Source organism: Pseudomonas sp. SWRI50 (assembly GCF_014269095.1).
GTDB classification, from domain to species: domain Bacteria; phylum Pseudomonadota; class Gammaproteobacteria; order Pseudomonadales; family Pseudomonadaceae; genus Aquipseudomonas; species Aquipseudomonas kermanshahensis.
In genome coordinates this window covers 171,381-227,544 of sequence record NZ_JABWRW010000004.1, presented here as the reverse complement: position 1 = coordinate 227,544, position 56,164 = coordinate 171,381, and the positions used below count along the sequence as shown (strand labels likewise).

51 protein-coding genes, 1 other RNA gene and 1 pseudogene (1 of these 53 running past the window's edge) are annotated in these 56,164 nt (G+C 62.5%); 39 read left to right on the top strand and 14 right to left on the bottom strand.

Annotation, left to right across the window (positions count from 1 at the left end):
• The 4 genes and pseudogenes from HU750_RS06555 to HU750_RS06540 all read left to right on the top strand — a co-directional run.
• On the top strand, positions 1–1,064 hold the 3' portion of the coding sequence (locus HU750_RS06555; protein WP_027593999.1) for a cytochrome b. It extends 148 nt beyond the left edge of the window; 1,064 of the gene's 1,212 nt are visible here — the last part of the coding sequence; the start codon falls outside the window, past its left edge; its stop codon occupies positions 1,062–1,064.
• Positions 1,064–1,843, top strand: a complete 780-nt coding sequence (locus tag HU750_RS06550; RefSeq protein WP_027594000.1) for a cytochrome c1 — start codon at positions 1,064–1,066, stop codon at positions 1,841–1,843. The genes HU750_RS06555 and HU750_RS06550 overlap by 1 nt, the downstream gene beginning before the upstream one ends.
• A 117-nt stretch (positions 1,844–1,960) precedes the next feature.
• Positions 1,961–2,584 (top strand): glutathione S-transferase N-terminal domain-containing protein, encoded by a 624-nt coding sequence (locus HU750_RS06545; RefSeq protein WP_186677749.1) that lies wholly within the window; start codon positions 1,961–1,963, stop codon positions 2,582–2,584.
• A 10-nt stretch (positions 2,585–2,594) separates the two neighbouring features.
• Positions 2,595–3,025 (top strand): annotated as a pseudogene (locus HU750_RS06540) (ClpXP protease specificity-enhancing factor).
• Between the two features lie 46 nt (positions 3,026–3,071).
• Here the strand turns inward: HU750_RS06540 and HU750_RS06535 are convergent.
• From HU750_RS06535 to HU750_RS06515, 5 genes are all read right to left on the bottom strand, one after another.
• The gene (locus tag HU750_RS06535) at positions 3,072–3,290 is read right to left on the bottom strand and encodes a YgdI/YgdR family lipoprotein (protein ID WP_099430372.1); all 219 of its coding nucleotides are present in this window, start codon (positions 3,288–3,290) and stop codon (positions 3,072–3,074) included.
• Between the two features lie 142 nt (positions 3,291–3,432).
• Positions 3,433–4,011 carry a BON domain-containing protein gene (locus HU750_RS06530; RefSeq protein WP_027594004.1) on the bottom strand — a complete coding sequence of 193 codons (579 nt, stop codon included), beginning with the start codon at positions 4,009–4,011 and terminating at the stop codon, positions 3,433–3,435.
• Positions 4,008–4,601: a phosphoheptose isomerase gene (locus HU750_RS06525; RefSeq protein ID WP_012274070.1), complete on the bottom strand. Its 594-nt coding sequence runs from the start codon at positions 4,599–4,601 to the stop codon at positions 4,008–4,010. The genes HU750_RS06530 and HU750_RS06525 overlap by 4 nt, the downstream gene beginning before the upstream one ends.
• An 86-nt stretch (positions 4,602–4,687) precedes the next feature.
• Entirely contained in the window at positions 4,688–5,059 is a 372-nt protein-coding gene (locus HU750_RS06520; RefSeq protein ID WP_027594005.1) for a YraN family protein, read from the bottom strand.
• Positions 5,059–6,876 (bottom strand): penicillin-binding protein activator, encoded by a 1,818-nt coding sequence (locus HU750_RS06515; RefSeq protein WP_186677746.1) that lies wholly within the window; start codon positions 6,874–6,876, stop codon positions 5,059–5,061. Before HU750_RS06515 ends, HU750_RS06520 begins: the two co-directional genes overlap by 1 nt.
• 187 nt (positions 6,877–7,063) lie before the next feature.
• Between HU750_RS06515 and rsmI the strand changes: the two genes are divergently transcribed.
• The 18 genes from rsmI (at position 7,064) to lpxC (ending at position 26,498) form a co-directional block, all read left to right on the top strand.
• Complete coding sequence (gene rsmI, locus HU750_RS06510; protein ID WP_186677744.1) at positions 7,064–7,939, top strand: 16S rRNA (cytidine(1402)-2'-O)-methyltransferase; 876 nt, start codon at positions 7,064–7,066, stop codon at positions 7,937–7,939.
• Between the two features lie 67 nt (positions 7,940–8,006).
• An RNA gene (rnpB, locus tag HU750_RS06505) (RNase P RNA component class A) lies at positions 8,007–8,380 on the top strand.
• A gap of 308 nt (positions 8,381–8,688) precedes the next feature.
• Positions 8,689–9,144: a division/cell wall cluster transcriptional repressor MraZ gene (mraZ, locus tag HU750_RS06500; protein WP_004575120.1), complete on the top strand. Its 456-nt coding sequence runs from the start codon at positions 8,689–8,691 to the stop codon at positions 9,142–9,144.
• Positions 9,141–10,088 carry a 16S rRNA (cytosine(1402)-N(4))-methyltransferase RsmH gene (gene rsmH / locus HU750_RS06495; protein WP_027594008.1) on the top strand — a complete coding sequence of 316 codons (948 nt, stop codon included), beginning with the start codon at positions 9,141–9,143 and terminating at the stop codon, positions 10,086–10,088. Before mraZ ends, rsmH begins: the two co-directional genes overlap by 4 nt.
• Positions 10,085–10,378, top strand: a complete 294-nt coding sequence (gene ftsL / locus HU750_RS06490) for a cell division protein FtsL (protein ID WP_099430370.1) — start codon at positions 10,085–10,087, stop codon at positions 10,376–10,378. The genes rsmH and ftsL overlap by 4 nt, the downstream gene beginning before the upstream one ends.
• The gene (locus tag HU750_RS06485) at positions 10,378–12,114 is read left to right on the top strand and encodes a peptidoglycan D,D-transpeptidase FtsI family protein (protein ID WP_172960429.1); all 1,737 of its coding nucleotides are present in this window, start codon (positions 10,378–10,380) and stop codon (positions 12,112–12,114) included. The genes ftsL and HU750_RS06485 overlap by 1 nt, the downstream gene beginning before the upstream one ends.
• Positions 12,111–13,601 (top strand): UDP-N-acetylmuramoyl-L-alanyl-D-glutamate--2,6-diaminopimelate ligase, encoded by a 1,491-nt coding sequence (locus HU750_RS06480; RefSeq protein ID WP_186677739.1) that lies wholly within the window; start codon positions 12,111–12,113, stop codon positions 13,599–13,601. The genes HU750_RS06485 and HU750_RS06480 overlap by 4 nt, the downstream gene beginning before the upstream one ends.
• Positions 13,594–14,961, top strand: coding sequence for a UDP-N-acetylmuramoyl-tripeptide--D-alanyl-D-alanine ligase (locus tag HU750_RS06475; RefSeq protein WP_186677737.1), 1,368 nt, complete (start codon positions 13,594–13,596; stop codon positions 14,959–14,961). Before HU750_RS06480 ends, HU750_RS06475 begins: the two co-directional genes overlap by 8 nt.
• Positions 14,961–16,043: a phospho-N-acetylmuramoyl-pentapeptide-transferase gene (mraY, locus tag HU750_RS06470; protein WP_027594013.1), complete on the top strand. Its 1,083-nt coding sequence runs from the start codon at positions 14,961–14,963 to the stop codon at positions 16,041–16,043. Before HU750_RS06475 ends, mraY begins: the two co-directional genes overlap by 1 nt.
• Positions 16,044–16,049: 6 nt before the next feature.
• On the top strand, positions 16,050–17,396 hold the full coding sequence (gene murD, locus HU750_RS06465) for a UDP-N-acetylmuramoyl-L-alanine--D-glutamate ligase (RefSeq protein ID WP_186677733.1): 1,347 nt from the start codon (positions 16,050–16,052) through the stop codon (positions 17,394–17,396).
• Entirely contained in the window at positions 17,393–18,607 is a 1,215-nt protein-coding gene (gene ftsW / locus HU750_RS06460; protein ID WP_027594015.1) for a putative lipid II flippase FtsW, read from the top strand. Before murD ends, ftsW begins: the two co-directional genes overlap by 4 nt.
• Complete coding sequence (gene murG, locus HU750_RS06455; RefSeq protein ID WP_186677731.1) at positions 18,597–19,676, top strand: undecaprenyldiphospho-muramoylpentapeptide beta-N-acetylglucosaminyltransferase; 1,080 nt, start codon at positions 18,597–18,599, stop codon at positions 19,674–19,676. The genes ftsW and murG overlap by 11 nt, the downstream gene beginning before the upstream one ends.
• The gene (gene murC, locus HU750_RS06450) at positions 19,669–21,117 is read left to right on the top strand and encodes a UDP-N-acetylmuramate--L-alanine ligase (RefSeq protein ID WP_027594017.1); all 1,449 of its coding nucleotides are present in this window, start codon (positions 19,669–19,671) and stop codon (positions 21,115–21,117) included. Before murG ends, murC begins: the two co-directional genes overlap by 8 nt.
• Positions 21,114–22,070, top strand: a complete 957-nt coding sequence (locus HU750_RS06445) for a D-alanine--D-alanine ligase (RefSeq protein WP_099455237.1) — start codon at positions 21,114–21,116, stop codon at positions 22,068–22,070. The genes murC and HU750_RS06445 overlap by 4 nt, the downstream gene beginning before the upstream one ends.
• 5 nt (positions 22,071–22,075) lie before the next feature.
• The gene (locus HU750_RS06440; protein WP_027594019.1) at positions 22,076–22,945 is read left to right on the top strand and encodes a cell division protein FtsQ/DivIB; all 870 of its coding nucleotides are present in this window, start codon (positions 22,076–22,078) and stop codon (positions 22,943–22,945) included.
• 14 nt (positions 22,946–22,959) lie between these two features.
• On the top strand, positions 22,960–24,222 hold the full coding sequence (ftsA, locus tag HU750_RS06435; protein ID WP_027594020.1) for a cell division protein FtsA: 1,263 nt from the start codon (positions 22,960–22,962) through the stop codon (positions 24,220–24,222).
• 55 nt (positions 24,223–24,277) lie between these two features.
• Positions 24,278–25,474: a cell division protein FtsZ gene (ftsZ, locus tag HU750_RS06430; RefSeq protein ID WP_003251871.1), complete on the top strand. Its 1,197-nt coding sequence runs from the start codon at positions 24,278–24,280 to the stop codon at positions 25,472–25,474.
• A gap of 112 nt (positions 25,475–25,586) precedes the next feature.
• The gene (gene lpxC, locus HU750_RS06425) at positions 25,587–26,498 is read left to right on the top strand and encodes a UDP-3-O-acyl-N-acetylglucosamine deacetylase (protein ID WP_027594021.1); all 912 of its coding nucleotides are present in this window, start codon (positions 25,587–25,589) and stop codon (positions 26,496–26,498) included.
• A 52-nt stretch (positions 26,499–26,550) separates the two neighbouring features.
• Here the strand turns inward: lpxC and HU750_RS06420 are convergent, their stop codons facing one another.
• Positions 26,551–27,006, bottom strand: a complete 456-nt coding sequence (locus HU750_RS06420; protein ID WP_027594022.1) for a DUF721 domain-containing protein — start codon at positions 27,004–27,006, stop codon at positions 26,551–26,553.
• Between the two features lie 308 nt (positions 27,007–27,314).
• Here HU750_RS06420 and secA point away from each other — a divergent pair, with 308 nt between their 5' ends.
• From secA to HU750_RS06400, 4 genes are all read left to right on the top strand, one after another.
• On the top strand, positions 27,315–30,050 hold the full coding sequence (gene secA, locus HU750_RS06415; RefSeq protein WP_085273642.1) for a preprotein translocase subunit SecA: 2,736 nt from the start codon (positions 27,315–27,317) through the stop codon (positions 30,048–30,050).
• Positions 30,051–30,243: 193 nt separating this feature from the next.
• Positions 30,244–31,461: a bifunctional glutamate N-acetyltransferase/amino-acid acetyltransferase ArgJ gene (gene argJ, locus HU750_RS06410; protein ID WP_027594024.1), complete on the top strand. Its 1,218-nt coding sequence runs from the start codon at positions 30,244–30,246 to the stop codon at positions 31,459–31,461.
• Between the two features lie 136 nt (positions 31,462–31,597).
• Positions 31,598–32,230 (top strand): glutathione S-transferase family protein, encoded by a 633-nt coding sequence (locus HU750_RS06405; RefSeq protein WP_099455235.1) that lies wholly within the window; start codon positions 31,598–31,600, stop codon positions 32,228–32,230.
• Positions 32,227–33,171, top strand: coding sequence for a Nudix family hydrolase (locus HU750_RS06400; protein ID WP_186677730.1), 945 nt, complete (start codon positions 32,227–32,229; stop codon positions 33,169–33,171). Before HU750_RS06405 ends, HU750_RS06400 begins: the two co-directional genes overlap by 4 nt.
• Positions 33,172–33,311: 140 nt before the next feature.
• On the opposite strand, the gene HU750_RS06395 is transcribed toward HU750_RS06400, so the two are convergent.
• From HU750_RS06395 to HU750_RS06385, 3 genes are read right to left on the bottom strand one after another with little or no spacing between them, the layout of a single operon-like run.
• Positions 33,312–33,878 carry a cob(I)yrinic acid a,c-diamide adenosyltransferase gene (locus HU750_RS06395; protein WP_186677728.1) on the bottom strand — a complete coding sequence of 189 codons (567 nt, stop codon included), beginning with the start codon at positions 33,876–33,878 and terminating at the stop codon, positions 33,312–33,314.
• 1 nt (position 33,879) lies between these two features.
• On the bottom strand, positions 33,880–35,910 hold the full coding sequence (locus HU750_RS06390; RefSeq protein ID WP_085273638.1) for an ATP-binding protein: 2,031 nt from the start codon (positions 35,908–35,910) through the stop codon (positions 33,880–33,882).
• Between the two features lie 39 nt (positions 35,911–35,949).
• Complete coding sequence (locus HU750_RS06385; protein WP_186677725.1) at positions 35,950–36,867, bottom strand: putative 2-dehydropantoate 2-reductase; 918 nt, start codon at positions 36,865–36,867, stop codon at positions 35,950–35,952.
• 100 nt (positions 36,868–36,967) lie between these two features.
• Here HU750_RS06385 and HU750_RS06380 point away from each other — a divergent pair, with 100 nt between their 5' ends.
• The 3 genes from HU750_RS06380 (at position 36,968) to HU750_RS06370 (ending at position 39,873) form a co-directional block, all read left to right on the top strand.
• On the top strand, positions 36,968–37,453 hold the full coding sequence (locus HU750_RS06380) for a YajQ family cyclic di-GMP-binding protein (RefSeq protein WP_027594030.1): 486 nt from the start codon (positions 36,968–36,970) through the stop codon (positions 37,451–37,453).
• A 114-nt stretch (positions 37,454–37,567) separates the two neighbouring features.
• Entirely contained in the window at positions 37,568–38,410 is an 843-nt protein-coding gene (locus HU750_RS06375; protein ID WP_027594031.1) for a mechanosensitive ion channel family protein, read from the top strand.
• 218 nt (positions 38,411–38,628) lie between these two features.
• Positions 38,629–39,873 carry an MFS transporter gene (locus HU750_RS06370; RefSeq protein WP_186677720.1) on the top strand — a complete coding sequence of 415 codons (1,245 nt, stop codon included), beginning with the start codon at positions 38,629–38,631 and terminating at the stop codon, positions 39,871–39,873.
• A gap of 147 nt (positions 39,874–40,020) precedes the next feature.
• On the opposite strand, the gene HU750_RS06365 is transcribed toward HU750_RS06370, so the two are convergent.
• Positions 40,021–41,568: an AmpG family muropeptide MFS transporter gene (locus tag HU750_RS06365; protein WP_186677718.1), complete on the bottom strand. Its 1,548-nt coding sequence runs from the start codon at positions 41,566–41,568 to the stop codon at positions 40,021–40,023.
• 43 nt (positions 41,569–41,611) lie between these two features.
• Entirely contained in the window at positions 41,612–41,965 is a 354-nt protein-coding gene (locus HU750_RS06360) for an MGMT family protein (RefSeq protein ID WP_099430360.1), read from the bottom strand.
• A gap of 153 nt (positions 41,966–42,118) precedes the next feature.
• On the opposite strand from HU750_RS06360, the gene HU750_RS06355 reads away from it, so the two are divergent.
• The 5 genes from HU750_RS06355 (at position 42,119) to groL (ending at position 46,831) form a co-directional block, all read left to right on the top strand.
• The gene (locus HU750_RS06355; protein ID WP_027594035.1) at positions 42,119–43,129 is read left to right on the top strand and encodes a DUF481 domain-containing protein; all 1,011 of its coding nucleotides are present in this window, start codon (positions 42,119–42,121) and stop codon (positions 43,127–43,129) included.
• A gap of 210 nt (positions 43,130–43,339) precedes the next feature.
• Complete coding sequence (locus tag HU750_RS06350; protein WP_027594036.1) at positions 43,340–44,071, top strand: HugZ family pyridoxamine 5'-phosphate oxidase; 732 nt, start codon at positions 43,340–43,342, stop codon at positions 44,069–44,071.
• A 64-nt stretch (positions 44,072–44,135) separates the two neighbouring features.
• Entirely contained in the window at positions 44,136–44,600 is a 465-nt protein-coding gene (locus tag HU750_RS06345; RefSeq protein WP_027594037.1) for an FxsA family protein, read from the top strand.
• Between the two features lie 245 nt (positions 44,601–44,845).
• Positions 44,846–45,139 (top strand): co-chaperone GroES, encoded by a 294-nt coding sequence (locus HU750_RS06340; protein ID WP_012274036.1) that lies wholly within the window; start codon positions 44,846–44,848, stop codon positions 45,137–45,139.
• Between the two features lie 48 nt (positions 45,140–45,187).
• Entirely contained in the window at positions 45,188–46,831 is a 1,644-nt protein-coding gene (gene groL / locus HU750_RS06335) for a chaperonin GroEL (RefSeq protein WP_085273632.1), read from the top strand.
• A gap of 181 nt (positions 46,832–47,012) precedes the next feature.
• Here groL and HU750_RS06330 read toward each other — a convergent pair whose 3' ends face one another.
• Positions 47,013–47,741: a phosphatase PAP2 family protein gene (locus tag HU750_RS06330; protein WP_186677716.1), complete on the bottom strand. Its 729-nt coding sequence runs from the start codon at positions 47,739–47,741 to the stop codon at positions 47,013–47,015.
• 181 nt (positions 47,742–47,922) lie between these two features.
• Here HU750_RS06330 and colR point away from each other — a divergent pair, with 181 nt between their 5' ends.
• The 5 genes from colR (at position 47,923) to HU750_RS06305 (ending at position 51,626) form a co-directional block, all read left to right on the top strand.
• Positions 47,923–48,606 carry a two-component system response regulator ColR gene (colR, locus tag HU750_RS06325; RefSeq protein ID WP_003255215.1) on the top strand — a complete coding sequence of 228 codons (684 nt, stop codon included), beginning with the start codon at positions 47,923–47,925 and terminating at the stop codon, positions 48,604–48,606.
• Positions 48,596–49,906, top strand: a complete 1,311-nt coding sequence (locus HU750_RS06320) for a sensor histidine kinase (protein WP_186677699.1) — start codon at positions 48,596–48,598, stop codon at positions 49,904–49,906. The genes colR and HU750_RS06320 overlap by 11 nt, the downstream gene beginning before the upstream one ends.
• Before the next feature lie 107 nt (positions 49,907–50,013).
• Positions 50,014–50,694 carry a class I SAM-dependent methyltransferase gene (locus HU750_RS06315; protein ID WP_027594041.1) on the top strand — a complete coding sequence of 227 codons (681 nt, stop codon included), beginning with the start codon at positions 50,014–50,016 and terminating at the stop codon, positions 50,692–50,694.
• A gap of 6 nt (positions 50,695–50,700) precedes the next feature.
• Positions 50,701–51,402: a lipopolysaccharide kinase InaA family protein gene (locus HU750_RS06310; RefSeq protein ID WP_099430356.1), complete on the top strand. Its 702-nt coding sequence runs from the start codon at positions 50,701–50,703 to the stop codon at positions 51,400–51,402.
• Positions 51,399–51,626 (top strand): hypothetical protein, encoded by a 228-nt coding sequence (locus HU750_RS06305; protein ID WP_099455225.1) that lies wholly within the window; start codon positions 51,399–51,401, stop codon positions 51,624–51,626. Before HU750_RS06310 ends, HU750_RS06305 begins: the two co-directional genes overlap by 4 nt.
• A gap of 179 nt (positions 51,627–51,805) precedes the next feature.
• Here the strand turns inward: HU750_RS06305 and HU750_RS06300 are convergent, their stop codons facing one another.
• A complete protein-coding gene (locus HU750_RS06300) occupies positions 51,806–54,862 on the bottom strand; it encodes a multidrug efflux RND transporter permease subunit (protein ID WP_186677688.1) in 3,057 nt (1,018 codons plus the stop codon).
• A 12-nt stretch (positions 54,863–54,874) separates the two neighbouring features.
• Positions 54,875–56,053 (bottom strand): efflux RND transporter periplasmic adaptor subunit, encoded by a 1,179-nt coding sequence (locus HU750_RS06295; RefSeq protein WP_186677686.1) that lies wholly within the window; start codon positions 56,051–56,053, stop codon positions 54,875–54,877.
• Positions 56,054–56,164: the final 111 nt, after the last annotated feature.

Below are 56,164 nucleotides of genomic sequence, written 5' to 3'. Positions count from 1 at the left end.
TCACCGGTGTGTGGCTGACCATGAGCTTCACGCCCTCGGCGGAAGAGGCCTTCGCCTCGGTCGAGTACATCATGCGTGACGTGGAATACGGCTGGATCCTGCGCTACCTGCACTCCACCGGCGCGTCGGCGTTCTTCATCGTGGTCTACCTGCACATGTTCCGCGGGCTGCTCTACGGCTCCTACCAGAAGCCACGTGAGCTGGTCTGGCTGTTCGGCATGCTGATCTACCTGGCGCTGATGGCAGAGGCCTTCATGGGCTACCTGCTGCCTTGGGGGCAGATGTCGTACTGGGGTGCCCAGGTGATCATCTCGCTGTTCGGTGCGATTCCGGTGATCGGCGACGACCTCACCCAGTGGATTCGTGGTGACTACCTGATTTCCGGTATTACCCTGAACCGCTTCTTCGCCCTGCATGTGGTAGCCCTGCCGATCGTTATCCTGGGCCTGGTGGTGCTGCACATCCTGGCCTTGCATGAAGTGGGTTCGAACAACCCCGATGGCGTCGACATCAAGAAGAAAAAGGACGAAAACGGTATCCCGCTGGACGGCATTCCGTTCCACCCTTACTACACCGTCAAGGACATTGTCGGCGTGGTCGTGTTCCTCTTCGTGTTCTGCGCCGTGGTGTTCTTCTTCCCGGAGATGGGCGGTTACTTCCTGGAGAAACCGAACTTCGAGCAGGCGAACGCCTTCAAGACGCCTGAGCACATTGCGCCGGTGTGGTACTTCACGCCGTTCTACGCGATCTTGCGTGCGGTGCCTGACAAGCTCATGGGTGTGATCGCCATGGGTGCCGCCATCGCCGTGCTGTTCGTGTTGCCTTGGCTCGACCGCAGCCCGGTGCGCTCCATGCGTTACAAAGGCTGGATCAGCAAGCTCTTCCTGCTGGTGTTCTGCGTGGCCTTCGTCATCCTCGGCATATTGGGCGTGCTGGCACCGACACCAGGGCGCACCTTGCTGTCGCAGGTGTGCACGGTGTTGTACTTCGCCTACTTCCTGCTGATGCCGTTCTACACAAGGCTCGAGAAGACCAAACCGGTTCCGGAAAGGGTGACTGGCTGATGAAAAAGTTGATTGCAGTATTTTTGCTGGCAGTGATGCCTGCCTTTTCCTTCGCTGCGGAGCACGGCCTGGAGCTGGACAAGGTCGACATCGACCTGACCGACAAAGCGGCCATGCAGGATGGTGCGCGTACCTTTGCCAACTATTGCATGGGTTGCCACAGCGCCAAGTTCCAGCGCTACGAGCGGGTGGCCGATGACCTGGGCATCCCCCACGAGCTGATGCTTGAAAAGCTGGTGTTCACCGGTGCCAAGATTGGTGACCACATGAACATCGGCATGAAGCCAAGCGATGCCAAGACCTGGTTCGGCGCCGCGCCACCCGACCTGACCCTGGTCGCCCGGGTGCGGGGTACCGATTGGCTGTACACCTACCTGCGCAGCTTCTATGAGGACAAGTCGCGTCCTTATGGGGTGAACAACAAGGTGTTCCCTAACGTTGGCATGCCCAACGTCCTGGTTGGCCTGCAGGGCAACCAGGTGGTTGGCTGCAAGCAGGTGCAGAGCGTGGTCGATGGCAAGAAGCAGTTTGACCCGCTGACGGGCAGCCCATTGACCCATGAAGCGTGCGACCAGCTGACCATCACGCCGAATTCCGGTACCCTGACGACCGAGCAGTTCGACGAGAAGGTCAAGAACCTGGTGACCTTCCTGGCCTATTCGGCCAACCCGGTCAAACTGGAAAGCCAGCGCATTGGTACCTATGTGTTGCTGTACCTGGCTTTCTTCTTCGTATTCGCCTATTTGCTCAAGCGTGAATACTGGAAGGACGTGCACTGATCACGCAGTAATTTCTGGTAGTTGAACGCGCCCGGGGGGCCCTAGCAGATTTGCCAGGGTACCCCGGGCGCGTTTTCATTTAGAGTTTTACGAGCATCTCGTGCGAGGAGGCGCTACATGGGCGCAACCAACAGGTTAGCCTGCTATTCCGATCCCGCTGATCACTATTCTCATCGGGTACGCCTCGTTCTTGCCGAAAAAGGCATCAGCGTGCAGATCGTCGACGTCGATCCTGGCCGTTTGCCGCCCAAGCTGGTTGAGGTGAACCCCTATGGGAGCGTGCCGACCTTGGTCGACCGCGACCTGGCGTTGTATGAGTCGACCGTGGTGATGGAATACCTCGAAGAGCGTTACCCGCATCCACCCTTGATGCCGGTGTACCCCGTGGCGCGTGGCAACAGCCGCCTGCTCATACACCGCATCCAGCGCGACTGGTGTGCCCTGGCCGACACCGTGCTCGACGTGCGCAGCACTGACGCTGCCCGGGCCGAGGCGCGCAAGGCATTGCGTGAGAGCTTGACTGGTGTCTCGCCGCTGTTCGGTGAGTTCGCCTGCTTCATGAGTGATGAGCAAAGCCTGGTCGATTGTTGTCTATTGCCCATACTCTGGCGTTTGCCGGTCATGGGTATCGAATTGCCGCGGCAAGCCAAGCCGCTGCTGGATTACATGGAGCGACAGTTCGCCCGCGAGCCTTTCATGGCGAGCCTGTCCTCCGTAGAACGTGAAATGCGCAAGCTTTAAGGAGCTGTTGATGAACTCCAGTCGCCCCTATCTGGTTCGAGCACTGTACGAGTGGATCGTCGACAACGATTGCACGCCCCATATGCTGGTCAATGCCGAATTCCCGGCAGTCCAGGTGCCGCAAGGTTTTGCCAGTGATGGTCAGATTGTCCTGAATATCTCGCCGAGCGCCGTGCGCAGCCTGCACATGGATAACGATGCGGTGAGCTTCGAGGGCCGCTTCGGCGGCGTCGCCCACACGTTGTTCGTGCCGATTGGTGCGATCCTCGGTATCTACGCCCGTGAGAACGGGCAGGGCATGGTCTTCGAGCTGGAGCCGTCGTTGCTGGAAGGCGATGAGCTGGAAGACGACGACGTCGAGCCGGATGATGACGGCCCACCTGAAGGGGGGGGCAGCCGCCGCGTCCGACGGGCCGGCCGAGCCTCAAAGTGGTTAAGTAACAAAAAAGGCGATCCAACCGGATCGCCTTTTTATTTGCAGCTGCGATTACAGGTCGCTGATGGTGCGCACCTGGTCTTTGTTGATGCGGGTGCGTTTGCCGTCGAGTTGCTGGAACTCGTAGAAGCCGGTGGCCTTCTCGTAGCGCGGCGCGTCGACGGCCTGGAACTCGCGGCCGTCGTTCAGGGTGATCAGGCTAGGGGTGGAGCAGCCGGCCAGGGTGGCGAAGGTGCCAATCAGCAGGGCAGGCAGCAGGAGCTTCTTCATGCGGTGTTTCCTGAATTTCTGAAGGGTAAAGCTTTGTGGTGGCCTGTATGCGCCTCATCGCCGGCAAGCCGGCTCCCACAGGTAAACCACGAACCCTGCGAGAGCCGGCTTGCCGGCGATGAGATCGGAACAGGCCAATGAATCAGTCGATGTACTCGAACAGCTTGACGATCTTCTGCACGCCCGACACGCTCTGGACTACGCCGGTGGCGGCGTTGGCCTCTTGCTGGGTCACCAGGCCGAGCAGGTAGACAATACCGTTTTCGGTAATCACCTTGATGCGCGAGCTTGGCACGGCGTTGTCGGTCAGCATTTGGGTCTTGATTTTGGTGGTCAGCCAAGCGTCGTTGTTGCGCGCGAGGATGGAGGACGGCTGCATCACCTGCAGTTCGTTGTGTACCTTCTTCACGCGCTGAACTTGGCCTGCAGTCTGCTCGGCCAAGCTCTTGAGGTCGGCGCGCGGGGTTTGGCCGGCGAGCAGGACAATGCCGTTGTAGCTGCTGACAACGATGTGCGAGCCCTTGTCCAGGTCTGGGCTGGCCTTGGAAATATTCACCGCAGCCTTGGTTTCGATCAGCGAGTCATCGATCTTGCTGCCGATGGTACGCGTGCCGCGATCGTCCTCGATTGGCGAATTGCGGGTGGAGGTCAGCACCGAGCTGCAGCCGGTGACGCTCAGGCACAGGGTCAGGGCCATCAGGCCGAGGCGCATAGGGGTCATTCTTCACTCCCGAACAGTTGGCTGTCGATCAGGTCGCACAGGCAGTGGATCGCCAGCAGGTGGACTTCCTGGATACGCGCGGTGACTGTCGAGGGCACGCGGATTTCCACGTCCTCGGGCAGCAGCAGCGAAGCCATGCCGCCACCGTCACGTCCAGTCAATGCTACGACAATCATTTCGCGATCATGTGCGGCCTGGATCGCTTGAATCACGTTGGCCGAGTTGCCGCTGGTGGAAATCGCCAGCAACACATCGCCGGGCTGGCCCAGGGCGCGAATCTGTTTGGAAAAGACTTCGTTGTAGCTGTAGTCATTGGCAATCGAGGTCAGCGTCGAGCTGTCGGTTGTCAATGCGATGGCCGGCAGGCTCGGGCGCTCGCGCTCGAAGCGGTTGAGCAGCTCTGACGAGAAGTGCTGGGCATCGCCGGCCGAGCCGCCGTTGCCGCAGGCGAGCATCTTGCCCTCGTTGAGAAGCGCATTGACCATGACCAGGCTGGCCTGCTCGATGTGCGGTGCCAGGATGTCCATTGCCTGTTGCTTGGTATCGATGCTGGCCTGGAACAGCCGGCGAATTCGGGATTGCATGTCCATCTGGTGACCTTAAGTGGGGCGGTGGCCTTTGCTGCGCGCATCAACGACCAGCCCGCGAAACATAGAGCAAAAAATACGAAGTGGGTTCAGCATTCGAAGGCGTTTTTCAGCCATTGAAGCGGTCTGCCTGCGTGGTGGCTGCCCTGCAGGGCGACAACGTCGAAGCGGCAGGGGTGTGTGGCCCAGCGGCATTCCTTCTGCAGGAAAAGGCTGGCAGCCAACACCAGCCGTTTCTGCTTGCGCCCGTCGATACTGCCGAGGGCGCCACCGAAGCTCGCGTGCAGCCGGTAGCGGACTTCGACGAATACTACTGTATCGGCGTCGAGCATGACCAGATCAAGCTCACCGCCTTTGCATCGCCAATTGCGTGTCAGCAGCTGCAAACCTTGCCCTTGGAGGTACTCAAGGGCTTGGTTTTCGGCTGCATGGCCGGCCTGGGTAGGCGATGCGTCGGGCATCAGCGGGCGGTGTCTGGCAGGCGCTTGACCTGACCACCAGCGAACTCGGCCCACGGCAGTTGACGTTCGATGCGCTGGTTGGCGTTCATGCTCAGGCTGCCGGACAGGCCCTGGATGCGGTTATCCGGCAGGGCTTTCAGCTGGCCCAGGCGGGGTGCCAGGCTGTAGGCATCCACACCCATGGCGTACAGGCGGCCGAGGCTGCCGGCTGCTTGTGGCCATTGCTGGACCACTTGCTGGCGCAGGCTGTTGCTGGTGTCGAGCAGCCACGGTGTTTCGCAGAAACGAATGCCGTTCATGTCGTTGTACTGGTTGACGTCACCGCTGGCGCTGTACAGGTTCGAGGTGGCGTAGACCGGCACGTCGCCCGCGTACTGGAAGTTCAGGGTCGGCTTGATCTGCTGGGCCTGCTGCGGCGTCGAGGCAAGGAAGATGAAGTCGATGTCCTGGCGGCGCGATGGCTGCGCGGCGATGTTGCCGCCTACCGTGCTTTGCAGGCTCTTGGCGCGGCCTTCGCTTTGGCGCAGTTGGAACAGGTCGGCAATTTGCTGAGCCAGGGCGACCGGCTGGGCGATGCGCTCGGCGGCGAGCAGGGTGCCGCCGTTGCTTTCCCAGTCTTTGCGGAAAGCGGCGAGCACGCGGTCGCCCCATTCACCGCTTGGCACCAAGGCAACGGCACGTACCTTGCCGTCGGCGCGGGCGCGGCGCGAGACTTCGCGGGCTTCGTCTTCAGCGGCGAGGCCGAACTGGAAGAGTTGCGGCGGGGCTGTCTGCCCGGCGTCTGCATAGTTCAGTGCCAGTGTGGTGATTGGCAACTGCTGATTAGCAGCGAGCTTCTTCACCAGGGGTTTTTCCAGCGGGCCGACTACAAGTTGCACACCAGCGGCCTGGGCCTGGCGGTAGAAGTCGTCCAGCGAGGTGATGCGCGAGCTGTCGAATACCTGCACGGCTGGCGCCGGTTGGCCCGACTGCTGGGCCTGGAAGTGAGCGGCCATGAAACCATCGCGCAGCGCGCGGGCGACACCCGCCAAAGGCCCTTCCTGGGGCAGCAGCAGGGCGATCTTGGTCAATGGCTGGCTGGCCAGCTCCTTGAGCTTGACCAGCGCCACCGGCAGTTGCTGGGCGGCTGGGTGGTCCGGGTGCTGTTTGCGCCAGGCATCGATGGCGGCTTGCTGTTGCTCCAGGGTGCCGGCGGTTTTCACCGCCAGGGCCAGGCTGGTCCAGCCGGCCAGGACCGGGTCGGTGGCGGGCTGCTGCAACTGCTCTGCAGGCAATGCGGCGACCAGTGCCCAAATGGCGTCATTGTTGGCGCTGGCGGCCTGGCCGCTGAGCAGCGGGGCGAGCAGGATGCGCTGTTGTGCCGCTGCCAGCGACTGGTCATCGGCTTCAAGGGCGGCCGCGTGGACGCTGTAGGTGCGTGCTTGCTGTTCTACCGGCAGTTCGCCAACGCGCTGCAAGCTGGGGTGCGACAGCGCGCTCAGCGCCGCTTTGGGCTGGTTGCGGCTCATCGCCAGCTCGGCGCCAAGGGTGCTGGCGAACACTTGCTGGGCGGGCTTGAGCGTGTCCATCGGGACCTGCTCGAGAATGCGTGCGGCGCGCGGGTAGTCCTTCTGCTTGTACGCAAGGTCTGCGGCGCTCAGGCGCAGCAGGGCGGCGTCTTCCGCGGACTTGCTGGAGGCGGCCTTTTCGAGCAGTTGCTCGATACTGGCGTCCGGAGTGCGCGGCAGCTCGCCCAGGCTGGATGAGGGCGAGCTGGCGCAGGCTGCCAGCAGGGTAGCGAGGCAGAGGGCTGAGAGCAGCCGCAGGCAAGCGATCATGTAAAGGTCCTGTTACTCGATCAAGTTGGCCGGCAATTGTACCCAAGCACTGGCCGGGGCGCGATGTTGCTGATGCTGATCCTTCACTATAGGCGGCTGGCCGGTGAACGCCTGCGAAGTTCTTTGCGCCCTGTTGCGGGCGCTCGGGCTACAATGGCGCCTTTGATCCGAAAGACAGGTGTGCGCAGTGACTGATGTGGCAGGGGCTTCGAAATCCACCGTGGGTACGCTGTATGTGGTCGCAACGCCCATCGGCAACCTCGACGACATGAGCGCCAGGGCGCTGAAGGTGCTGGCGGATGTCGCCCTGATCGCGGCCGAGGACACGCGCCACTCGATCCGCCTGCTGCAGCATTTCGGTATCGACACACCGCTGGCGGCCTGCCATGAGCACAATGAGCGTGACGAAGGTGGGCGTTTTCTGACCAAGCTGTTGGCCGGCGACAACGTGGCGCTGGTGTCCGACGCCGGTACGCCGTTGATTTCCGACCCTGGCTACCACTTGGTGCGCCAGGCGCGGGCGGCGGGTGTGAATGTGGTGCCGGTGCCCGGCGCGTGCGCGCTGATCGCCGCGCTTTCTGCCGCGGGCCTGCCCTCCGACCGTTTCATCTTCGAAGGTTTTTTGCCGGCGAAGACGGCGGGGCGTCGAGCACGCCTGGAGCAGGTGAAGGAAGAGCCGCGTACGTTGATCTTCTATGAGGCCCCTCACCGCATCCTCGAGTGCCTCGAAGACATGGAGGCAGTGTTCGGTGCTGAGCGCCCGGCCCTGTTGGCCCGCGAGCTGACCAAAACCTTCGAAACTCTCAAAGGGCTGCCCTTGGCCGAACTGCGTGCTTTCGTCGCGGCCGATAGCAATCAGCAGCGCGGTGAGTGCGTTGTATTGGTGGGGGGTTGGAGTGCGCCTGAGGGCGAGCAGGCCATCAGTATCGAGGCGCAGCGTGTGCTGGACTTGCTGTTAGCGGAGTTGCCGCTCAAACGGGCGGCGGCACTTGCGGCGGAAATTACCGGTGTGCGCAAGAACCTGTTGTATCAACTTGCCTTGGAAAAGCAGAAAGCACAGTAGTGGCAATTTGATATAGTTTACGGTATCGCTTGTTCTTGAGCGCGGCTGCCGTTAACCTTGTCAGCGGAGAGTCGATTGGACAGTCGCTGCCTGCTTTTGTTCCGCAGCTTTTGTTGCGAAACGGCAGGGGGAGGAAAGTCCGGGCTCCATAGGGCAGAGTGCCAGGTAATGCCTGGGAGGCGTGAGCCTACGGAAAGTGCCACAGAAAATAACCGCCTAAGCACTTCGGTGCCGGTAAGGGTGAAAAGGTGCGGTAAGAGCGCACCGCGCGACTGGCAACAGTTCGTGGCTAGGTAAACCCCACTCGGAGCAAGACCAAATAGGGTTCCATTAGGCGTGGCCCGCGTCGGAACCGGGTAGGTTGCTAGAGGCGTCCAGTGATGGCCGTCGTAGAGGAATGACTGTCCTCGACAAAACCCGGCTTACAGATCGACTCTCCACCTCTCCCTCCCTGCTTGAATCGATAGCAGGCGCGCTCTGGTAATACCGAAAAAATCTTACTCTTAATAAATCACTTTAACTTCGAACTCCATACGCTTGCGTGGGTTTGATTTTTCTCGTGTTTTTTTTCCGCCTGAACTCTTTCCACATTCCTTTATCGCGCTAAATCTCGGTCCTGTAAGGCTTTTCCTTATGAACGTGCCTTGACGGTGCAGCGGGCGGATTCCTATAGTGTGCGCAAGTGGCAGAAAGTGGGATGAAGTGGGTTTTCTGGCACAAAAAAGCTACCATTGTGGGGAATCGCAGCCGTGTTCCGCGGAGCCAACGCCGTCAGCCTCGATGCCAAAGGCCGTCTCGCCATGCCGAGCCGGTACCGCGACGAGCTCGATTCGCGTTGCAATGGTCAGCTGATCGTGACCATCGATGCTGTAGACCCCTGCTTGTGTGTCTACCCCCTTGATGAGTGGGAACAGATAGAAGCCAAGTTGCGTGCCTTGCCGTCGTTGCGTGAGGAAAACCGCCGCCTGCAGCGTTTGCTGATCGGTAATGCGGTTGACCTGGAGCTCGATGGCAGTGGGCGTTTCCTGGTACCGCCCCGCCTGCGTGAGTACGCCAAGCTAGACAAGAAGGCGATGCTGGTGGGGCAACTGAACAAATTCCAGCTGTGGGATGAGGATGCCTGGAACGCGGTTTCGGCAGCCGACCTTGCAGCTATTCAACAACCGGGCGCCATGCCCGACGAATTGCGTGACCTGATCCTGTGACCATAGATAGCGGCTTCAACCACATTACCGTCCTGCTCGACGAAGCTGTCGAGGCATTGGCCCTGCGCGCCGACGGTTGCTATCTGGACGGCACCTTTGGCCGTGGCGGACACAGCCGTCTGATCCTCAGCAAGCTCGGGCCGCAAGGGCGGCTGCTGGGCTTCGACAAAGATCCACAGGCGATTGCCACAGGGCAAGCGCTGGCGGCCGAAGACGGCCGCTTTGTCATTGTGCAGCGCAGCTTTGCCGAGTTGGGCGCGGAAGTGGCCGAGCGCGGCCTGGCTGGCAAGGTCAGCGGTATCCTGCTCGACCTTGGCGTTTCCTCGCCGCAGCTAGATGACCCTGAACGCGGCTTCAGTTTCCTCAATGATGGCCCGCTGGACATGCGCATGAACCCTGACCAGGGCATCAGCGCTGCCGAGTTCATCGCTACCGCACCCGTGGAAGAAATTGCCCGCGTATTCAAAGAGTACGGTGAGGAGCGTTTCGCCGGGCGCATGGCGCGCGCGGTCGTGGAACGCCGCGAAAAGCAGCCCTTCACCCGTACTGCCGACCTGGCCGAAGTGCTCAAGGTCGCCAACCCTGCGTGGGAAAAGGGCAAGAACCCGGCCACCCGCGCCTTCCAAGGCCTGCGCATCCACGTCAACAACGAGTTGGGTGACCTTGAGGCTGGGCTTGAGGCCGCGCTCGATGCGCTGGAAATCGGTGGTCGCCTCGCGGTCATCAGCTTCCACTCGCTCGAAGACCGCATCGTCAAATTGTTCATGCGCAAGCTGGTCAAGGGCGAGGCAGACAACCTGCCGCGCAACCTGCCGGTACAGCACAAGGTCTTCGAACCGAAAATCAAGCTCATCGGCAAGGCACAGTTCGCGTCCGAGGCTGAGCTCAAGGCCAACCCGCGGTCGCGCAGCGCCGTGATGCGGGTGGCGGAGAAGCTGCGGTGAGCAGGCTGTTTGCCAAGCCATTGCCAGGCGGAAGCTTCCTGATGCTTCTGCTGTTCGTCGGTGTCCTGGTTTCGGCCATCGCCGTGTCCTACAGCGCCCACTGGAACCGTCAGTTGCTCAATACCCTGTACGGCGAATTGAACGAGCGTGACAAGGCCCAGGCTGAATGGGGGCGCTTGATCCTTGAGCAAAGCACCTGGACCGCCCACAGCCGTATCGAGAGCCTCGCTTCCGAGCAATTGAAAATGCGCGTCCCTGCGGCTGACGAAGTGCGGATGGTGGCGCCATGATGAAGCTCGAAGGCGCACTCTACCCCTGGCGCTTCCGGGTAGTGATCGGTTTGCTGGCACTGATGGTGGGTGCCATCTGCTGGCGCATCATCGACCTGCAGGTCGTCGACCGTGACTTCCTCAAGGGCCAGGGTGATGCCCGCAGCCTGCGGCATATTCCGATTCCTGCGCACCGTGGCCTGATCACCGACCGCAACGGCGAGCCGCTGGCGGTCAGTACGCCGGTCACCACTCTGTGGGCCAACCCTAAGGAAATGCAGGCCGCCAAGGACCGTTGGCCGCAGCTGGCGGCTGCATTGGGGCAAAACGCCCAGCAGTTGACCGAGCGCCTGACCCAGCAGGCCAACAAGGAATTCATCTACCTGGTCCGCGGGCTGACCCCGGAGCAGGGCCAGCAGGTGCTCGACCTGAAAGTGCCGGGCGTGTATGGCCTGGAAGAGTTCCGCCGCTTCTACCCGGCCGGTGATGTCACCGCGCACATGGTCGGCTTTACCGACCTCGATGACCACGGGCGTGAAGGGGTAGAGCTGGCCTACGACGAATGGCTGGCCGGCGTGCCGGGCAAGCGACAGGTGATCAAGGACCGGCGTGGCCGGCTGATCAAGGACATTCAGGTCACCAAAAACGCCAAGGCCGGTAAGACCTTGGCGTTGTCGATAGACCTGCGCCTGCAATACCTGGCCACCCGCGAACTGCGCAACGCCATTGCCGAACAGGAAGCCAAGGCCGGCAGCCTGGTGATCATGGACGTCAAGACCGGTGAAGTCCTGGCCATGGTCAACCAGCCGACCTACAACCCAAACAACCGCCGCAGCATGTTCCCTGCTGCGATGCGTAACCGGGCGATCATCGACGTGTTCGAGCCAGGTTCGACCGTCAAGCCGATCTCCATGAGTGCGGCGCTGCAGAGCGGGCGCTGGAAAACCACCGACAAGGTCGAGGTTTACCCGGGCAGCCTGCAGATCGGCCGCTACACCATCAAGGACGTTTCCCGCAGCGAGGGCCCGATCCTCGACCTGACCGGCATCCTGATCAACTCCTCTAACGTCGGCATGAGCAAGATCGCTTTCGACATCGGTGGCGAGGCCATCTACCGGGTCATGTCCCAGGTTGGCCTGGGGCAATACACCGGCCTGGGCTTCCCGGGCGAGCGGGTGGGCAACCTGCCTAACCACCGTGAGTGGCGCAAGGCCGAGACCGCGACCCTGTCCTATGGCTATGGCGTATCGGTGACTGCTCTGCAGCTGGTGCATGCCTACGCGGCGCTGGCCAACGACGGCAAGATGGTGCCGCTGTCGATCCTCAAGGTGGACAAGGCGCCCGAGGCTGTTCAGGCGATTCCGAAAGAAACCGCCGAAACCGTTCAAGGCATGCTGCAGCAGGTGATCGAGGCGCCGCGCGGGGTATTCCGTGCGCAGGTGCCGTTCTATCACGTGGGTGGCAAGTCCGGTACGGCGCGTAAAGCGACCGTCGGTTCCAAGGGCTACACCGAAAACGCCTACCGCTCGCTGTTCGCAGGCTTCGGCCCGATGAGCGATCCGCGTTACGCCATCGTCGTGGTCATCGATGAACCAAGCAAGGGCGGCTACTTCGGTGGTCTGGTTTCGGCGCCTGTGTTCAGCAAGGTCATGTCGGGCACCCTGCGTTTGATGAACGTGCCGCCAGACAACCTGCCGCCGCCACCCACCGCACAACCACAAGTCACTGCAGCTGCCGCCAAGGGAGGGCGTGGATGATGACAATGCCATTGAGCAAGCTTTTCGCCCACGCCAGCCGCGATCCGCTGATCCGCGAGCTGACCCTGGACAGCCGCGCCGTGCGTCCGGGTGACCTGTTCCTGGCCGTGCCGGGTGCCAAGGTCGATGGCCGCGACCATATCGCCGACGCCTTGGCCCGTGGCGCTGCCGCCGTTGCCTATGAAGAGCAGGGCGCTACCGTGCTGCCGATCACCGACGTGCCGCTGATTCCGGTCAAGGGCCTGATCGCCCAGCTGTCGGATATCGCCGGTCGCTTCTATGGCGAACCGAGCCGCCAGTTGAACCTGGTTGGCGTTACCGGCACCAACGGCAAGACCAGTGTCACGCAACTGGTGGCCCAAGCGCTTGACGTGCTGGGCCAGCGTTGCGGCCTGATCGGCACCCTGGGTACCGGCTTCTACGGTGAGCTGCAGAGCGGCCGCCTGACCACGCCGGACCCGATCGCGGTGCAGTCGACGCTCTACGACCTGAAAAAGGGCGGTGCCAAGGCAGTAGCGATGGAGGTGTCCTCGCATGCCCTGGAGCAGGGGCGTGTCGCCGCATTGGCGTTCGACATCGCGGTCATGACCAACCTGTCCCGTGATCACCTGGACTACCACGGCAGCATGCAGGCCTATGAGGCGGCCAAGGCCAAGCTGTTCGCCTGGCCGAACCTGCGTTGCCAGGTGGTCAATCTGGATGACGACTTTGGCCGCCGGCTGGCGCTGGCGTATGCCCGCCGTCCGAATGCCGATCATATCGAGACCCGGCTGCTCAGCTACAGCCTGGAAAACCCGGAAGCGTCGTTGTATTGCCGTGAAGCCACCTTCGATGACGATGGCGTGCGCGCAATCCTCGTGACCGCCCAGGGTGAGCGTACCTTGCGCAGCCAACTGCTTGGCCGCTTCAACCTGAGCAACATGCTCGCGGCCGTGGCCACGCTGCTGGCCCTGGATTATTCGCTGGACGAAATTCTCAAGGTCACCCCGCAGTTGCAAGGGCCGGTTGGCCGCATGCAGCGCTTGGGTGGCGGCGACAAACCGCTGGTGGTGGTCGATTACGCCCACACCCCGGATGCCCTGGAAAAAGTACTCGAGGCTCTGCGCCCACATGCGCACGGCAAGCTGCTGTGCCTGTTCGGCTGCGGTGGCGACCGTGACCGTGGCAAGCGCCCGCTGATGGCCGGCGTGGCCGAGCGCCTGGCCGACCGCGTGCTGGTTACCGATGACAACCCGCGCAGTGAAGACCCACTGCGGATCTTCGACGATATCCGCCCTGGTTTTGCCAAGCCAGACAGCGTCGAGTTCGTCGCTGGCCGCGGCGAAGCCATCGCCCACCTGATCGCCACTGCCGCAGCCGATGACGTTATCGTCCTGGCCGGCAAGGGGCACGAGGATTACCAGGAGATTCGCGGCGAGCGCCACGATTTCTCCGATCTGGTCGAAGCCGAGAAGGCACTTGCAGCCTGGGAGGCTCCACATGCTTAAAGCCATGACACTCAGCCAGCTGACCACAGCACTGAGTGCTCGCCTGGTCAGCGCCGACGCCAGCTTTAACGGCGTCAGCATCGACAGCCGCAGCGTCACTGCCGGGCAGTTGTTCGTCGCGCTGACGGGGCCACGCTTCGATGGCCATGATTACCTGGCCGATGTAAAAGCCAAGGGCGCCGTTGCCGCGCTGGTCGAGCGCGAAGTTGCCGATGTAGACCTGCCGCAGTTGCTGGTCGCCGACTGCCGTCTGGCCCTGGGCCAGCTCGGGGCGCTGAACCGCGCTGCGTTCGACAAGCCTGTCGTAGCCATCACCGGCTCCAGCGGCAAGACCACGGTCAAGGAAATGCTGGCCAGCATCCTGCGCACCCGTGGCCTGGTGCATGCCACCCGCGGCAACCTAAACAACGACCTCGGTGCCCCGTTGACCCTGCTGGAAATTGCCCCGGAGCACAGCGCGGCGGTGATCGAGCTCGGTGCTTCGCGCATCGGTGAAATCCGCTACACCGTCGGCCTGACCCAGCCCCAGGTGGTCATCATCAATAACGCCGGCACCGCCCACGTGGGTGAGTTCGGCGGCCCTGAGAAAATTGTCGAAGCCAAGGGCGAGATCCTCGAAGGCCTGGGCGAGGGCGGCACGGCCATCCTCAACCTGGACGACAAGGCCTTTGGCATCTGGAAGGCACGTGCCGGGGCGCACACGGTCATCAGCTTCGCCCGCAATGACGCTAGCGCCGATTTCCATGCCACTGACATTGGTCGTGATGCGCGTGGTTGCCCGTCGTTCAAGCTGCATGGCGCCGGTGAAACCGTAGACGTGCAACTCAACGTGCTGGGCGAGCACAACGTCAGCAATGCGCTGGCTGCCGCCGCCGCTGCCCATGCCGTCGGTCTGAGCCTGAGCGGCATCGCCGCTGGGCTGAACGCCGTGCAACCGGTCAAGGGCCGCACCGTGGCGCAGATCGCGCCAAATGGTGTGCGCGTGATCGACGACAGTTACAACGCAAATCCCACCTCCATGTGCGCGGCCATTGATATACTCGCCGGCTTTTCCGGCCGCACCGTCCTGGTGCTCGGGGATATCGGCGAATTGGGCCAATGGGCGGAAGAAGGCCACCGTCAGGTGGGTGACTACGCGCGTGGCAAGGTCGACGCCCTGTACGCAGTGGGTACCAACATGACACATGCGGTCAAGGCGTTCGGCGCCAATGGCCGTCATTTCGCTACTCAAGCTGAGCTGATCGACGCGGTTAGCGCCGAAAATGCCAGCGACACCACAATCTTGATCAAGGGCTCGCGTAGCGCTGCGATGGAAAACGTCGTGGCGGCTTTGTGTGGTTCAAGCGGGGAGAAACATTAATGCTGCTGCTGTTGGCTGAGTATCTGCAACAGTTCCATAAAGGCTTCGCGGTCTTCCAGTACCTGTCCCTGCGCGGGATCCTGGGTGTACTGACCGCGTTGTCACTGGCGCTGTGGCTGGGCCCTTGGATGATCCGTACCCTGCAGATCCGCCAGATCGGTCAGGCTGTCCGTAACGACGGCCCGCAATCGCACTTGTCCAAATCCGGCACCCCCACCATGGGCGGCGCGCTGATCCTGTCTGCTATCGCCGTCAGCACCCTGCTGTGGGCTGATCTGTCCAACCGCTACGTGTGGGTCGTGCTGATCGTCACCCTGGCGTTTGGCGCCATCGGCTGGGTCGATGACTACCGCAAGGTGATCGAAAAGAACTCCCGTGGCTTGCCAAGCCGCTGGAAGTACTTCTGGCAGTCGGTGTTTGGCCTGGCTGCTGCGGTCTTCCTTTACAAGACCGCCCCGACTAGCGTTGAAACCACACTGATCCTGCCGTTTATCAAGGATGTCACCATCCCGCTGGGCGTTGGCTTCATCGTTCTGACCTACTTCGTCATCGTCGGCTCCAGCAACGCGGTCAACCTCACCGATGGCCTCGACGGCCTGGCCATCATGCCAACGGTCATGGTGGGCGGTGCATTGGGCATCTTCTGCTACCTGTCGGGTAACGTGAAATTCGCTGAGTACCTGCTGATCCCGTATGTGCCGGGTTCGGGGGAACTGATCGTGTTCTGCGGCGCATTGATCGGCGCTGGCCTGGGCTTCCTGTGGTTCAACACTTACCCGGCGCAAGTCTTCATGGGTGACGTTGGCGCGCTGGCGCTTGGCGCCGCGCTGGGCACCATCGCGGTGATCGTTCGCCAGGAAATCGTCCTGTTCATCATGGGCGGCATCTTCGTGGTGGAGACCCTGTCGGTGGTGATCCAGGTCGCCTCCTTCAAGTTGACCGGCAAGCGCGTGTTCCGCATGGCGCCGATCCACCACCACTTTGAACTCAAGGGCTGGCCTGAGCCACGGGTGATCGTCCGTTTCTGGATCATCACCGTGATTCTGGTGCTGGTCGGCCTTGCAACCCTGAAACTGAGGTAGATGAGCGTGTCACTGATCGCTTCCGACCAATTCCGCATCGTTGTCGGCCTCGGCAAGAGCGGCATGTCCCTGGTTCGCTTCCTGGCGAGCCGGGGCATTGCCTTTGCGGTCGCCGACACCCGCGAGCAACCGCCGGAACTGGACACCCTGCGCCGTGATTACCCGCAGGTGGAAGTGCGCTGTGGCGAGCTGGACGTGGACTTCCTGTGCCGCGCCAACGAACTGTACGTGAGCCCGGGCCTGGCCTTGTCAACCCCGGCGCTGCAACAGGCTGCGGCACGGGGTGTGGCCCTGTCGGGCGACATCGAGCTGTTCGCCCGCCATGCCAAAGCGCCAATCATCGCCATCAGCGGTTCCAACGCAAAAAGCACAGTGACCACCCTGGTTGGCGAAATGGCCGCCAAGGCGGGCAAGCGCGTGGCCGTGGGCGGTAACCTCGGCACGCCAGCCCTGGACCTGCTGAGCGATGAGGTGGAGCTGTATGTGCTGGAGCTGTCCAGCTTCCAGCTGGAAACCACAGACCAGCTTAACGCCGAAGTCGCCACCGTGCTGAACATCAGCGAAGACCACATGGACCGCTACAGCGGCCTGCCGGCTTATCACCTGGCCAAGCACCGCATCTTCCGGGGCGCTCATCAGGTGGTGGTAAACCGCCAGGACGCGCTGAGCCGGCCATTGCCGGTCGAAGGCCGGCCGTGCTGGAGCTTTGGCCTGAACCAACCGGACTTCAAGGCCTTCGGCCTGCGTGAGGTCGACGGCGAGAAATACCTGGCTTTCGAATTCCAGAACCTGATGCCCGTGCGCGACCTGAAAATTCGCGGTTCGCACAACCACAGCAACGCCCTCGCAGCCCTGGCCCTCGGCCATGCCGCAGGCTTGCCGTTTGCACCGATGCTCGACGCCCTGCGCGAGTTTGGCGGCCTGGCCCATCGTTGCCAGTGGGTGCGCGAGCGCAATGGTGTCAATTGGTACGACGACTCCAAGGCCACCAACGTCGGTGCTGCGCTGGCGGCCATCGAAGGCCTGGGCGCGGATATCGCCGGCAAGCTGGTGTTGATCGCCGGCGGTGACGGCAAAGGTGCTGACTTTGCCGCGCTGCGTGAGCCAGTGGCGCGCTTCTGCCGTGCGGTGGTGCTGTTGGGCCGTGATGCCGAGCGCCTCGCCGAAGCGTTGGGCGAAGGTGTACCGCACGTGCGGGTCAAGACCCTGGAAGACGCCGTCGAGCAGTGCGCCGCCCTGGCTCAGCCGGGTGATGCCGTGCTGTTGTCGCCGGCCTGCGCCAGCCTCGACATGTTCAAGAACTTTGAAGAACGCGGGCGCTTGTTCGCCCAAGCGGCGGGAGGGCTGGCATGATCTTCGGCATCTTCAAGCCGTACCCGTCGCCGCTGATCAGCGGCCGTGGCATCGACCTCGACTTTGCCATGCTTGCCGGCTGCCTGGCATTGCTGGGCCTGGGCCTGGTGATGATCACCTCGGCGTCCTCGGAAGTGGCCGCGGTGCAGTCGGGCAACCCGCTTTACCACATGTTCCGTCACCTGGTGTACGTGGTCATCGGCCTGGTCGCCTGCGGCGCCACCATGCTGGTGCCAATCGCCACCTGGCAGCGCATGGGCTTCATGATGCTGCTGGGCGCCTTCGGCCTGCTGGTGCTGGTGCTGGTGCCGGGTATCGGCCGGGAAGTGAACGGTTCCATGCGCTGGATCGGCTTCAGCTTCTTCAACGTGCAGCCGTCGGAGATCGCCAAAGTCTTCGTGGTCATCTACCTGGCCGGCTATCTGGTACGCCGGCAGACCGAGGTGCGCGAGAGCTGGATGGGCTTCTTCAAGCCGTTCATCGTGCTGCTGCCGATGGCTGGCCTGCTGCTGATGGAGCCGGACTTCGGTGCCACCGTGGTGATGATGGGCGCTGCGGCGGCCATGTTGTTCCTCGGCGGGGTGGGGTTGTTCCGCTTCAGTTTGATGGTGGTGCTGGCGGTGGTCGCTGTGTTTGTCCTGGTGCAGGCCCAGCCGTACCGGATGGCACGTTTGATCACCTTTACCGACCCCTGGTCCGACCAGTTCGGCTCGGGCTACCAGTTGACCCAGGCCTTGATCGCTTTCGGCCGCGGTGAGTGGCTGGGCGTGGGCCTGGGCAACAGCGTACAGAAGCAGTTCTACCTGCCCGAGGCCCACACCGACTTCGTGTTCTCGGTGCTGGCTGAAGAGCTTGGCGTGGTCGGCTCGCTGGTCACCATCGCGCTGTTCGTTTTCGTCACCGTGCGCGCCTTGTACATCGGCCTGTGGGCCGAAAAGGCCAAGCAGTTCTTCGCCGCCTACATGGCATTCGGCCTGGCCTTCCTGTGGATCGGCCAGTTCCTGATCAATATCGGCGTGAACGTCGGCCTGCTGCCGACCAAGGGCCTGACCTTGCCGTTCCTCAGTTACGGCGGCAGTTCGCTGGTGATCTGTTGCGCCTGCGTGGGCTTGCTGCTGCGTATCGAGTGGGAGAGCCGCACGCACCTGGGCAGCGAGGAACACGAATTCAATGAAAGCGATTTTGCCGAGGAGACCAGTCATGGCCGCTGACGGCAAGAACGTACTGATCATGGCAGGCGGTACCGGGGGCCACGTGTTCCCGGCCCTGGCCTGCGCCCGGGAATTCCAGGCACGGGGTTACAGCGTGCACTGGCTGGGCACGCCGAAAGGCATCGAGAACGAACTGGTGCCCCAGGCCGGTCTGCCGTTGCACCTCATCCAGGTCAGCGGCCTGCGCGGCAAGGGCAAGCTGTCGCTGCTCAAGGCGCCGTTCACCCTGGTCAAGGCGGTGCTGCAGGCACGGCGCATCATTCGTCAGCTCAAGCCTGTGTGCGTGCTGGGCTTCGGTGGCTACGTGACCGGGCCGGGCGGTGTGGCCGCGCGGCTGTGCGGTGTGCCGCTGGTCATTCACGAACAGAATGCGCGCGCGGGTACCGCCAATCGGTTGCTGGTGCCACTCTCGGCACGCGTCTGCGAAGCTTTCCCGAACACCTTCGCGGCCAGCGAAAAACGTCGCACCACCGGCAACCCGGTGCGCCCGGAGCTGTTCATGGACGCGCAACGCGCACCCTTGGCCGAACGCCGTGCACGCCTGCTTGTGCTCGGGGGCAGCCTGGGTGCGGAACCATTGAACAAATTGTTGCCTAAGGCCCTGTCTGAAGTGCCTGAAACACTGCGGCCAGAGGTGTTCCACCAGGCTGGCAAGCAACATGCGCCGATCACCGCCGAGCGTTATCACGAGGCGGGCGTCGAGGCTCAGGTAGAGCCTTTCATCAAGGACATGGCCCAAGCCTATGGCTGGGCCGACATCGTGGTGTGCCGGGCCGGTGCCCTGACCGTCAGCGAACTCGCGGCGGCGGGCCTGCCTTCGATGCTGGTGCCGTTGCCCCATGCGATCGACGATCACCAGACCCACAACGCCCACTATCTGGCTCGGGAAGGCGCTGCCTTCCTGATGCCACAAGCGACAACTGGCGCAGCGCAGCTCGCTGAACGCCTGAACGAGGTGCTGATGCAACCCGAGAAACTCAACACCATGGCTGGCACCGCACGGCGCCTGGCCAAACCTGCCGCAACCAGCACCGTGGTCGATATCTGCCTGGAGGTGGCCCATGGTTGAAAGCCAGAAAGCCATGCCGCAGCCAAAAATGGGCCGCATCCGTCGCATCCACTTCGTCGGTATCGGCGGCGTAGGCATGTGCGGCATCGCCGAAGTGCTGCTGAACCTGGGCTATGAAGTGTCCGGTTCCGACCTCAAGGCCTCGCCGGTTACCGAGCGGCTGGAGTCGTTCGGCGCAGAGATCTTCGTTGGCCACCGTGCCGAAAACGCTGCCAACGCCGACGTACTGGTCGTATCCAGCGCCATCAACCCGGCCAACCCGGAAGTCGCCACTGCCCTGGAACGTCGTATTCCCGTGGTGCCGCGTGCCGAGATGCTCGCCGAGCTGATGCGCTACCGCCATGGCGTGGCCGTTGCCGGCACGCACGGCAAGACCACCACCACCAGCCTGCTGGCCTCGGTGTTCGCCGCTGGCGGCCTGGACCCGACGTTCGTCATCGGCGGGCGCCTGACCGCAGCGGGCACCAATGCCCAGCTCGGCACCAGCCGCTACCTGATCGCCGAAGCAGACGAGAGCGACGCCAGCTTCCTGCACCTGCAACCGATGGTCGCCGTGGTCACCAACATCGACGCCGACCACATGGCCACCTATGAGGGTGACTTCAACAAACTGAAGAAAACCTTCGTCGAGTTCCTGCACAACCTGCCGTTCTATGGGTTGGCAGTGATGTGTCTGGACGACCCTGTGGTGCGCGAGATCCTGCCGCAGGTCAAACGCCCGACGGTCACCTACGGCTTCAGCGAAGAGGCCGACATCCGCGCCATCAATGTGCGCCAGCAGGGCATGCAGACGCACTTCACCGTGCTGCGCCGCGACTGCGAGCCGCTGGAGGTGTCGGTGAACATGCCCGGCAACCACAACGTGCTCAACGCCCTGGCAACCATTGCCATCGCCTCTGACGAAGGCATCAGCGACGAGGCCATCGTCCAGGGGCTGTCCGGCTTCCAGGGTGTTGGCCGACGCTTCCAGGTCTACGGCGAGCTGCCGGTCGACGGCGGCAGCGTGATGCTGGTCGACGACTACGGCCACCACCCGACTGAAGTCGCTGCGGTGATCAAGGCCGTGCGCGGGGGCTGGCCAAGCCGCCGCCTGGTGATTGTCTACCAGCCGCACCGTTACAGCCGCACCCGCGACCTGTACGACGACTTCGTACAAGTGCTGGGCGACGCCAACGTGCTGCTGCTGATGGAAGTCTACCCGGCCGGTGAAGAGCCGATTCCGGGTGCGGACAGCCGTCAGCTGTGCCACAGCATCCGCCAGCGCGGCAAGCTTGACCCGATCTACATCGAACGTGGCGCCGAGCTTGCGCCCCTGGTCCAGCCGCTGCTGCGTGCCGGCGACATCCTGCTGTGCCAGGGTGCCGGTGATGTCGGTGGCCTGGCCCCGCAATTGATGAAAAGCCCGCTGTTCGCTGGCGCCAAGCAGGAGAAGTCGAAATGACCAGCGCCTACGACAAGCTGCACTCGACCCTGGACGTCAAGGCGTTCGGCCGCGTCGCCGTGCTGTACGGCGGCAAGAGTGCCGAGCGTGAAGTCTCGCTCAAGTCCGGCGCCGCCGTGATCGACGCCTTGACCCGCGCCGGTGTCGACGTGGTTGCCATCGATGTGGGCGACGACCTGCTCGACCGCCTGCAACGCGAGAAGATCGACCGCGCCTTCATCATCCTCCACGGCCGTGGCGGTGAAGACGGCAGCATGCAAGGCCTGCTCGAGTGCCTGGGCATCCCTTACACCGGCAGCGGCATCCTCGCGTCGGCCCTGGCCATGGACAAACTGCGCACCAAGCAGGTGTGGCAGAGCCTGGGCATTCCGACCCCGCGCCACGCGGTATTGGCCAGCGAAAGCGATTGTTTGAAGGCCAGTACGGAACTGGGCTTCCCGCTTATCGTCAAACCCGCCCATGAAGGCTCTAGCATCGGCATGGCCAAGGTGAACAGCGAGCAGGAACTGGTCGCCGCCTGGCAGGACGCCGCCAAATACGATTCCCAGGTACTGGTGGAGCAGTGGATCCACGGGCCGGAGTTCACCATCGCGGTACTGCGCGGCCAGGTGCTGCCGCCGATCGCCCTGGGTACGCCGCACGTGTTCTACGACTACGACGCCAAGTACATCGCCAACGATACCCAGTACCGCATCCCGTGCGGCCTGGACAGCGTCAAGGAACAGGAACTCATCGACCTGACCGCGCGCGCCTGCGATGCCATCGGCATCGAAGGCTGGGGGCGGTTGGATGTGATGCAGGACGAGCAGGGCCGGTTCTGGCTGCTCGAAGTCAACACCGCACCCGGCATGACTGATCATAGCCTGGTGCCCATGGCGGCCCGCGCGGCCGGCTTGGACTTCCAGCAATTGGTGCTGGCAATCCTGGCCGCCAGCGTCGAGACGCGAGGTTAACAGCGATGCAAGGCGCGATGTTACGTCATCAGCAACCCGCCACCGGCCGTAACAAGCCGGTGCCGCGTGGTGCCAGTCGAATGGTGGCCAAAGAGCCCATGTCGGCGCGCCTGCCCAAGGCCAACTTCAGTGGACTCAAGCGCCTGCTTTGGCCGGTGCTGCTGGTGGCAGCAGGCTTCGGCGCCTATGAAGGTGCCATTCGCCTGATGCCCTACGCCGACCGGCCGATCACCAAGATCGCGGTGCAGGGCGACCTCAGCTACATCAGCCAGCAGGCGGTGCAGCAGCGGATCGCCCCGTTCATGGCGGCGAGCTTCTTTAGTGTCGACCTGCCGGCGATGCGCGCAGAGCTTGAGCAGATGCCGTGGATCGCCCACGCCGAGGTGCGGCGCGTGTGGCCGGACGAGGTGGTGATCCGCCTGGAAGAACAGCTGCCAGTGGCACGCTGGGGTGATGAAGCCTTGCTCAATAACCAGGGCCAGGCCTTTACCCCGCGTGAGCTGGCCAACTATGAGCACCTGCCGCAGCTGTTCGGGCCGCAGCGTGCTCAGCAACAAGTCATGCAGCAGTATCAGGTATTGAGCCAGATGCTGCGCCCCATGGGCTTTTCCATCGCTCGCCTGGAACTGCGCGAGCGAGGCAGCTGGTTCCTGACCACCGGTGCGGGCAGCACCGGGCCAGGCATCGAACTGCTGTTGGGGCGCGACCATCTGGTGGAGAAGATGCGCCGTTTCATTGCCATTTACGACAAGACGCTTAAAGAGCAGATCACCAACATCGCCCGCATCGATCTGCGATACGCCAACGGACTTGCCGTTGGTTGGCGGGAACCGATTGCACCGACGACGGCCCAACCCGCCGTTGCGAAGAATTAGAGAGAGGCAGGACCATGGCAAACGCGCATAGCGGCAAAATGATCGTCGGGCTGGACATTGGCACCTCCAAGGTGGTGGCGCTGGTCGGCGAAGTGGGCGAAGACGGCACCCTGGAGATCGTCGGGATCGGTACCCATCCGTCCCGCGGCCTGAAGAAGGGCGTGGTGGTGAACATCGAGTCGACCGTGCAGTCGATCCAGCGCGCGGTGGAAGAAGCGCAGCTGATGGCGGGCTGCCGCATCCACTCGGCCTTCGTCGGCGTGGCGGGCAACCACATCCGCAGCCTGAACTCCCACGGCATTGTCGCCATTCGCGACCGTGAGGTCAGCGTTGCCGACCTTGAGCGCGTGCTCGACGCCGCCCAGGCCGTGGCCATCCCGGCCGATCAGCGCGTGCTGCACACCCTGCCGCAGGACTACGTGATCGACAACCAGGAAGGCGTGCGCGAGCCGCTGGGCATGTCCGGCGTGCGTCTGGAAGCCAAGGTCCATGTGGTCACCTGTGCGGTCAACGCGGCGCAGAACATCGAGAAGTGCGTACGCCGCTGCGGCCTGGAAATCGACGACATCATCCTTGAGCAGCTGGCTTCGGCCTACTCGGTGCTGACCGACGACGAAAAAGAGCTCGGCGTGTGCCTGGTGGACATCGGTGGCGGTACCACCGACATCGCCATCTTCACCGAAGGCGCGATCCGCCACACCGCGGTCATCCCGATTGCTGGCGACCAGGTGACCAACGACATCGCCATGGCCCTGCGTACTCCGACCCAGTACGCCGAAGAAATCAAGATCCGCTACGCCTGCGCACTGGCCAAGCTGGCCGGCGCCGGCGAAACCATCAAGGTGCCGAGCGTGGGTGATCGCCCACCGCGCGAGCTGTCGCGCCAGGCCCTGGCCGAGGTGGTGGAGCCGCGTTACGACGAGCTGTTCACCCTGATCCAGGCCGAACTGCGCCGTAGCGGCTACGAGGACCTGGTGCCGGCCGGCATCGTCCTGACCGGCGGCACCGCGAAGATGGAAGGCGCCGTTGAACTGGCCGAGGAAATCTTCCACATGCCGGTACGCCTGGGCGTACCGCACAGCGTTCGGGGGCTGAGCGACGTGGTGCGCAACCCGATCTATTCCACCGGCGTGGGCCTGCTCACCTACGGCCTGCTGAAGCAGTCCGAGGACATGGTCCTGACCGGTAACAGCAACAGCAGCAGCAACAGCTATGGCGATGAACCGAAGGCCCCAGTGCTTGAGCGCTTCAAGCGGTGGGTCCAGGGCAATTTCTAAGTTTCAAAGCAGTAGTGGTAGGCGCAACAACTAGAGAACTGTAAGGAGAGGGAAAATGTTCGAGCTCGTAGACAACGTCCCGCAAAGTCCGGTCATTAAAGTGATCGGCGTTGGCGGTGGTGGCGGCAACGCCGTCAACCACATGGTCAAAAGCAGCATCGAAGGCGTGGAATTCATCTGCGCCAACACGGATGCTCAGGCGCTGAAAAACATCGGCGCGCGCACCATCTTGCAATTGGGCACTGGCGTGACCAAAGGCCTGGGTGCAGGTGCCAATCCAGAAGTCGGCCGTCAGGCCGCGCTGGAAGACCGTGAGCGCATCGCCGAGGTGCTGCAGGGCACCAACATGGTGTTCATCACCACCGGCATGGGTGGCGGTACCGGTACCGGTGCAGCCCCGATCATCGCCGAAGTGGCGAAGGAAATGGGCATTCTCACCGTCGCCGTGGTGACCCGTCCGTTCCCGTTCGAAGGTCGCAAACGTATGCAGATCGCCGATGAAGGCATCCGCATGCTGGCCGAGAGCGTCGACTCGCTGATCACCATCCCTAACGAGAAGCTGCTGACCATCCTGGGCAAGGATGCCAGCCTGCTGTCCGCCTTTGCCAAGGCTGACGACGTGCTGGCCGGTGCCGTGCGCGGTATCTCCGACATCATCAAGCGCCCTGGCATGATCAACGTCGACTTCGCCGACGTGCGTACCGTGATGGGTGAGATGGGCATGGCGATGATGGGTACTGGCTGCGCCAGCGGCCCGAACCGTGCGCGTGAAGCCACCGAGGCGGCGATCCGCAACCCGTTGCTCGAAGACGTCAACCTGCAGGGCGCCCGCGGCATCCTGGTGAACATCACCGCCGGCCCTGACCTGTCGCTGGGTGAGTACTCCGACGTAGGTAGCATCATCGAAGCCTTCGCCTCTGACCACGCGATGGTCAAGGTCGGCACCGTGATCGACCCAGACATGCGCGATGAGCTGCACGTCACCGTGGTCGCCACTGGCCTGGGCGCACGCATCGAGAAGCCGGTCAAAGTGGTGGACAACACCCTGCAGACCGCTCAACAGGCATACGAGGCTTCCAACCCGGCACCGGTTCGCCAGGAGCAGCCTGCGGTCAACTACCGTGACCTGGAGCGCCCGACTGTAATGCGCAACCAGGCCCATGCAGGTGCCGCCGCGGCAGCTAAACTCAACCCTCAGGATGACCTGGACTACCTTGATATCCCGGCTTTCCTGCGTCGTCAGGCTGATTAATGGAATTTATCAGGGGTATAAAGGTGATTGGTATTCAGCAAAGGTCGGGTCTGTTATCATCCCCAGCCTTTGTTGATACCTGTTCGCAATTTGCGCTGAAGCGGCCAATGCCATGATTAAACAACGCACCCTGAAGAATACCATCCGTGCCACAGGTGTCGGTCTGCACTCCGGGGAGAAGGTATACCTGACCCTCAAGCCTGCACCTGTTGACACCGGCATCGTCTTCCGCCGCGCTGATCTCGACCCTGTGGTCGAAATCGCAGCGCGTGCGGCCAACGTTGGCGAGACAACCATGTCGACGACGTTGGTCAACGGTGACGTCAAGGTCGATACGGTCGAGCACCTGCTCTCCGCCATGGCGGGCCTGGGCATCGATAACGCCTACGTCGAGCTCTCCGCCTCGGAAGTGCCGATCATGGATGGCAGCGCCGGACCCTTTGTATTCCTGATTCAGTCTGCCGGCCTGGAAGAACAGGACGCAGCCAAGAAGTTCATCCGCATCCTGCGCGAAGTGACAGTGGAGGAGGGCGACAAGCGCGCTACCTTCCTGCCTTTCGACGGGTTCAAGGTGAGCTTCGAGATCGACTTCGATCACCCGGTCGTCAGCGGCCGGACCCAGAGCGCCAGTGTCGATTTTTCCAGCACGTCGTTCGTGAAAGAAGTCAGCCGTGCCCGCACCTTCGGTTTCATGCGGGACATCGAGTACCTGCGCAAGCATAACCTTGCGTTGGGCGGCAGTGTGGAAAACGCCATCGTGGTAGACGAGACAGGCGTGTTGAACGAAGACGGCCTTCGCTATGAAGACGAATTCGTGAAGCACAAGATTCTCGACGCCATCGGTGACCTCTACCTGCTGGGCAACAGCCTGATCGGCGAGTTCAAGGGCTACAAGTCCGGACACGCGCTGAACAACCAACTGTTGCGCAAGCTCATTGCTGAAACCGATGCCTGGGAAGTGGTCACTTTCGAAGATGCCAGCACGGCACCGATCTCGTACATGCGCCCTGTTGCGGCCGTGTAAGTTCGAACACTCTCTAGTTCATTAAGGCCACCTTCGGGTGGCCTTTTTTATTTCAGCCTTTATCCCGGGCGTGGCTGGCGAGACGTTCCAGGGCAGCGCGCAATTTCGGGTCGGCAATCCCCTCGGCGGTATCGCGAAGGCTTTCTGCGGCATTGCTCGACAGCGCTGCAGCATGCCCGCCACGCTTGGCAGGCACCAATGGCGGTTGCACCTTGTACAAGATGCGCCGCAGGTTGCCGAACGCTTCCATGGCCTGCAACTCACGCATAAGGCGCTTTTGCTGATAGCGCAAGCGAGTAGCCCAATGGCCGTCGGTAACCACCAGCAACAATACGCCATCACGCCACGATGCCACGTGGCAGTGCTCGCGGGCAGCCGGCTGCAGTTGGCTTTCCAGCAAGCGCTGCAGGTGTTCCAGGCGTTCGGCCTGGTTCAGCAGCAGGCGCAGCGGGCGCACCTGGCGCAGCAGGGCGGACGGTAGCTGGGCAGGGGAGGGTTTGTAGGCCATGGTGGTCGCAGGAGGTTACAAGAGCGGCAGTTTAACACCTCTGTTGCCTGTGCCGGCCTCTTCGCCGGTACAGACCACACAAGGTAAGACTCATTCTCGATACGTTTCATCTTGCTGAGCCTTGAACTCAGGGAAAATGACCCTATCTAAGAAACGCCCCTGCCAAAACGCTGTATCAGCATCGTGGAAATCCACCACTTTCCTCACCATCGTTTCCGGGTAGAATGCTCGTTCGCATGCGGCCTCAGGGCTGCACGGGCGACTCATGGGGCCGCCCTCCATCCCTACGTGTGGAAGATCCTGCCGATATGTTTGCGCCTTTGTTAAAGAAACTTTTTGGAAGCAAGAATGAGCGTGAAGTCAAACGCATGCTCAAGACGGTGACTATCGTCAATGCCTTCGAAGAGAAGATGGTGGCCCTGTCCGATGAGCAACTGCGGGGCAAGACCGCAGAGTTCAAGGAGCGCTTGGCCAAAGGCGAGACACTGGACCAATTGCTGCCCGAAGCCTTCGCTGTCGCCCGTGAGGCCGGCAAGCGCGTCATGGGCATGCGCCACTTCGACGTGCAGCTGATCGGCGGCATGACCCTGCACGAGGGCATGATCGCAGAAATGCGCACCGGTGAAGGCAAGACCTTGGTCGGTACCCTGGCCGTCTACCTCAACGCATTGTCCGGCAAAGGCGTGCACGTGGTCACCGTCAACGACTACCTGGCCCGCCGTGACGCCAACTGGATGCGCCCGCTGTACGAGTTCCTCGGCCTGTCCGTGGGCATCGTCTCGGCCTTCCAGCCGCCGGAAGAAAAGCGCGCTGCCTACGCCTCCGACATCACCTACGGCACCAACAACGAATTCGGTTTCGACTACCTGCGCGACAACATGGCGTTCAGCCAGGAAGAGAAGTTCCAGCGTGAACTCAACTTCGCGGTGATCGACGAAGTCGACTCGATCCTCATCGACGAAGCCCGTACCCCGCTGATCATCTCTGGCCAGGCCGAGGACAGCTCCAAGCTGTACATCGAGATCAACCGCCTGATCCCGCGCCTGACCCAGCACATCGAAGAAGTCGAAGGCCAGGTCACCCAGGAAGGCCACTTCACCATCGATGAGAAGAGCCGCCAGGTCGAACTCAACGAAGCCGGTCACCAGTTCATCGAAGAGATGCTCACCCAGGCTGGCCTGCTGGCCGAAGGCGAGAGCCTCTACTCGGCGCACAACCTGGGCCTGCTGACCCACGTCTACGCCGGCCTGCGCGCGCACAAACTGTTCCACCGTAACGTCGAGTACATCGTCCAGGATGGCCAAGTCCTGCTGATCGACGAGCACACCGGCCGTACCATGCCTGGCCGTCGCCTGTCCGAAGGCCTGCACCAGGCCATCGAGGCCAAAGAGAACCTGAACATTCAGGCCGAGAGCCAGACCCTGGCGTCGACCACCTTCCAGAACTACTTCCGTCTTTACACCAAGCTGTCCGGCATGACCGGTACCGCCGACACCGAAGCGTTCGAGTTCCAGTCGATCTACGGCCTGAACGTGATGGTGATCCCGCCGAACAAGCCGCTGGCGCGTAAGGATTTCAACGACCTGGTGTACCTGACCGCCGACGAGAAATACGCCGCGATCATTGCCGACATCAAAGAGAGCATGACCCAGGGCCGTCCGGTGCTGGTGGGTACCGCCACCATCGAGACCTCCGAGCACATGTCCAACCTTCTGCAGAAGGAAGGCATTGAGCACAAGGTCCTCAACGCCAAGTACCACGAGAAGGAAGCCGAGATCATCGCCCAGGCCGGTGCGCCAGGTGCGTTGACCATCGCCACCAACATGGCCGGCCGTGGTACCGACATTCTGCTGGGCGGTAACTGGGAGGCCGAAGTGGCCGTCCTGGACAACCCGACCCCTGAGCAGATCGCCCAGATCAAGGCCGACTGGCAGAAGCGTCACCAGCAGGTGATCGAGTCGGGTGGCCTGCACGTGATCGCTTCCGAGCGTCACGAATCGCGCCGTATCGACAACCAGCTGCGTGGTCGTTCCGGCCGTCAGGGTGACCCAGGCTCCAGCCGCTTTTACCTGTCGCTCGAAGACAGCCTGATGCGCATCTTCGCCTCTGACCGGGTGAAGAACTTCATGAAGGCGCTGGGCATGCAGTCTGGCGAGGCGATCGAGCATCGCATGGTCACCAACGCCATCGAAAAAGCCCAGCGCAAGGTCGAGGGCCGCAACTTCGACATCCGCAAGCAGTTGCTCGAATACGATGACGTGGCCAACGAGCAGCGCAAGGTGATCTACCACATGCGCAACAGCCTGCTGGCGGCCGAGAACATTGGCGACACCATTGCCGAGTTCCGCAAGGAAGTGCTGGACGCTACCATCAGCCAGCACATTCCGCCGCAATCGCTGCCCGAGCAGTGGGACGTGGCCGGCCTGGAAGCCTCGCTGTCGAGCGATTTCGCCATGAAGCTGCCGATCCAGCAATGGCTCGACGAGGACGACCACCTCTACGAAGAGACCCTGCGCGAGAAGCTGCTGAGCGAGATCACCAGCGCCTACACCGAGAAGGAAGACCAGGCCGGCATCGACGCCCTGCGTACCTTCGAGAAGCAGATTCTGCTGCGCGTGCTGGACGACCTGTGGAAAGACCACCTGTCGACCATGGACCACCTGCGCCACGGCATTCACCTGCGCGGTTATGCGCAGAAGAACCCGAAGCAGGAGTACAAGCGCGAGTCGTTCACCTTGTTCCAGGAGCTGCTCGAGTCGATCAAGCGCGACACCATCCGCGTGTTGTCGCACGTTCAGGTGCGCCGCGAAGACCCGATCGAAGAAGAAGCCCGCCTGCGCCGCGAAGCCGAAGAGCTGGCCAGCCGCATGCAGTTCCAGCATGCTGCCGCGCCAGGCCTTGAAAGCGAAGCGCTGAACGAGGAGGGCGCCGAAGTGGCCGTGGCCGCAGCACCGGTGCGCAACGACCAGAAGCTGGGCCGTAACGAGCCATGCTGGTGCGGTTCGGGCAAGAAGTTCAAGCATTGCCATGGGCAGATCGAGTGATCTGACCCAGTCGCAGTAACGTGACAAACGGGGCCGCTGTGCGGCCCATTCGCGGCACAAGGCCGCTCCCACAGGGACCGCACCGGCTCAGAAGTCTGTGCTGGCCCTGTGGGAGCGGCCTTGTGCCGCGAATGGGGCGCGAAGCGGCCCCGCTCTTCCATCATCATTTCACCGTTTTTCTAGGAGCGCTCTAATGGCTGTTGGTCTTGGTCCTTTGCCCACCCTGCACCCGGTTCCGGGTTTTGAACTCGGCATCGCTTCTGCCGGCATCAAGCGCCCTGGGCGCAAGGATGTGGTGGTCATGCGCTGTGCCGAAGGCTCCAGCGTCGCTGGCGTGTTCACCCTCAACGCCTTCTGCGCAGCACCGGTGATCCTCTCCAAGCAGCGTGTTCAGGGCACTGTGCGTTACCTGCTGACCAACACCGGCAACGCCAACGCCGGTACCGGTGCACCGGGCCTGGCCGCTGCTGAGCGCACCTGCGCCAAGCTCGCCGAGCTGACCGGCGTGCCGGCCGAGTCGGTATTGCCGTTCTCCACCGGCGTAATCGGCGAGCCGTTGCCGGTCGAGAAGATCGAAGGCGCCCTGCAGGCTGCCCTGGACAACCTGTCGGAAAACAACTGGGCTGAAGCCGCCACCGGCATCATGACCACCGACACCCTGCCCAAGGGTGCCAGCCGCCAGTTCCAGCACGATGGCGTGACCGTGACCGTGACTGGCATCAGCAAAGGCGCCGGCATGATCCGCCCGAACATGGCCACCATGCTCGGCTACATCGCTACTGACGCCAAGGTCGCACCCAAGGTGCTCAAGGACCTGATGCTCGACGGCGCCAACAAGTCGTTCAACCGCATCACCATCGATGGCGACACCTCGACCAACGACTGCTGCATGCTGATCGCCACCGGCAAGGCCAACCTGCCAGAAGTCACTGAAGCCAGCGGTGCGCTGTTCGAAGCCCTGAAAAAAGCGGTGTTCGACGTGTGCATGGAGGTGGCCCAGGCCATCGTCCGTGATGGCGAAGGCGCCACCAAGTTCGTCACGGTGCAGGTCAACGGAGGTGGTAACCACCAGGAATGCCTGGACGTCGGTTACGCCGTCGCTCACTCGCCGCTGATCAAGACCGCGCTGTTCGCCTCTGACCCCAACTGGGGCCGCATCTTGGCCGCCGTCGGCCGGGCGGGCGTGCCGGAGCTGGATGTCAGCCTGATCGATGTGTACCTGGACAACGTCTGCATTGCCAGCCAAGGCGGGCGCAGCCCGAGCTACACCGAAGCGCAAGGCTCTGCGGTCATGGCCCAGGAAGAGATCACCATCCGCATCGAACTGGGCCGTGGTGCCTGCAGCGAAACCATCTGGACCACCGACCTGTCCCACGAGTACGTGAAGATCAACGCCGAATACCGCACCTGATTCAATTGGGGCCGCTTTGCGGCCCTTCGCGGCACAAGGCCGCTCCTACACCGGTCTGCGCTGTGCCTGTAGGAGCGGCCTTGCGTCGCGAAGGGCTGCGAAGCAGCCCCAAAACCCCGACAAATGGAGCCGAACCATGAGCTATCACCTGATCATCGGCGACAAGCTGTATTCTTCCTGGTCGCTACGCGGCGCCCTGGCCCTCGAACTGGCCGGCGTCCCCTACGAAGAAACCCTGATCAAACTCAACCAGCCCGACACCCGTCAGCGCCTGCTCGCCTACTCCGCCACCGGCAAAGTGCCGCTGCTCAAGACCGAGCATGGCGTGATCGCCGACTCCCTGGCCATCGCCGAATACCTCAACGAACGCCACCCCCAAGCGCAGCTCTGGCCTGCCGACGTGGCCGCCCGTGCCCAAGCCCGTTCGGCCTGCGCGCAGATGCACAGCGGCTTCTTCGCCTTGCGCGGGGCGATGCCGTTCGACCTGTCCCGTGACCAGGCCCTTGAGTCTGTGCCGCTGGAGGTGCAAATCGACATCGACCGTATCGTCGCGCTGTGGTCCGAATGCCGCCTGGTCGCCAAGGACACGGGCCCATTCCTGTTCGGCAAGCCGACCCTGGTCGATGCCTACTTCGCCCCGGTGGCGGTGCGCTTGCGCAGCTACCGCGTCGAAGTCCCGGCAGAGGCGGCGGCTTACATCGAGACTATTTACCAGTGGCCGGCATTCAAAGCCTGGCAGCAGGCTGGCCTGGCGGAGCGCGAAGGGTGAAACGCATTCATGTAGCGGCAGCGGTAATCCGCGGTGCCGATGGCCGCATTCTGATTGCGCGGCGGGCAGATACCCAGCACCAGGGCGGCCTTTGGGAGTTCCCGGGTGGCAAGGTGGAAGAGGGCGAAAGCGTCGAAGCGGCGCTGGCCCGTGAGCTGCGCGAGGAACTGGGTATCGACGTGACCCGGTCGCGGGCGCTGATCAAGGTCAGCCATGACTATCCGGACAAACAGGTGCTGCTGGACGTTCGCGTTGTCGAAGCGTTCACCGGTGAACCCCATGGCGCCGAGGGCCAGCCTTTGGAGTGGGTGGCACCGCGCGACCTCGCGCAGTACGACTTCCCTGCCGCCAACAGGCCGATTGTTGCCGCTGCACGGCTGCCGGATCAGTACCTGATCACGCCGGATGGCCTGGAAGTGCCGCAGATGCTCAAGGGCATCCAGAAGGCGGTGGCCGACGGCACCCGGCTGATCCAGCTGCGAGCGCCGGACATGTACGACCCCAAGTATCGTGACGTGGCGGTGGATGCGGTCGGCCTGTGCGGTGGCAAGGCCCAGTTGATGCTCAAAGGGCCGCTGGAGTGGCTGGGCGACTTCCCGTCGGCCGGTTGGCACCTGACGGCCGCGCAGTTGCGCAAGTATGCCGCCAAGGGGCGACCGTTCCCTGAGCACCGCTGGTTGGCGGCGTCGTGCCACAGTACCGAAGAGCTGGCATTGGCGGAGCAGATGGGGGTCGATTTTGTCACCTTGTCGCCGGTGCAGGCGACCCAGACGCATCCTGAAGCGTTGCCTTTGGGGTGGGAAGCGGCGCAGCGGGCGATTGCAGGTTTCAGCCGGCCAGTGTTCTTGCTGGGTGGGGTAGGGCCGGGTGATCGTGAGCGGGCCTGGGAAGCGGGGGCGCAGGGCGTGGCCGGGATCCGGGCGTTCTGGCCTGAGGTCTGAGTCGCTTGTGATTGGGGCCGCGGTGCGGCCCATTCGCGGGCAAGCCCGCTCCCACAGGTAACTGCGCAGGCTCAGACCTTGTGAGGGCCCGGTGGGAGCGGGCTTGCCCGCGAATGGGCTGCGTAGCAGCCCCAGCACGCTCAGCCCTGAGGCTTCTCAGCAGGCTGCCACAACACCTCGGCAACCCCCTGCCGCCGCCCAATGATCCGCGCTGCCACAAACAAAAGATCCGACAGCCGGTTGATATACGCCAACCCAGCACCCTCCAGCGGCTCCAGCGCATTCAACTGTTGACACCGCCGCTCCGCACTGCGCGCCAGGCAGCGGCACACATGCGCCTGCGCCACCAACGCCGAACCACTGGGCAGGATGAAATTCTTCAACGGCCCCAGCTCTTCGTTCCACACGTCGATTGCCGCTTCCAGCCGCTCCACCTCGGCCTGGTTCAGCGCCTGGTAACTGGGCATTGCCAGCTCGCCGCCGAGGTCGAACAAGCGGTGCTGACAGGGCGCAAGCACATTGCCCACTTCGTCCAGCCCCTGCTCAGCCAGGCCGGCGAGCAGCACCCCCAACTGGCTGTTGAGGCTATCCACCTCGCCGATGGCTTCGATACGCGGGTGGTCCTTGGGCACCCGGCGGCCGTCGCCCAGGCCGGTTTCGCCTTTGTCGCCAGTGCGGGTGTAGATCTTCGACAGGCGGTAGCCCATGTCATGCCTCCGTGGTGTTTGGTGCCGTCGCTGCCGGCTGGCCGAGGGGCAGGCGCAAAGTGAAGCAGGTGCCCTGGCCGGGCGTGGACTGCACCTCCATCTGCCCCTTGTGGTTGTTGGTGATGATGAAATACGAAACCGAAAGGCCAAGGCCTGTGCCCTGGCCGATCTCCTTGGTGGTGAAGAACGGCTCGAAAGTGCGCTTGCGCACCGCTTCAGGCATGCCCACGCCGTTGTCCTCGACTTGGATCTCGGCCCAGGGTGGGTTGAGCCGGGTGCGCAGGGTGATGCGCCCGGGCTCGCTGGGTTGCGGGCGCAGGTGGATGGCCTGGGCGGCATTTTTCAGCAGGTTGAGCAGTACTTGTTCCAGCTCGTTGGCGGTGCAAGGTACTGGCCCAAGGTTTGGGTCGAACTGGCGGACAATGGCCTGGCCCTTGAAGTCAAAGCCAATGGTGAGGTCGAAGTCGTTGCTGGCGATTTCCACAGCCTGGTCGATCAGTGCTGGCAGGTCGCAAGGCGCCAATTGGCGGTTGCTGCGGCGGCTGAAACTGAGCATGTGGGTGACGATTTTGGCCGCCCGAGCGCCGGCCTGTTGAATGCCGTCGAGCAGCTGCGGCACTTCGCGGCTTTCGAGGTAACGGTTGACGGTGGGCAGGTCGATGCCCAGCTCTTCGGCCTGCTCCTGGTTGCGCGGCAACTCCGGGGACAGGCGCCGACGAATATTCTGCACGTTATGCAGGATCGCCCCCAGCGGGTTGTTGATCTCGTGCGCCATGCCCGCAGCCAGGCCGCCCACTGAGAGCATCTTTTCCGATTGCACCATCATTTCTTCCAGTGACAGGCGCTGGGTAATGTCGTCGATGCGGATCACCACGCCGCGGCCGCCGCCGCCCATCAGCGGATAGAACGTCAGGGCGTAGTGGCGCAGGTCCTCGCCCTTGGGCCAGGTCACCCGCTCGATTTTCGCCACCCGGTGTTTCTCTACGGTTTCCTTGAGTTGCGGCAAAAACGGTTTGAGCGGCTCGAAAGCGATGAAAATCGGCTGGTTCAGCGCCTCGTCCAAGGGTGTTCCGGAGAGCACAGTGGCCTCGTGGTTCCACTGGGTGACGTAGAGCTGCTCGTCGAGGGCGATCAGTGCCGAGGGCATGGAGTCGATGATGCTGTTGAGGTAGTTCTGGAAGCCCGTGAGCTTTTTCTCGATCTTGCTGCGCACCTGGACTTCCAGCTCCAGCTTGCGGTTGGTGTGGCGGGTTTCTTCGGCCAGGCCCTGGGCCTGGTCATAGGCGGTCTGGAATTCGTCGCGGGTGCGCTTGAGCTGCTGCTCGCGGGCCTCGATGCGCGAGAGCATGGTGTTGAAGGCCTCGGCCAGGCTGCCGATTTCGTCATCGTTGCCGCGGCGGGCACGCAGGGCGTAGCTTTCTTCGCGGGTGACCTGGCGGCTGAGCTCTTCGAGCTGGTTGATCGGCTGGGTGATCAGGCGCTTGATCTGCCGCGCAACGACGATCCACAGCAGGATGCTGAACACCAGGATACCGAGGCTGGCACTGAGCGTGCCGGTGTAGAAGGCGGTCGGCAGTTCGCTGCTGGCCACCAGCAGCAGGTGGGCAGGTGGGTCGGCTTCGCGGGGGATGCGAATCAACTGCGTGCTGCGAAATTCCATCAGGCGCCAGCCGTCGATGTTGCGAAAGCGCTTGGGCAACGCCAGCGGTTCGCCGTGCTGCAGCTGCGCCAGCATGCGGCCGTCTCCGCCGTAGACGGCGGCGGCGCGCAGTGGCATGTAGCTGTCCAGCTCCTTGAGCAGGGCATTGGCGCTGTCTGCGCTGTCGCCGGCACGCGCCGACAGCTGCGGGTTGGCGATCAGCCGGCCGATGGTCTGCAGCGCCTGGGGCGCCATGCTCTCCTGGGTGATCCAGTAGGCGGCGCTGATGAAGGTCAGGTTGGCCACCAACAGAATGGTCACCAGCAGCACCAGCAGGGCCGCCAGCAGCTTTTGCCCGACCGGGAGGTTTTCCAGGCGTTGGCGCAGGGTCATGGGCAAGGCAGTGTCCGTATCCGGTTGAAAGGGCCAGCGTCAGGCGCTGGGCAAGCCGCGTGCCTGCAGGTTATCGACCAGTCGCTGGTGCAGGCGTTCCAGTTCCGGCAACGCCACGCCATGCCGCTCGGCGGCGCGGCACACATGGCCGAGCAGGTAGTGGACCTCGGTACGTCGGCCCGCGCGCACGTCCTGGTACATGGAAGAGTAGTTGGCGGCGGTGGCGAGGATCACCCGTTGCACTTCTTCGTCCAGGTCTTCGGCAGCCTGGGGTTGGCCACAGCGGCGCAGCAACTCAGCCAGCTCGTCGCACAGGGCGGTCACTTCGGCCAGGTGCTCCAGCAGGCCGCCATTGCGACACTCATGCAGCACGGTCAGCGGGTTGATCGCGCAATTGAGGGCCAGCTTGCGCCACAGCCGGGTGAGGATATCCACGGTCCATTCGGCCGGGATACCGGCATCGTGCAGGTCATCGAACCACGCCGGGATCCCGGGTTTGAGTGGGTCACCTAGCCAATTGAAGCCATGGCCGGCGAAGCGCACCTGCCAATCGCCCTCGCGGAACGCCCCTTCGGTGCTGGAGGCGAAGATGCAACGGGCATGGGGCACCTGGTCGGCGACCTCGTCCTGGCTGCCCAGGCCGTTCTGCAGCAGCACCAGCTCTGCACCTTCGGCCAGCCGCGGTGCCAGGCGCTTGATGGCCGGCGCCGCGTCGTACGCCTTGCAGGCCACCAGCAGGCGGTGAATAGGGCCATGGGCGTCGGCCGTTTCGGCGGGGATCGCGTAATGCCTGGAGGTGTCCTGCTCGAACAAGGTCAGGCCGCCCACACGTTGATAGGCCTGCAGCCGCTGCTCGTCGCGCAGGATCAAACGTACCGCCTTGCCGGCGCGCGCCAGGCGGCAAGCCCACAGGCTGCCCAGGCTACCCGCGCCGAGAATATGCCATGTGCTGCTCATATGCGTTTCGCAACCCGTTATAATGAGCCCGCATTTTAACCATCTAACTCAGCGTGCTCCATCTTCAGGCCGAGCGCGCTTTTATTTTTGGAGAATACCCATGCCTTCGTTCGACGTGGTATCGGAACTGGACAAGCACGAAGTGCAGAACGCTGTAGACAACGCCGTCAAGGAACTCGATCGCCGTTTTGACCTCAAGGGCAAAGGCAGCTTCGAGTTCAAGGACAAGGAACAGACCGTGCTGCTGACCGCCGAGGCCGAATTCCAGCTCGAGGCGATGATCGAGATCCTGCGCGGTGCGCTGGTCAAGCGCAAGATCGATGTCAAATGCTTAGAAACCAAGGATGCCTATGCGTCCGGCAAAGAAATGAAACAGGAAGCCAAGTTCCGCGAAGGCATCGACAAAGAGCTGGCGAAGAAGATTGTCGCCCACATCAAGGATGCCAAGCTCAAGGTCCAGGCTTCCATCCAGGGTGAGCAGGTGCGTGTCACCGGCAAGAAGCGTGACGACCTGCAAGAAGCGATCGCTGCCCTGCGCGCCAAGGAATTCGACATGCCGCTGCAGTTCAACAACTTCCGCGATTGATCGAAGCGTCACCAGGAACCTCGATGGCGTAATGATGTCCATGGGGGCCGTGGCCGCGGAAATGCCCGCGGCCAGTTTTACCGTGCACATGCCGTTCGGCATCAGGAGATGAACATGGATTTGAACGCTGAAGTCGATCAGCTGGTCCGCCAATCCCAAGCCTGGGTTCCGTTGATCATGGAGTACGGCAGCCGCGTGTGCCTGGCGTTGCTGACCCTGGCCATCGGCTGGTGGGTCATCAACAAGGTCAGCGCGCGCTTGGGCAAGCTGGTTGGCCTGCGCAATGCCGACCTGGCATTGCAGGGGTTCATCAGCACCCTGGCCAATATCATCCTGAAGATCCTGCTGTTCGTCAGCGTGGCGTCGATGATCGGCATCGAGACCACCTCCTTCGTTGCCGCTATCGGTGCTGCCGGCCTGGCCATTGGCCTGGCGTTGCAGGGTAGCCTGGCGAACTTTGCCGGCGGTGTGTTGATCTTGATGTTCCGCCCGTTCCGCATCGGCGATTGGATCGAAGCGCAGGGTGTCAGCGGCACCGTGGACAGCATCCAGATTTTCCACACCGTGCTGCGCACCGGTGACAACAAGACGGTGATCATGCCTAACGGCAGCCTGTCCAACGGCATCATCACCAACACCAACCGCCAGCCGACCCGCAAAGTGGTGTTCGACGTGGGCGTGGATTACGAGGCCGACCTGCAAAAGGCGCGCAACGTGCTGCTGGAACTGGCGCAGGACCCGCGTGTGCTGGCCGACCCGGCACCGCAGGCGGTGATTTCGACGCTGGGCGACAGTTCGATCACCGTGTCGCTGCGTATCTGGACCAAGACGTCCGACTATTGGGATGTGATGTTCATGCTCAACGAGCATGCCCGTGACCGGTTGAAGGCCGAGGGCATCGATATTCCGTTTCCGCAGCGAGTGATTCGTGTGGTGCAGGAGACGGCTACCCAGTAACACCGCTGTTCAAATAAGCCGGGGCCGCTGTGCGCCCCATCGCCGGTAAGCCGGCTCCCACAGGTTCAGGTTGTCATCTAACTGTGTGGGAGCCGGCTTGCCGGCGATGGAACGTGCAGCGGCCCCGGCTTTTTCCACCTCATTACACTTGTTCACAGCTAAACCCCGCCACTTCTGGCATATAGCCTGACCCCACCTGCCTCTACCCGAAGCTCACCATGAAACCACTGCTGTACATCACCCCCCTCCGAGCCTTGCTGTTTGGCCTCACCCTGGCCCTGTTCGAATTGCTCACTTACCTGGCCAGCGACGCGGTCATGCCGGCCATGCCCGTGGTGGTCGACGACCTGAACGCCAGCCCCGAATACATCCCCCACGCCCTGAACCTGTACCTGCTCGGTGGCGTGGTCCTGCAGTGGCTGATCGGCCCCCTGGCCGACCGCTATGGCCGTCGCCCGTTGCTGTTGGGGGGTTGTGTGTTCTTTGGCGTGGCGTGCCTGGCGACCTTCTGGGTCCATGACATCGGCTTGTTCAACTTGCTGCGCCTGTTGCAGGGCATCGGCCTGGGCTTTGTGGTCACGGTCAGCTACCCGGCCTTGAACGAGGCGTTCAGCGAAGCGGACGCGGTGCGCATGATGGCCCTGCTGGCCAACATTGCCCTGCTGTCGCCGCTGCTCGGCCCGCTGGTGGGGACCTTGCTGCTGCAATGGCTGGACTGGCGTTGGCTGTTCGTGGCCTTTGCCATCGGCGCGGTGCTGGCCTGGGTGCTGCTGTACCGCTTGATGCCGGAAACACTCGGTGTGGAGCGGCGCGATGGTTCGCGGCTGCCGTTCACCCCAATTCACCTGCTGCCACTGTTGTCTGGCTACGGCCAGTTGCTGGCCAACCGCCGCTTTGTCGCCGGCAGCGCAGCCCTTGGCCTGGTCGGCTTGCCCTTGATTGGCTGGATTGGCCTGTCGCCGGTGCTGCTCATCCATGATGAGGGGCTGAGTACGATGGAATATGCCTTGTGGCAATTGCCGGTGTTCGGCGGGCTGATCATGGGCAACCTGATCATCAACCGCATTGCCGACCGTTACCCGCTGCCAGCTCTGGTGCGTGGCGCACTGTGGCCCTACCTGGCTGGCCTGTCGATGATGGTGCTGGCGACTTGGTACTGGCCGACGGTGACCAGCGTGGTCGCTGGCATGTCGCTGTACGCGCTGGGGTTGGGTGTGGCCAACGCCGTGCTGTACCGCATGACGCTGTTCTCCAGCGAGCAAAGCAAGGGGCTGGTCTCGGCCATGCTGGGGATGATCACCATCGCCTTGTTGGGCCTGGGTGGGGCACTGCTGGCGATGATCGGGGCAGGTGCCAGCCTGCTGCACTTTGCCTTGGCAGCCAGCGTGGCGGGTGCGCTGGCGCTCTGGCCGTTGTGGTTCGTGGTGGGTGGCCGGCCTGGGGAAGGGGCGGTTGCTCAGTAGCTTGCCGGCGCCGGCCATGCGCAATTCCTGTAGGAGCAGCCTTGTGCTGCGAAGAGGCCGGTGACAGAATAGTGAATCTTCGCTGCTGTTACCGGCCTCTTCGCAGCACAAGGCTGCTCCTACAGTGAAACATGTAAAGAGAGGGGTTCAGGGCCGTTCGGCCGCTGGGTTCTCCTCGGGCACGGGCTTGCCGCGCCCGGCCTCCTGACGCCACTGCAGGGCGATCAGAATCAACGTCGGCACGCCCAGCAGGGCGGTGATCAGGAAGAAGTCGTGGTAACCGAACTTCTCCACCATAACCCCCGAATAGCCGCCAATCAGCCGTGGCAGCAACAGCATGATCGAGCTCAGCAGCGCGTACTGGGTGGCCGAGAACTTCAGGTTGGTCAGGCTCGACAGGTAGGCGACGAACGCCGAGGTGGCCATGCCAGAGCTGAAGTTGTCCAGCGAGATGGTGACCACCAGCATGTCCAGGTTCGGGCCCATGTCGGCCAGCATCAGGAACAGGATGTTGGTCGCCGCCGAGGCCGCGCCACCGATGAACAGGATCGGCATGATGCCGAAGCGCACGATCAACAGGCCGCCGACGCCGGCGCCGACCAAGGTCATGATCAGGCCGAAGATCTTGCTGACGCTGGCGATCTGGTCCTTGGTGAAGCCCATGTCGATGTAGAACACGTTGGCCATCACGCCCATGACCGTATCCGACATGCGATAGGTGGCAATCAGTCCAAGCAGCAGCAGCGCTTGCCAGCGGTAGCGGGCAATGAAGTCGTTGACCGGGGTAAGCACCGGGGCAAGGCCACGACGGCCCATGGTCGACAGGCACGCCCAAGTCAGCATCGCGTACAGGATCAGGCGCAGGAAGGCGCGGTCTTCGAGCAGCAGGTCGAGGGGCGTCGCATCACCGAAGAACACGCTGGCCCAGTCGGTATTGAACAGCTGGGTGAAGCTGGCAGGCACCGACACCAGCAGCACGATCAGCACGAACACCGACGCCAGCTGGTGCACCAGGCCGTAACGCGCCGCCGACAGCTGAGTACGCAGCGGCACCGGGGGTTCACGCATGACCAAGGTGGTGAACAGCGCCGGCAGCATCAACAGGGCGAACATGATGTAGGTGCCGGCCCAGGCCTTGTGCAGGTAGCTGAAACCGGTGGAGCCAAACCATTCGGCGAAGAACAGCGCACCGGCCGTGGCCAGCAGGGCCGCCACCCGGTAACCCGCCATGTAGCTGGCAGCCAGGGCAGCCTGGCGCTGGTCATCGGCAATCTCCAGGCGATAGGCATCGACGGCGATGTCCTGGGTCGCCGAGGCGAAGGCAACCAGAACCGCCAGGGCGATCAGCCACGACAGGTGCTGCTGTGGGTCGCACAGGCTCATGCCGACCAGCCCGACCACCACCAGTGCCTGCGACAGCAACAGCCACGAACGGCGGCGCCCTAGGCCGCCGAGCAGGGGCAGGCGCCATTGGTCGAGCAGCGGCGACCAGACCCATTTGAAGGCATAGGCCAGGCCGATCAGGCTCGCGTAACCAATGGTCTCACGGGCCACGCCAGCTTCGCGCAACCATACCGAAAGGGTCGAGAACACCAGCATGTAGGGCAGGCCGGCGGCAAAGCCGAGCAGCAGAAGTACCAGGGTTGACGGGCTGGCATAGGCAGCGAGCGCAGCGCGCCAGGTTTTACGGGGCATGGGCCAACATCTGCCTCAAGTTTGCGAATACAAAGCGCGCACTCTAACCGCTGTGCTCCATCGGGCGCCAGCCATGGCGTGTCATATCCACACGATTATTGGTCACATTTACGCCTTCTGCGCGCAGCCGCGCCCGTTGTTCGTCGCCAGAGGGCGTGCCTAAAGCCAGGCTCAGCCGCCCGCCAGCGCCCAGTACCCGATGCCAGGGCAGGCGAGTGTCGGGTGGTAGCTGCCCGAGGGTACGCCCAACCCAACGTGCCGCGCGGCCAAGGCCCGCCAGCTCGGCAAGCTGGCCGTAGCTGACCACCTTGCCTTCGGGCACTTGCCCAAGTACCGAATACAGGGCCGTTCGTCGGGCCTCTGGCGTTTCCAATGCGTGCGCGTATGCCTCGGACATCAGTGCCCCCGTGGCCTGTGGATGAAACCGGACCAATGGTGACGGTAAATGAGTGTTGAACTCAATCGCAGGCTCCCGGTCTGTCCTTGCTCTGGTTGTCGGTATCTGGATAATGCCCGGCTTTTTTCGTCGAATCGAACCTGTAGTCCGCTTATGTATTCTAGATCCTTGTTGTGCCTGCTAGCTGCTTCCCTGTGCGCCGCGCCTGCGGTTGCCGACACCGTGTGGATGAAAAACGGTGATCGTCTCAGTGGCAAGATCAAAGTCTTCGACGGTGGCAAGCTGCTGCTGGAGACCCCTTATGGCGGGTCTATCGCGCTGGACTGGAAAGCCGTCAAGACCTTGGAAAGCGACCAGGAACTGCTGGTCAAGCAGGACGCCTACAGCGGTGAGCGGGCCAAATCGCTGAAGGCCGCCGAAGACGGCAAGGTCACCCTGGCCAACGGCGAGGCGCCCAAGACCGTCGACCTGGCCAGCATCGAACAGATCATGAAGCCCAAGCCGGTGGTCGAAGACCTGGTCTGGAAAGGCAACGTCGATGTTGCCCTGGACTACAAGCGTGCCGAGAACGACACCGACGACTATGACGTGGGCTTCAAGACGACAGCACGTCATGGCCGCTGGCGGCACAACGCCGAGGGCGAATACAACCGCGAGAGCAAGGACGACGTCACCACCACCGATAACTGGAGTGCCGAGTACGCCCTCGACCGCTTCATTACCGAGAAGTGGTTCTGGCAGGGGCGCATGGAATACAAGCGCGACCACATCGAGGACCTGGCTCGCCAGCGTACCGTGGGTACAGGCCCGGGCTACCAGTTCTGGGACGACGAGCTGGGCGCGTTCTCGCTGGGCTCGCTGATCAACCGTACCGATTTCGAGTACCAGGACGGCGCCAAGGACAACTTCTATGCAGCGGCGGTCAAGTGGGACTACACCCGCTACCTGATCGGCAAGAACGTGCAGCTGTTCACCAATGGCGAAGTCGCCAAGCCGCTGGGCAACGTGGCCGACTACTCGCTGGATGCCGAGGTTGGCCTGCGCTACAAAGTCACCGAATGGGCCTCGCTCAACCTCAAGGCTGAGAAGGACATCATCAGCGGCACGCGTGACAGCGACCTGGACAAGACCCGCTACACGGCAGGCTTTGGCGTGACCTGGTAACTGTAGGAGCGGCCTTGCGTCGCGAAAGGGGCGCGAAGCGGCCCCGAAGATCTCAGCTTCAATGCAGAAATTGCCGGGGCCGCTTCGCAGCCCTTTCGCGACGCAAGGCCGCTCCTACACCGTCGGCATAATGGCGAAGCTGCCTGTGGCAGCGGCGGGTGATAATGCTTATCTTGTCACCCATCCAGTCCGCCGCCAGGAGCGCCCTTCGTGAGTAACAAAGCCATCCGCCCCGCCCGGGAACTGCTGCTCAAGGAATACCGCGGCGTGCTCTCGACCCATTCCAAGTCCATGCCTGGCTTCCCGTTTGGTTCCGTCGTGCCGTATTGCCTGGATGCACAGGGCAACCCGCTGATCCTCATCAGCCGCATCGCCCAGCACACCCATAACCTGCAAAAAGACCCTAAATGCTCGCTGCTGGTCGGTGAGCGTGAAGCCGAGGATGTGCAGGCGGTCGGCCGCCTGACGGTAATGGCCGAAGCACACAAGCTGGTGGATGAAGCTGCCATCGAGGCCGCTGCCGAGCGCTACTACCGGTACTTCCCCGACGCGGCCAATTACCACAAGGCCCACGATTTCGACTTCTGGGTGCTGCAGCCCGTGCGCCACCGCTACATCGGCGGCTTTGGCGCCATTCACTGGCTTGACCACGTGACCCTGGCCAACCCGTTCGCGGGCAAGGCCGAGGCGAGCATGATCGAACACATGAACAGCGATCACGCCAATGCCATCGCCCATTACGTCGAACTGACCGACCTGCCACGCACAGCCCCTGCGCTCATGGTCGGGGTCGACAGCGAAGGCATGCACCTGCGTATTGGTCAGGGCATCTACTGGCTGCCGTTCCCAAGTCTTTGCAATACGCCGACACAAGTTCGCGAAGCGTTGGTTTTACTGGCTCGCGCCGACCAGTGGCCGGTTGCTGCTGAAGTAGAGGGTTGAAATTGGGAGCGGTCGCATCCATCTGAGGTCTTATTGGAAGGTCTCTTCCGTCGAGGAATCTTTGATGCGTGCTTTTCTACTGTTGCTTCTGCTGTTTCCTGTGCTGGAGCTGTTCGTCTTCGTCAAGGTCAGTGCGGCCATCGGGTTTTTCCCGGCGCTGCTGCTGATCATCGCCGGTTCGGCGCTGGGTGTGCTGGTGATGCGCGTGGCCGGGCTGGCCACCGCACTGCGTGCCCGTGAAAGCCTGCAGCGCGGCGAACTGCCCGCTGAGGACATGTTCCAGGGGATGATGCTGGCGGTGGGTGGCGGCTTGCTGCTGCTGCCAGGTTTTATCAGCGACGTGCTGGGCCTGATCTGCCTGTTGCCATTCACCCGTCACCTGGCTGCGCGCAAGATGCGCCAGCGTGCCGAAGAGCAGGCCATGCGCCAGCGTGCGTTTCAGGATGATCCGTTCCAGGCGCAGCCGCCGCGTGATGCCGGCCACCGCCCCAACGTGATTGAGGGCGAGTACGAGCGCCGCGACAAGTGACATTCAGGGGCCGCATCGCGGCCCCTGTTCTTTTTCCGTTCAGCGCTGATTAAAAATTTTCCGTATCAAGCCTTGTAATTGCCTATGGCGGCCTCATGTATGGGTCACCGCAAGGTTTCTGGTGGCGACACCAGACATAACTCAGGTGGTTCGCCCCGCGCGGGCCACCCCGGCAACGCCGGACCGCATCAACCCGCCGGTGTCGATACCGGCCGATGAAAACCACAATTTGGGAGAGATCGACAATGAAGCTTCGTCCTCTGCATGACCGCGTAGTCATCCGTCGCAGCGAAGAAGAATCGAAAACCGCTGGCGGTATCGTCCTGCCGGGTTCGGCCGCTGAAAAACCAAACCGCGGCGAAGTTGTCGCCGTTGGCACCGGCCGCATCCTGGAAAATGGCGAAGTACGCGCGCTGGCCGTGAAAGTGGGTGACAAAGTGGTTTTCGGCCCTTACTCGGGCAGCAACACCGTGAAAGTCGACGGCGAAGACCTGCTGGTAATGGCCGAGAACGAAATTCTCGCCGTTATCGAAGGCTGATTTCCCCGATTTCCCGTTATTCCAAAGAATTTCAAGGATTAAACGATCATGGCTGCTAAAGACGTAAAATTCGGCGATTCCGCCCGTAAAAAAATGCTGGTTGGTGTCAACGTTCTGGCTGACGCAGTAAAAGCGACCCTGGGCCCGAAAGGCCGCAACGTGGTCCTGGCCAAGAGCTTCGGCGCACCGACCATCACCAAGGACGGCGTTTCCGTTGCCAAAGAAATCGAGCTGAAAGACGCCTTCGAAAACATGGGCGCCCAGCTGGTCAAGGAAGTCGCTTCCAAGGCCAACGATGCAGCCGGTGACGGCACCACCACCGCTACCGTTCTGGCTCAAGCCATCGTCAACGAAGGCCTGAAAGCCGTCGCTGCCGGCATGAACCCGATGGACCTGAAGCGTGGTATCGACAAGGCCACCGCCGCTGTCGTCGCCGAGCTGAAAAACCTGTCCAAGCCATGCGCCGACTCCAAGGCCATTGCTCAGGTAGGCACCATCTCCGCCAACTCCGACAACTCCATCGGTGAAATCATCGCCGAAGCTATGGAAAAAGTCGGTAAAGAAGGCGTGATCACCGTTGAAGAAGGCTCGGGCCTGGAAAACGAACTGTCTGTCGTAGAAGGCATGCAGTTCGACCGTGGCTACCTGTCGCCGTACTTCGTCAACAAGCCGGACACCATGGTTGCCGAGCTGGAAGGCGCGCTGCTGCTGCTGGTCGACAAGAAGATCTCCAACATCCGTGAGCTGCTGCCAGTGCTGGAAGCCGTTGCCAAGGCCGGCCGCCCACTGCTGATCGTTGCTGAAGACGTTGAAGGCGAAGCGCTGGCTACCCTGGTCGTCAACAACATGCGCGGCATCGTCAAGGTTGCTGCGGTCAAGGCACCTGGCTTCGGCGACCGCCGCAAGGCCATGCTGCAGGACATCGCGGTCCTGACCGGCGGTACCGTTATCTCCGAAGAGATCGGCCTGTCCCTGGAAACCGCTACCCTGGAGCACCTGGGTAACGCCAAGCGCGTCATCCTGTCCAAGGAAAACACCACCATCATCGACGGCGCTGGCGTCGACGGTGACATCGAAGCACGCGTCAAGCAGATCCGTGCCCAGATCGAAGAGACTTCCTCGGACTACGACCGTGAGAAGCTGCAAGAGCGTCTGGCCAAACTGGCTGGCGGTGTTGCCGTGATCAAAGTCGGTGCTGGCACCGAAGTCGAAATGAAAGAGAAGAAAGCCCGCGTTGAAGACGCCCTGCACGCTACCCGTGCAGCCGTTGAAGAAGGCGTGGTGCCTGGCGGTGGTGTTGCCCTGGTTCGCGCCCTGAGCGCAATCGTTGACCTGAAAGGCGACAACGAAGACCAGAACGTCGGTATCGCACTGCTGCGTCGCGCTGTTGAAGCCCCGCTGCGTCAGATCACTGCCAACGCCGGCGACGAGCCAAGCGTTGTGGCCGACAAGGTCAAGCAGGGTTCGGGTAACTTCGGTTACAACGCTGCTACCGGCGAATACGGCGACATGATCGAGATGGGCATCCTGGACCCAGCTAAAGTGACCCGTTCGGCACTGCAAGCTGCTGCTTCGATTGGCGGTCTGATGATCACCACCGAAGCCATGATTGCTGATGCTCCGAGCGAAGCTCCAGCTGGCGGCGGCATGCCAGACATGGGCGGCATGGGTGGCATGGGCGGCATGATGTAAGCCAGCCTTACCCCTAGCGTCATAAAAAGCCCCGGCTCGCGAGAGCCGGGGCTTTTTTTGTGCTTCGGTGGTGAACATTGGGGCTGCTTTGCAGCCCGTTCGCAGCGCAAGGCTGCTCCTACAGGTTGCTTTTTGTGGGAGCAGCCTTGTGCTGCGAATGGGCCGCGCAGCGGCCCCTCACTCAGGCAACACTGGCCTCCACAGCAGGCGCCTCAACCCGCCTGCGCCGGTACAGCACCAGGTAATACGACCCCAACCCGATCAACCAGCAGAACACCGCCGTCCACACGTTGTGCGACAAGAAGTGCGCCCCTTGCATCATCCGCCCGACCGACAGCACCGAACCGGCGACCAGCGCTACCCCCAACGCCACCCGTGCCAGGCGCGGGCGTCGGTCACGCAGCGCAAAGAACAACGCGAACAGGCAGAAGCCGGTCGCAGCATGCCCGCCCGGCCAGCACAGCCCCGGCTTGTCGGTGGCGGGGCGTGCCTCCAGCAGCTTGCTGTAGGTTTCCTTGCCGCCGAACTGGGTCAGGCTCCAGGGGCACTGCACTTGGGTGACCTTCTTCAGCGGTGTGACAAACGCTGTGGACAAGCCCAGCGCCAACACCAGGCAACCCAGCTCCCGGCGCCAACCGAACAAACGCTTCCAGAAGAAACTCACGGCAAAGGTCAGCAAGGCCAGCAGCCCCAGCAGGATCACCACCTGCTTGACCCCATCATGCAGTACGTTTTCCAGCACATAGCTGTGCCGGCCGATGAATTGCCCGGCAGCCGGGTCGAAGAACAGGTTGGCCACGTCCATGTCGACCGAGGTCAGCTCAAGCAGGATCAAGGCCACTGCCGTCACCAGAGGAATGCCCAGGTACAGCCAGAGATTGATCGGGCGAGGGCGGGTACGTTCGTGCATGACGACTCCAGGGCGCAAAAAAGATCGGGCATTATCGAGTGGGCGCTATCCTGTGTCCGTGAAGGATCGGTGAAAAAACTGTCAACTCCGGTGAATTTTCCCCAGGGGTGGCACAGTGCAGGCATTGGCCTTAAGCTGCGCCTGCCGCGCACCATAGCGAAGCGCCGCACAGGAGAACCCGATGCGCATTCTATTGGTTGAAGACAACCGCGATATTCTTGCCAACCTGGCCGATTACCTCGGCATGAAAGGCTACACCGTCGATTGCGCCCAGGACGGGTTGTCGGGCTTGCACCTGGCGGCCACCGAGCACTACGACCTGATCGTCCTCGACATCATGCTGCCCGGCATCGATGGCTATACCCTGTGCAAACGCCTGCGCGAAGACGCCCGGCGTGACACCCCGGTGATCATGCTCACCGCCCGCGATCAGCTGGACGACCGCCTGCAAGGCTTCCGCTCGGGTGCCGACGATTACCTGCTCAAGCCGTTTGCGCTGTCGGAGCTGGCCGCGCGCATCGAAGCGGTGCTGCGCCGTGCCCAGGGAGGTGGGCGTCGCACCTTGCAGGTCGCCGACCTGAGCTACGACCTCGACACCTTGGAAGTCACGCGCCAAGGCCGCCTGCTCAAACTCAACCCGGTCGGCCTCAAGCTGCTTGCCGTGTTGATGCAGAAAAGCCCACACGTGCTGCGACGCGAAGTACTGGAAGAAGCCCTGTGGGGCGACGACTGCCCTGACAGCGACAGCCTGCGCAGCCATGTGCACCAGTTGCGCCAGGTGATCGACAAACCGTTCGAAAAACCGCTGCTGCATACCGTCCATGGCGTCGGCTATCGCCTCGCCGAGGGCCGCGATGGAGTTTAAGCAAAGCCTTGCCCAGCGCATCATCATCGCCTTTGCGTTGATGAGCGCGCTGGTGGCCGGCGCCTTCGCCTTCGGCATCGTCGCCACGGTGCACCTGGTTGAAGAGCGGCTGATTTCCAGTGTGCTGGGCGGCGACCTGCAACGCCTGTTGCGCATGGACAGCGTCAGTGACTGGAGCCATCGGCCGCGTCCGGACCAGCTGTTCTACTTCAGTGGCGGGCGTGACGATTTCGAGTTGCCCAAAGACTTGCGCCACCTCGACAGGGGCTTCCACGAAGTGTTTCGCGACCAGCTGTCGTACCACGCGATGGTCGAGATCGTCGATGGTCGGCGCTACGTACTGCTGCAGGACCAGAGCGACTTCGAAGAGCGCGAGCGTGTGCTGTTCGCTGTTGTGGTCGTCGGCTTTGTGCTCAGCCTGGTGCTGGCCGTGATCCTGGGCTGGCTGGTGGCGCGCCGGGTGATGGCACCGGTGATCCGCCTGGCGCGTCAAGTGCGCCACCGCGACCAGCTACTCGGCCTGGCACCGCCGCTGGCACCCGATTACGCGGCCGACGAAGTGGGCCAGCTGGCTGTGGCCTTCGACGACACGCTGGGCCGCTTGCGCGACGCCTTGACCCGCGAGCGGCTGTTCACCAGCGACGTCAGCCACGAGCTGCGAACCCCGCTGATGGTGCTGGCCACGTCGTGTGAGCTGCTGCTGGAAAACCAGGCACTGGACCCGCGTGCACGTAGCCAGGTCGAGCGGGTGGCGCGGGCGACCGAAGAAATGCGCGAACTGGTCAAGACCTTCCTGATGCTTGCCCGCGCCCAACGCGATGAGGGTGCCGTGGCCTCCCAAGCGACCTTGCGCGAGGTTGCGGATGAACTCACTGGGGTTTGGCGCGAAACGATCGAGCAGAAGGGGCTCACGCTGTATTTCGACGGCCGTGTCAGCGCAAGCCCGGTGCTGTACAACGCCACCTTCCTGCAATCGGTGATGGGCAACCTGCTGCGCAACGCCGCGCACTACACCGACAGCGGTTACATTCGCCTGAGCCTGGAAGCGAATGGGTTCAGCGTCGAGGACAGTGGCGTGGGCATCCCCGAGGAGCAGCGCGAGGCGATGTTCAAACCCTTCGTGCGCGGCGCTGAGCGGCGTGGCGAAGGGCTGGGCTTGGGCTTGTCGCTGGTGCAGCGCATCTGTGACGACCAGGGGTGGCGCGTCACCCTGACCTCGACCTTGCCGCACGGCTGCCGCTTTCAGGTGGACCTGAGCCAAAGTGTGGAGAAGGGCAGCCCTTCGGGGTTGGTCGGGTAATTTTTGGTAATACCTCTCCAAAGAACTAACACTTTTTTCACATTGGCATAACCTGATTCCAACGCTTGCTTACCTAAGGTGAGCGCACTGGAGTCAGGAGATGCCCAATGCGTAGCCCCATCAAGCTTGAATTTTCCGAGAAATACGACAAAGACCACGCGCGCGAGTATTTTCTCAAGCATCAGGATGGCCTGGCCCGACGCCTTTCCCACAAGCGCGATGAGCAGTTGGCACGTCGCGCCTTGGCGTTGGCCGGTGAGCCGGGCCTGGTCCTTGACCTGCCCTGCGGTGCTGGGCGCTTCTGGCCGTTGCTGGCGGAAAAACCCAACCGAGTCATCATCGGCGCCGACAACTCCGAGGCGATGATCGAGACAGCCTGTGCCGCGCAACCGCCAGAGGTGGTCGCCCGGGTACGCCCCTTGCAGACTTCTGCGTTCGCCATTGACCTTCCTGACAATTCGGTCGACAGCATTTTCTGCATGCGGCTGTTCCATCACATCGGCGAAGCGGCCCACAGAAAGACAATTCTTTCGGAATTTCAAAGAGTTAGCCGTGATAGTGTGATTCTGTCGCTGTGGGTGGACGGCAACTTCAAAGCTTGGCGCCGGAAAAAGCTCGAGCAGCGTCGCAGCGCCAAGGCCGAGCAGGACAATTACCAGAATCGTTTCGTGTTACCAGCGGACACGGTCGAAGAAGAATTTGAGGCCGCCGGTTTCAGAATCCAGGAACGCTTGGACTTCCTGCCGTTCTATGCCATGTGGCGAGTCTATGTATTGCGTAAGGGGTAGTGTTTGATGGCTGTAGCCCAGAGTGGGGAGTCGCGGTTCGATTTTTACTGGCGCCAGCAGGGCGAATGGGTCGAGGAACCCAACCAGCGGCGTGGCGGCGAAAGTGGCGTGCAACGCCTCAACGATGCCAACGGCAAACTGCTGTATGCCAAGCGCCAGGTCGGGCACATCTACCGCAGCCTGCTGCACCCCTTTGGCCGGCCGACCGTTTTGCGTGAACTCGATGCCATCAACAGCTTCGAGCAATTGGGTGTACGTGTTCCGCACATCGTCTTTTGTGGTGCCGAGCGCGATGCCGATCATCAATGGCGCGCGCTGCTGGTCAGCGAAGCGCTGGATGGCTTTGTCGAGCTCGACACCTGGCATGCCGAAGGTGCCCGCGAGCGTTACCCTCAGGCGGTGCATGAGCGCATGCTCAAGGACCTGGCGGATAACCTGGCGCGTATGCACCTGGGGCACTGGCAGCACGGCTGCCTGTACGGCAAGCATGTGTTCGTCAAGGTGATCGGCGAGGGCGAACAGGCCCGGGTCGAAGTCGCTTTGCTGGACCTTGAGAAGTGCCGGCGGCGCATCAGCTGCCAACGTGCGGCGGCGAATGACCTGCGTCAGCTGCGCCGCCACTCGTCGTTCACTGATGCGGAATGGCAGACATTGCTCTATTTTTACCAAATGGCGTTTGGCAGCGTTGTCAAAGGGTTAGGGCAATGAAACTAGAAATCGCTCGAGCTTTGTTCCTGGTGGCTGGATTGGCCGTGACCACCGTGGCGGTGGCTGCCTGGGAAGAGCCGAAGCCGACGGTGTTCAGCAAGGCCGAGATGGCTGACCAGTGCGCTTTGCCACGTGTGGCAAAGCCGCAGGAACAGGTCAAGCCGGACCAGGACCTGTTGCTGTTCCTGTTCGGTATGCGTCAGGGATTGCGGCCGTTCGGCTGAACCTGGGTGGTGCTTGAAAACCAGAGGCCCTGCATAGCGGGGCCTCTGGTTTTTTTGGTTGTGAGTGCCGTCGGCCAACTACGATTCCGGTAGGAGCAGCCTGGTGCTGCGAAGAGGCCGGTGAAAACACCCTGAATCTTCGCTGCTGCTACCGGCCTCTTCGCAGCACCAGGCTGCTCCTACCGGGCAATGTCAGCTGGCACAGGTGCCTTGGCCACCGTCTTGTGCGCCAGCAAGGTGTAGATGCAAGGCAGCACAAACAAGGTAAACAACGTCCCGATCGACATCCCGGTCGCAATCACCGTGCCGATATCGAACCGGCTCACTGCCCCTGCGCCGGTCGCCAGAATCAACGGCACCATGCCAAACACCATCGCCGCCGTGGTCATCAGTACCGGCCGCAGGCGGATGGCGGCCGCTTCCTCGATTGCCTCACGCACGCTCAGGCCTTTTTCTTCGCGCAACTGGTTGGCAAATTCGACGATCAGAATACCGTGCTTGGTGATCAGCCCGATCAGTGTCACCAGCCCGACCTGGGTATAGATGTTCATGCTGGAAATACCCAGGAACAGCGGCAACAGCGCCCCGCAGATCGACAACGGTACGGTCACCAGAATCACCAGCGGATCGCGGAAGCTTTCGAATTGCGCCGCCAGCACCAGGAAGATGATCGCCAGCGCCAGGCCGAAGGTTACCCACAACGCGCTGCCTTCCTGAACATACTGGCGCGCCACCCCGGCATAGTCGAAGGCGAAGCCTTCCGGGGCTTCTTCGCGGGCGATGGCCTGCACGGTCTGCAGCGCTTCGCCCAGGCTGACCATGGGCACGCCTTGGATGATGGCCGAGTTCAACTGCTGGAACTGGTTGAGCTGGCGCGGGCGGGCGCGGTCGCTGAGGGTGATGAGGGTCGACAGTGGCAGCAATTGGCCCTGGTCGTTCTTCACGTAGTAGTTGTTGAGCCAGCCGGGGTTGTTGCGGTACGGCCGCTCGACCTGGGCAATCACCTTGTAGCTGCGGCCCTCCAGGGTGAAACGGTTGATTTCCCCCTCGCCCAGCAGGGTGGCCAAGGTGCCGCCCAGGGCGTCCATCGAGACGCCCATCTGTGCCGCTTTGGCCCGGTCGATGTCGACCACCACTTCCGGTTTGTCGAAGGCCAGGTCGATGTCGAGGAAGGCGAACTTGCCCGATGCCTGGGCGCGTGTCTTGATACGTTGGGCCACGTCCAGCAGGGCCGGGTAGTCCCCCGCGGTGTTGATCACGAACTGGAACGGCAGGCCCTCACCGGTACCGGGCAGCGACGGCAGGTTGAAGCCGAAGATCTGCAGGCCGCCGATTTCTTCAAGTTTGGCCTGCACCAGCGGCAGCAGCTCCATCTGCGTGCGCTCGCGCTCGTTCCAGGGCTTTAACAGGAAGCCGCCAATGCCGCTCTGCACACCGTTGAAACCGTTGATCTGAAACGACGAGTAATACTCGGGGAAGGCTTTGAACAGCGGCGTGAACTGGTCGGTGTAGGCGTTGAGGTAGTCGAGGTTGGCCGGCTGCGGTGAACTGCTGATCATGAAGATCACCCCTTGGTCCTCGTTGGGCGCCAGCTCGTTCTGGGTGAATTTGAGCAGTACCGGGATCAGGCACAGGACAATCACGGCGAACACCAGCACCACCGGCCGGCTGTCCAGGGTGGCGTGCAGCAGGCGCTGGTAGCGCACCTTGAGGCGCTCGAACAGCAGGTCGAGGCGATGGGCAAGGCCCGAGGGGTTCTGTTCCTGGCGCAGCAACAGCGCGCACATCATCGGTGACAGGGTCAGGGCGACGACGCCGGAGATGATCACTGCACCGGCCAAGGTCAGGGCGAATTCTTTGAATAACGCGCCTGTGAGCCCGGTCAGGAAGCCGATAGGGGCATACACCGCGGCCAGGGTGATGGTCATCGACACCACCGGCATGGCGATTTCCCGTGCACCTTCAAGCGCCGCGTCGAACGGCGTCTTGCCTTCTTCCATGTGCCGGTGGATGTTCTCCACCACGACAATGGCATCGTCTACCACCAGGCCGATGGCCAGCACCATCGCCAACAGGGTCAGCAGGTTGAGCGAGTAGCCCATCATCTGCATGAAGAACAGCACGCCGATCATCGACAGCGGGATGGTCACCACCGGGATCAGCACCGAGCGCAACGCGCCGAGGAACAGGAACACCACGACGATGACGATCAGCACCGCTTCGCCGAGGGTCTTGATCACCTCGTCGATGGAGGCCTGGATGAACAACGTGGCGTCGTAGGCAATCGACACCTTCAGCGCCGAGGGTAACTGGCTTTCGAGTTCCGGCATGATGCGCCGGACTTCCTTGATCACCTCCAGCGGGTTGGCGGCCGGTGTGGCCTTGATGCCGATGTAGACCGAAGGGATGCCGTCGAACGAACTGACCGTGTCGTAGTTTTCTGCACCCATTTCGACCCGTGCCACATCGCCCAGCAGCACCCGGCTGTCGCCGCTGGTCCTGACTGGCAGGGCAGCGAACGCTTCGGCAGACTTGAGCTCGGTGCTGGCATTGATGCTGGTGACCACGTACTCGCCTTTTACCTCACCGGCGGCCGAGAGGAAGTTGTAACGGCGCACGGCGTTGGTCACATCGGTGGCCGAGAGGCCGTAGCCGGCCAGTTTCACCGGGTCGATCCAGATGCGCATGGCGAACACCTGGTTGCCGAGGATCTCCGCTTCGGCCATGCCCGGCAGGGTGGCCAGTTTGGGTTGGATCACTCGGGACAGGTAGTCGGTGATCTGCGGGTTGCTCATTTCCTTGCTGTAGAAGCTGATGTACATCAGCGCCGAGGCGTCGGCGGCCTCTTTGCTCAGCACCGGGTCTTCGGCGTCTTGCGGCAGCTTGTTGCGCACCTCGTTGGCCTTGGCCAGCAGTTCGGTGAACAAACGGTCACTGTCGGCGCCGACGCGCGCATAAATGGAGATGATCGAGAAGTTCTGCCGACTCACCGAGGTCATGTAGTCGATGCCTTCGGCGCTGGCCAGGCTCTGTTGCAGCGGCTGGGTGATGTAGCCCTGGATGGTCTCGGCGTTGGCACCGGGGTACGCGGTAGTCACCGTGATCAGGGCGTTTTCCATCTGCGGGTACTGGCGAATCTGCAGTTTGCTCCAGGCCTGAAAGCCCAGCAGCAGAATCAGCAGGCTGACGACGCTGGCCAGGACCGGGCGACGGATGAACGGGTCGGTGAACGCCATGCCTGCCTCCTGTCAGTCGTTGTGCGGGGTGCCTTGATCAGCCTTGCCTGGGTCAGGAGCACCTTGCTCAGGTGTGAGCGCCTTGTCCTGGCTGATGCGGATCGCCGCGCCGGGTGTGAGCTTGAGTTGCCCAGCGGTGACCACCTGCTCGCCGGCCTGCAGGCCCTTGCTGACCACCACCACGCCGTCGCGGCGCTCGCCCGTCTGCACGGTGCGCTGCTCGGCGATGAGCGGGGGTTGGCCGTCGTCGGTTTTTTCCGGGTTGCCGTCCTTGTCCTTTTTCGGGGTGGCGACATACACCGAGTTGCCATAGAGGGTGTAGGTGATGGCGCTTTCCGGCACCACCACCCGCGGCTGTGGCGCGGGCAGCAGGATCAGCAGGTTGGCGAACATGCCAGGCAGCAGCTTGCCGTCAGGGTTGGCCAGGGTTGCGCGGGCCAGCAGGTTGCGGGTGCTTTCCTCGACCTTGGGGTTGACGGCGCTGAGGCTGGCGGTGAAGGTCTGGCCCGGGTAAGCGGCGACCTGCACCAGCACCTGCTGGCCTAGGCTCAGGTGCGGCAGGGCCTGCTCGGGCACGTTGAAGTCGACGTAGAGGCTGGACAGGTCTTGCAGGGTGGCGATCACCGTGCCAGCGGCCAGGTAGTCGCCGACATCCACCTGGCGAATGCCGATGGTGCCGCTGAAGGGCGCACTGATGCTTTTTTTGGTCTTCGAGGCCTTGAGCTGATCGACCACGGCCTGGTTGCGCCGGTACTGGGCGGTAAGGCGATCGTACTCGCCACGGGAGATGGCCGAGTCGCCGACCAGCTGGCTGCCGCGGCCGAAATCGACCTTGGCCAGCCCCAGGTCGGCCTGGGCGGTGCCGAGCAGGGCGGTTTCCTGTTCGTCATTGAGTTGCAGCAACAGTTGCCCGGCCTTGACCTTCTGCCCGGAGTCGAAGTGCAGGCTTTTGACGATGCCTTCCACCTCAAGGCTCAGCTCGACGCCTTGCAGGGCCTTGAGGCTGCCGACGGCGGGCAGGCGTTCTTGCCACTGGCGTTCTTCGGCCAGCGCTGCCGCCACGGTGATCGGCGGCTTGGGGGCTGTGAACACCTGGATCTGCTGGTAGATCGAGAAGGCCTTGTAGCCCCCCAGGGCCAACACGATCAGCAGAACGACGGCCAACATGATGAGCATGCGGCGGCGAAGCATAGGTCCGGTTCCTTGGAAGCGTGGTTGTTATTCGTTATGACACGACAACGGGCGATCCTGCCCACGTGTGGATGGGGGAAGTATTGACTGTTTTTTGTAAGTGGGGGAAAG

What these genes read in the sequence shown, in the direction of transcription:
- secA (WP_085273642.1), top strand. Translation starts at nt 27,315, where the DNA reads ATGTTTGCGCCTTTGTTAAAGAAACTTTTTGGAAGCAAGAATGAGCGT.
- HU750_RS06485 (WP_172960429.1), top strand. Translation starts at nt 10,378, where the DNA reads ATGAAGCTCGAAGGCGCACTCTACCCCTGGCGCTTCCGGGTAGTGATC.
- ftsA (WP_027594020.1), top strand. Translation starts at nt 22,960, where the DNA reads ATGGCAAACGCGCATAGCGGCAAAATGATCGTCGGGCTGGACATTGGC.
- HU750_RS06395 (WP_186677728.1), bottom strand. Translation starts at nt 33,878, where the DNA reads ATGGGCTACCGCCTGTCGAAGATCTACACCCGCACTGGCGACAAAGGC.
- HU750_RS06445 (WP_099455237.1), top strand. Translation starts at nt 21,114, where the DNA reads ATGACCAGCGCCTACGACAAGCTGCACTCGACCCTGGACGTCAAGGCG.
- HU750_RS06355 (WP_027594035.1), top strand. Translation starts at nt 42,119, where the DNA reads ATGTATTCTAGATCCTTGTTGTGCCTGCTAGCTGCTTCCCTGTGCGCC.
- HU750_RS06320 (WP_186677699.1), top strand. Translation starts at nt 48,596, where the DNA reads ATGGAGTTTAAGCAAAGCCTTGCCCAGCGCATCATCATCGCCTTTGCG.
- murC (WP_027594017.1), top strand. Translation starts at nt 19,669, where the DNA reads ATGGTTGAAAGCCAGAAAGCCATGCCGCAGCCAAAAATGGGCCGCATC.
- HU750_RS06515 (WP_186677746.1), bottom strand. Translation starts at nt 6,876, where the DNA reads ATGATCGCTTGCCTGCGGCTGCTCTCAGCCCTCTGCCTCGCTACCCTG.
- HU750_RS06365 (WP_186677718.1), bottom strand. Translation starts at nt 41,568, where the DNA reads ATGCCCCGTAAAACCTGGCGCGCTGCGCTCGCTGCCTATGCCAGCCCG.
- HU750_RS06360 (WP_099430360.1), bottom strand. Translation starts at nt 41,965, where the DNA reads ATGTCCGAGGCATACGCGCACGCATTGGAAACGCCAGAGGCCCGACGA.
- HU750_RS06315 (WP_027594041.1), top strand. Translation starts at nt 50,014, where the DNA reads ATGCGTAGCCCCATCAAGCTTGAATTTTCCGAGAAATACGACAAAGAC.
- HU750_RS06370 (WP_186677720.1), top strand. Translation starts at nt 38,629, where the DNA reads ATGAAACCACTGCTGTACATCACCCCCCTCCGAGCCTTGCTGTTTGGC.
- HU750_RS06440 (WP_027594019.1), top strand. Translation starts at nt 22,076, where the DNA reads ATGCAAGGCGCGATGTTACGTCATCAGCAACCCGCCACCGGCCGTAAC.
- HU750_RS06535 (WP_099430372.1), bottom strand. Translation starts at nt 3,290, where the DNA reads ATGAAGAAGCTCCTGCTGCCTGCCCTGCTGATTGGCACCTTCGCCACC.
- HU750_RS06385 (WP_186677725.1), bottom strand. Translation starts at nt 36,867, where the DNA reads ATGAGCAGCACATGGCATATTCTCGGCGCGGGTAGCCTGGGCAGCCTG.
- HU750_RS06420 (WP_027594022.1), bottom strand. Translation starts at nt 27,006, where the DNA reads ATGGCCTACAAACCCTCCCCTGCCCAGCTACCGTCCGCCCTGCTGCGC.
- murG (WP_186677731.1), top strand. Translation starts at nt 18,597, where the DNA reads ATGGCCGCTGACGGCAAGAACGTACTGATCATGGCAGGCGGTACCGGG.
- HU750_RS06380 (WP_027594030.1), top strand. Translation starts at nt 36,968, where the DNA reads ATGCCTTCGTTCGACGTGGTATCGGAACTGGACAAGCACGAAGTGCAG.
- lpxC (WP_027594021.1), top strand. Translation starts at nt 25,587, where the DNA reads ATGATTAAACAACGCACCCTGAAGAATACCATCCGTGCCACAGGTGTC.
- HU750_RS06300 (WP_186677688.1), bottom strand. Translation starts at nt 54,862, where the DNA reads ATGGCGTTCACCGACCCGTTCATCCGTCGCCCGGTCCTGGCCAGCGTC.
- HU750_RS06530 (WP_027594004.1), bottom strand. Translation starts at nt 4,011, where the DNA reads ATGACCCCTATGCGCCTCGGCCTGATGGCCCTGACCCTGTGCCTGAGC.
- HU750_RS06305 (WP_099455225.1), top strand. Translation starts at nt 51,399, where the DNA reads ATGAAACTAGAAATCGCTCGAGCTTTGTTCCTGGTGGCTGGATTGGCC.
- HU750_RS06310 (WP_099430356.1), top strand. Translation starts at nt 50,701, where the DNA reads ATGGCTGTAGCCCAGAGTGGGGAGTCGCGGTTCGATTTTTACTGGCGC.
- HU750_RS06340 (WP_012274036.1), top strand. Translation starts at nt 44,846, where the DNA reads ATGAAGCTTCGTCCTCTGCATGACCGCGTAGTCATCCGTCGCAGCGAA.
- HU750_RS06390 (WP_085273638.1), bottom strand. Translation starts at nt 35,910, where the DNA reads ATGACCCTGCGCCAACGCCTGGAAAACCTCCCGGTCGGGCAAAAGCTG.
- argJ (WP_027594024.1), top strand. Translation starts at nt 30,244, where the DNA reads ATGGCTGTTGGTCTTGGTCCTTTGCCCACCCTGCACCCGGTTCCGGGT.
- HU750_RS06520 (WP_027594005.1), bottom strand. Translation starts at nt 5,059, where the DNA reads ATGCCCGACGCATCGCCTACCCAGGCCGGCCATGCAGCCGAAAACCAA.
- HU750_RS06375 (WP_027594031.1), top strand. Translation starts at nt 37,568, where the DNA reads ATGGATTTGAACGCTGAAGTCGATCAGCTGGTCCGCCAATCCCAAGCC.
- groL (WP_085273632.1), top strand. Translation starts at nt 45,188, where the DNA reads ATGGCTGCTAAAGACGTAAAATTCGGCGATTCCGCCCGTAAAAAAATG.
- HU750_RS06295 (WP_186677686.1), bottom strand. Translation starts at nt 56,053, where the DNA reads ATGCTTCGCCGCCGCATGCTCATCATGTTGGCCGTCGTTCTGCTGATC.
- HU750_RS06405 (WP_099455235.1), top strand. Translation starts at nt 31,598, where the DNA reads ATGAGCTATCACCTGATCATCGGCGACAAGCTGTATTCTTCCTGGTCG.
- colR (WP_003255215.1), top strand. Translation starts at nt 47,923, where the DNA reads ATGCGCATTCTATTGGTTGAAGACAACCGCGATATTCTTGCCAACCTG.
- mraY (WP_027594013.1), top strand. Translation starts at nt 14,961, where the DNA reads ATGCTGCTGCTGTTGGCTGAGTATCTGCAACAGTTCCATAAAGGCTTC.
- HU750_RS06550 (WP_027594000.1), top strand. Translation starts at nt 1,064, where the DNA reads ATGAAAAAGTTGATTGCAGTATTTTTGCTGGCAGTGATGCCTGCCTTT.
- HU750_RS06475 (WP_186677737.1), top strand. Translation starts at nt 13,594, where the DNA reads ATGCTTAAAGCCATGACACTCAGCCAGCTGACCACAGCACTGAGTGCT.
- HU750_RS06330 (WP_186677716.1), bottom strand. Translation starts at nt 47,741, where the DNA reads ATGCACGAACGTACCCGCCCTCGCCCGATCAATCTCTGGCTGTACCTG.
- HU750_RS06345 (WP_027594037.1), top strand. Translation starts at nt 44,136, where the DNA reads ATGCGTGCTTTTCTACTGTTGCTTCTGCTGTTTCCTGTGCTGGAGCTG.
- HU750_RS06545 (WP_186677749.1), top strand. Translation starts at nt 1,961, where the DNA reads ATGGGCGCAACCAACAGGTTAGCCTGCTATTCCGATCCCGCTGATCAC.
- HU750_RS06525 (WP_012274070.1), bottom strand. Translation starts at nt 4,601, where the DNA reads ATGGACATGCAATCCCGAATTCGCCGGCTGTTCCAGGCCAGCATCGAT.
- ftsW (WP_027594015.1), top strand. Translation starts at nt 17,393, where the DNA reads ATGATCTTCGGCATCTTCAAGCCGTACCCGTCGCCGCTGATCAGCGGC.
- HU750_RS06480 (WP_186677739.1), top strand. Translation starts at nt 12,111, where the DNA reads ATGATGACAATGCCATTGAGCAAGCTTTTCGCCCACGCCAGCCGCGAT.
- ftsZ (WP_003251871.1), top strand. Translation starts at nt 24,278, where the DNA reads ATGTTCGAGCTCGTAGACAACGTCCCGCAAAGTCCGGTCATTAAAGTG.